This is a genomic window from Paenibacillus radicis (ex Gao et al. 2016), assembly GCF_014641555.1.
GTDB lineage: Bacteria > Bacillota > Bacilli > Paenibacillales > Paenibacillaceae > Pristimantibacillus > Pristimantibacillus radicis.
In genome coordinates this window covers 57,436-115,106 of sequence record NZ_BMHY01000009.1, presented here as the reverse complement: position 1 = coordinate 115,106, position 57,671 = coordinate 57,436, and the positions used below count along the sequence as shown (strand labels likewise).

General features: G+C 52.0%; 50 protein-coding genes (2 of these 50 only partly in view). 45 read left to right on the top strand and 5 right to left on the bottom strand.

Annotated elements, in window-relative coordinates; translation table 11 throughout:
- The 10 genes from rny to IEX98_RS20775 all read left to right on the top strand — a co-directional run.
- Positions 1-477, top strand: the 3' portion of a protein-coding gene (rny, locus tag IEX98_RS20820) for a ribonuclease Y (protein ID WP_188891135.1). Its footprint begins 1,065 nt before the window's first position; the window shows 477 of its 1,542 coding nt (coding positions 1,066-1,542); its start codon lies beyond the left edge, outside the window; it ends in the stop codon at positions 475-477.
- A gap of 92 nt (positions 478-569) precedes the next feature.
- Complete coding sequence (locus tag IEX98_RS20815) at positions 570-1,364, top strand: TIGR00282 family metallophosphoesterase (protein ID WP_188891134.1); 795 nt, start codon at positions 570-572, stop codon at positions 1,362-1,364.
- 147 nt (positions 1,365-1,511) lie between these two features.
- Positions 1,512-1,772, top strand: a complete 261-nt coding sequence (locus IEX98_RS20810) for a stage V sporulation protein S (protein WP_028558349.1) — start codon at positions 1,512-1,514, stop codon at positions 1,770-1,772.
- A gap of 110 nt (positions 1,773-1,882) precedes the next feature.
- On the top strand, positions 1,883-2,827 hold the full coding sequence (locus IEX98_RS20805; protein WP_188891133.1) for a dipeptidase: 945 nt from the start codon (positions 1,883-1,885) through the stop codon (positions 2,825-2,827).
- 232 nt (positions 2,828-3,059) lie between these two features.
- Positions 3,060-4,793 carry a 2-oxoacid:acceptor oxidoreductase subunit alpha gene (locus tag IEX98_RS20800; RefSeq protein ID WP_188891132.1) on the top strand — a complete coding sequence of 578 codons (1,734 nt, stop codon included), beginning with the start codon at positions 3,060-3,062 and terminating at the stop codon, positions 4,791-4,793.
- Between the two features lies 1 nt (position 4,794).
- A complete protein-coding gene (locus IEX98_RS20795) occupies positions 4,795-5,661 on the top strand; it encodes a 2-oxoacid:ferredoxin oxidoreductase subunit beta (protein WP_188891131.1) in 867 nt (288 codons plus the stop codon).
- Positions 5,662-5,743: 82 nt separating this feature from the next.
- Positions 5,744-6,319, top strand: coding sequence for a phosphate propanoyltransferase (pduL, locus tag IEX98_RS20790; protein ID WP_188891130.1), 576 nt, complete (start codon positions 5,744-5,746; stop codon positions 6,317-6,319).
- A 183-nt stretch (positions 6,320-6,502) separates the two neighbouring features.
- Complete coding sequence (gene miaB / locus IEX98_RS20785; protein ID WP_374705369.1) at positions 6,503-8,104, top strand: tRNA (N6-isopentenyl adenosine(37)-C2)-methylthiotransferase MiaB; 1,602 nt, start codon at positions 6,503-6,505, stop codon at positions 8,102-8,104.
- 24 nt (positions 8,105-8,128) lie between these two features.
- A complete protein-coding gene (locus tag IEX98_RS20780; RefSeq protein ID WP_188891128.1) occupies positions 8,129-8,617 on the top strand; it encodes a RicAFT regulatory complex protein RicA family protein in 489 nt (162 codons plus the stop codon).
- Between the two features lie 78 nt (positions 8,618-8,695).
- On the top strand, positions 8,696-9,859 hold the full coding sequence (locus IEX98_RS20775) for an iron-containing alcohol dehydrogenase (protein WP_188891254.1): 1,164 nt from the start codon (positions 8,696-8,698) through the stop codon (positions 9,857-9,859).
- A gap of 87 nt (positions 9,860-9,946) precedes the next feature.
- Here the strand turns inward: IEX98_RS20775 and IEX98_RS20770 are convergent, their stop codons facing one another.
- Positions 9,947-10,573, bottom strand: coding sequence for a biotin transporter BioY (locus IEX98_RS20770; protein ID WP_188891127.1), 627 nt, complete (start codon positions 10,571-10,573; stop codon positions 9,947-9,949).
- Positions 10,574-10,698: 125 nt separating this feature from the next.
- On the opposite strand from IEX98_RS20770, the gene IEX98_RS20765 reads away from it, so the two are divergent.
- Both IEX98_RS20765 and IEX98_RS20760 read left to right on the top strand, forming a co-directional pair.
- A complete protein-coding gene (locus IEX98_RS20765) occupies positions 10,699-11,541 on the top strand; it encodes an ATP-binding cassette domain-containing protein (RefSeq protein WP_188891126.1) in 843 nt (280 codons plus the stop codon).
- Positions 11,538-13,304, top strand: a complete 1,767-nt coding sequence (locus IEX98_RS20760; RefSeq protein WP_188891125.1) for an ATP-binding cassette domain-containing protein — start codon at positions 11,538-11,540, stop codon at positions 13,302-13,304. The genes IEX98_RS20765 and IEX98_RS20760 overlap by 4 nt, the downstream gene beginning before the upstream one ends.
- Here IEX98_RS20760 and IEX98_RS20755 read toward each other — a convergent pair.
- Positions 13,301-14,503, bottom strand: coding sequence for an MFS transporter (locus IEX98_RS20755; protein ID WP_188891124.1), 1,203 nt, complete (start codon positions 14,501-14,503; stop codon positions 13,301-13,303). The two genes, IEX98_RS20760 and IEX98_RS20755, sit on opposite strands and share 4 nt — an antisense overlap.
- A gap of 157 nt (positions 14,504-14,660) precedes the next feature.
- On the opposite strand from IEX98_RS20755, the gene lepB reads away from it, so the two are divergent.
- From lepB to IEX98_RS20675, 16 genes are all read left to right on the top strand, one after another.
- Positions 14,661-15,203 carry a signal peptidase I gene (gene lepB, locus IEX98_RS20750; RefSeq protein ID WP_229692297.1) on the top strand — a complete coding sequence of 181 codons (543 nt, stop codon included), beginning with the start codon at positions 14,661-14,663 and terminating at the stop codon, positions 15,201-15,203.
- 27 nt (positions 15,204-15,230) lie between these two features.
- Positions 15,231-16,187, top strand: coding sequence for a DUF4184 family protein (locus IEX98_RS20745; RefSeq protein WP_188891122.1), 957 nt, complete (start codon positions 15,231-15,233; stop codon positions 16,185-16,187).
- A 128-nt stretch (positions 16,188-16,315) separates the two neighbouring features.
- Positions 16,316-17,809: a sensor histidine kinase gene (locus IEX98_RS20740; RefSeq protein WP_188891121.1), complete on the top strand. Its 1,494-nt coding sequence runs from the start codon at positions 16,316-16,318 to the stop codon at positions 17,807-17,809.
- Positions 17,787-18,476 (top strand): response regulator transcription factor, encoded by a 690-nt coding sequence (locus IEX98_RS20735; protein WP_188891120.1) that lies wholly within the window; start codon positions 17,787-17,789, stop codon positions 18,474-18,476. Before IEX98_RS20740 ends, IEX98_RS20735 begins: the two co-directional genes overlap by 23 nt.
- Before the next feature lie 31 nt (positions 18,477-18,507).
- Positions 18,508-21,633, top strand: a complete 3,126-nt coding sequence (locus IEX98_RS20730; protein ID WP_188891119.1) for an efflux RND transporter permease subunit — start codon at positions 18,508-18,510, stop codon at positions 21,631-21,633.
- A 420-nt stretch (positions 21,634-22,053) separates the two neighbouring features.
- Positions 22,054-22,374 carry a DUF3889 domain-containing protein gene (locus tag IEX98_RS20725; RefSeq protein ID WP_188891118.1) on the top strand — a complete coding sequence of 107 codons (321 nt, stop codon included), beginning with the start codon at positions 22,054-22,056 and terminating at the stop codon, positions 22,372-22,374.
- Positions 22,375-22,474: 100 nt separating this feature from the next.
- Positions 22,475-22,786 (top strand): YbjQ family protein, encoded by a 312-nt coding sequence (locus IEX98_RS20720; protein ID WP_188891117.1) that lies wholly within the window; start codon positions 22,475-22,477, stop codon positions 22,784-22,786.
- A gap of 141 nt (positions 22,787-22,927) precedes the next feature.
- The gene (locus IEX98_RS20715) at positions 22,928-25,273 is read left to right on the top strand and encodes a DUF7408 domain-containing protein (RefSeq protein ID WP_188891116.1); all 2,346 of its coding nucleotides are present in this window, start codon (positions 22,928-22,930) and stop codon (positions 25,271-25,273) included.
- Between the two features lie 59 nt (positions 25,274-25,332).
- The gene (locus tag IEX98_RS20710) at positions 25,333-26,265 is read left to right on the top strand and encodes an ABC transporter ATP-binding protein (RefSeq protein WP_188891253.1); all 933 of its coding nucleotides are present in this window, start codon (positions 25,333-25,335) and stop codon (positions 26,263-26,265) included.
- Positions 26,262-27,182 (top strand): ABC transporter permease, encoded by a 921-nt coding sequence (locus tag IEX98_RS20705; RefSeq protein WP_188891115.1) that lies wholly within the window; start codon positions 26,262-26,264, stop codon positions 27,180-27,182. Before IEX98_RS20710 ends, IEX98_RS20705 begins: the two co-directional genes overlap by 4 nt.
- Positions 27,183-27,277: 95 nt before the next feature.
- On the top strand, positions 27,278-28,981 hold the full coding sequence (locus IEX98_RS20700; RefSeq protein ID WP_188891114.1) for a hypothetical protein: 1,704 nt from the start codon (positions 27,278-27,280) through the stop codon (positions 28,979-28,981).
- 9 nt (positions 28,982-28,990) lie between these two features.
- Complete coding sequence (locus IEX98_RS20695; protein ID WP_188891113.1) at positions 28,991-29,980, top strand: AAA family ATPase; 990 nt, start codon at positions 28,991-28,993, stop codon at positions 29,978-29,980.
- A complete protein-coding gene (locus tag IEX98_RS20690; RefSeq protein WP_188891112.1) occupies positions 29,977-30,978 on the top strand; it encodes a DUF58 domain-containing protein in 1,002 nt (333 codons plus the stop codon). The genes IEX98_RS20695 and IEX98_RS20690 overlap by 4 nt, the downstream gene beginning before the upstream one ends.
- Positions 30,979-31,006: 28 nt before the next feature.
- Positions 31,007-32,983 carry a vWA domain-containing protein gene (locus tag IEX98_RS20685; protein WP_188891111.1) on the top strand — a complete coding sequence of 659 codons (1,977 nt, stop codon included), beginning with the start codon at positions 31,007-31,009 and terminating at the stop codon, positions 32,981-32,983.
- Positions 32,973-35,912 carry a VWA domain-containing protein gene (locus tag IEX98_RS20680; RefSeq protein WP_229692302.1) on the top strand — a complete coding sequence of 980 codons (2,940 nt, stop codon included), beginning with the start codon at positions 32,973-32,975 and terminating at the stop codon, positions 35,910-35,912. Before IEX98_RS20685 ends, IEX98_RS20680 begins: the two co-directional genes overlap by 11 nt.
- A 299-nt stretch (positions 35,913-36,211) precedes the next feature.
- Positions 36,212-36,532, top strand: coding sequence for a rhodanese-like domain-containing protein (locus IEX98_RS20675; protein ID WP_188891252.1), 321 nt, complete (start codon positions 36,212-36,214; stop codon positions 36,530-36,532).
- Positions 36,533-37,048: 516 nt separating this feature from the next.
- Here the strand turns inward: IEX98_RS20675 and IEX98_RS20670 are convergent.
- Positions 37,049-37,333 (bottom strand): hypothetical protein, encoded by a 285-nt coding sequence (locus IEX98_RS20670; protein ID WP_188891109.1) that lies wholly within the window; start codon positions 37,331-37,333, stop codon positions 37,049-37,051.
- A gap of 189 nt (positions 37,334-37,522) precedes the next feature.
- Here IEX98_RS20670 and IEX98_RS20665 point away from each other — a divergent pair, with 189 nt between their 5' ends.
- The 11 genes from IEX98_RS20665 (at position 37,523) to IEX98_RS20615 (ending at position 49,342) form a co-directional block, all read left to right on the top strand.
- Complete coding sequence (locus IEX98_RS20665) at positions 37,523-37,681, top strand: hypothetical protein (RefSeq protein WP_188891108.1); 159 nt, start codon at positions 37,523-37,525, stop codon at positions 37,679-37,681.
- A 1,011-nt stretch (positions 37,682-38,692) separates the two neighbouring features.
- Positions 38,693-40,930 (top strand): heavy metal translocating P-type ATPase, encoded by a 2,238-nt coding sequence (locus IEX98_RS20660; RefSeq protein WP_188891107.1) that lies wholly within the window; start codon positions 38,693-38,695, stop codon positions 40,928-40,930.
- Positions 40,931-41,200: 270 nt separating this feature from the next.
- Positions 41,201-42,184, top strand: a complete 984-nt coding sequence (locus IEX98_RS20655) for an ABC transporter substrate-binding protein (protein WP_188891106.1) — start codon at positions 41,201-41,203, stop codon at positions 42,182-42,184.
- A gap of 3 nt (positions 42,185-42,187) precedes the next feature.
- On the top strand, positions 42,188-43,225 hold the full coding sequence (locus IEX98_RS20650) for a FecCD family ABC transporter permease (protein ID WP_188891105.1): 1,038 nt from the start codon (positions 42,188-42,190) through the stop codon (positions 43,223-43,225).
- On the top strand, positions 43,222-44,013 hold the full coding sequence (locus IEX98_RS20645) for a heme ABC transporter ATP-binding protein (RefSeq protein ID WP_188891104.1): 792 nt from the start codon (positions 43,222-43,224) through the stop codon (positions 44,011-44,013). Before IEX98_RS20650 ends, IEX98_RS20645 begins: the two co-directional genes overlap by 4 nt.
- 16 nt (positions 44,014-44,029) lie before the next feature.
- Entirely contained in the window at positions 44,030-45,094 is a 1,065-nt protein-coding gene (gene cobT, locus IEX98_RS20640; protein ID WP_188891103.1) for a nicotinate-nucleotide--dimethylbenzimidazole phosphoribosyltransferase, read from the top strand.
- Positions 45,095-45,103: 9 nt separating this feature from the next.
- On the top strand, positions 45,104-45,718 hold the full coding sequence (cobU, locus tag IEX98_RS20635) for a bifunctional adenosylcobinamide kinase/adenosylcobinamide-phosphate guanylyltransferase (RefSeq protein ID WP_188891102.1): 615 nt from the start codon (positions 45,104-45,106) through the stop codon (positions 45,716-45,718).
- Positions 45,718-46,704, top strand: coding sequence for an adenosylcobinamide-phosphate synthase CbiB (gene cbiB / locus IEX98_RS20630; protein WP_445376016.1), 987 nt, complete (start codon positions 45,718-45,720; stop codon positions 46,702-46,704). Before cobU ends, cbiB begins: the two co-directional genes overlap by 1 nt.
- Positions 46,686-47,504: an adenosylcobinamide-GDP ribazoletransferase gene (gene cobS, locus IEX98_RS20625; protein ID WP_188891100.1), complete on the top strand. Its 819-nt coding sequence runs from the start codon at positions 46,686-46,688 to the stop codon at positions 47,502-47,504. Before cbiB ends, cobS begins: the two co-directional genes overlap by 19 nt.
- An 18-nt stretch (positions 47,505-47,522) precedes the next feature.
- Entirely contained in the window at positions 47,523-48,632 is a 1,110-nt protein-coding gene (cobD, locus tag IEX98_RS20620) for a threonine-phosphate decarboxylase CobD (RefSeq protein WP_188891099.1), read from the top strand.
- The gene (locus IEX98_RS20615; RefSeq protein ID WP_188891098.1) at positions 48,629-49,342 is read left to right on the top strand and encodes an adenosylcobinamide amidohydrolase; all 714 of its coding nucleotides are present in this window, start codon (positions 48,629-48,631) and stop codon (positions 49,340-49,342) included. The genes cobD and IEX98_RS20615 overlap by 4 nt, the downstream gene beginning before the upstream one ends.
- Before the next feature lie 85 nt (positions 49,343-49,427).
- Here the strand turns inward: IEX98_RS20615 and gluQRS are convergent, their stop codons facing one another.
- Positions 49,428-50,396: a tRNA glutamyl-Q(34) synthetase GluQRS gene (gluQRS, locus tag IEX98_RS20610; RefSeq protein ID WP_188891097.1), complete on the bottom strand. Its 969-nt coding sequence runs from the start codon at positions 50,394-50,396 to the stop codon at positions 49,428-49,430.
- Positions 50,397-50,551: 155 nt separating this feature from the next.
- Here gluQRS and IEX98_RS20605 point away from each other — a divergent pair, with 155 nt between their 5' ends.
- The 5 genes from IEX98_RS20605 to IEX98_RS20585 all read left to right on the top strand — a co-directional run bounded on the left by IEX98_RS20605 (position 50,552) and on the right by IEX98_RS20585 (position 56,410).
- Positions 50,552-51,505 carry a hypothetical protein gene (locus IEX98_RS20605; protein ID WP_188891096.1) on the top strand — a complete coding sequence of 318 codons (954 nt, stop codon included), beginning with the start codon at positions 50,552-50,554 and terminating at the stop codon, positions 51,503-51,505.
- Positions 51,506-51,544: 39 nt separating this feature from the next.
- A complete protein-coding gene (gene corA / locus IEX98_RS20600) occupies positions 51,545-52,495 on the top strand; it encodes a magnesium/cobalt transporter CorA (protein WP_188891095.1) in 951 nt (316 codons plus the stop codon).
- Between the two features lie 139 nt (positions 52,496-52,634).
- Positions 52,635-53,495 carry a hypothetical protein gene (locus tag IEX98_RS20595; RefSeq protein ID WP_188891094.1) on the top strand — a complete coding sequence of 287 codons (861 nt, stop codon included), beginning with the start codon at positions 52,635-52,637 and terminating at the stop codon, positions 53,493-53,495.
- 69 nt (positions 53,496-53,564) lie between these two features.
- Positions 53,565-56,090 (top strand): ATP-dependent helicase HrpB, encoded by a 2,526-nt coding sequence (gene hrpB / locus IEX98_RS20590; RefSeq protein WP_188891093.1) that lies wholly within the window; start codon positions 53,565-53,567, stop codon positions 56,088-56,090.
- Between the two features lie 14 nt (positions 56,091-56,104).
- Positions 56,105-56,410, top strand: a complete 306-nt coding sequence (locus IEX98_RS20585; protein WP_188891092.1) for a DUF1294 domain-containing protein — start codon at positions 56,105-56,107, stop codon at positions 56,408-56,410.
- A gap of 206 nt (positions 56,411-56,616) precedes the next feature.
- Here the strand turns inward: IEX98_RS20585 and IEX98_RS20580 are convergent, their stop codons facing one another.
- The gene (locus IEX98_RS20580; protein ID WP_188891091.1) at positions 56,617-56,853 is read right to left on the bottom strand and encodes a hypothetical protein; all 237 of its coding nucleotides are present in this window, start codon (positions 56,851-56,853) and stop codon (positions 56,617-56,619) included.
- Positions 56,854-56,930: 77 nt separating this feature from the next.
- Between IEX98_RS20580 and IEX98_RS20575 the strand changes: the two genes are divergently transcribed.
- Positions 56,931-57,671, top strand: partial view of a HelD family protein gene (locus IEX98_RS20575; protein ID WP_188891090.1) — the start only. 1,356 nt of this gene lie beyond the right edge of the window; only the first 741 of its 2,097 coding nucleotides appear in the window; the start codon lies at positions 56,931-56,933; the stop codon falls past the right edge of the window.

The window sequence follows — 57,671 nt, the reverse complement described above, 5'->3', positions numbered from 1 at the left end:
CGTGCAGGTTTGCTGCATGATATCGGCAAAGCGCTTGATCACGAGGTTGAAGGCTCCCATGTGGAGATCGGCGTAGAATTGGCGAAGAAATACAAAGAGCATCCCGTTGTTATCAACAGTATTGCGTCCCACCACGGCGACGTGGAGGCGACATCGGTTATCGCGATGCTGGTTGGCGCCGCCGATGCATTGTCGGCAGCTCGTCCAGGAGCTCGTCGCGAGACGCTCGAGACGTATATCAAGCGGCTTGAAAAGCTGGAAGACATTTCGGAGTCGTTTGAAGGCGTTGAAAAGTCGTATGCCATCCAAGCTGGACGTGAAGTCCGCGTAATGGTACAACCTGAGAAAATTGATGATACGGAAGCGTTCCGTCTGGCACGCGACATTACGAAGAAGATCGAAAGCGAGCTTGATTATCCGGGACATATTAAAGTTACGGTAATTCGGGAAACACGCGCGGTCGAATATGCGAAATAAAGCAACAATTAAATATGGCTTTGCGGAGAAGTGGCTGCCTGTCAGCCACTTTTCCCGTCTATACGGGTAAAAGAAAGTGAGTGACTTATGTAATGAACGTACTATTTATCGGCGATATTGTAGGAAGTGTCGGACGCGCTGCCCTTAAGCGTGTGCTGCCGGCATTAAAGAGCAAATACAATCCGCATATTATTATCGTAAACGGCGAAAACGCTGCAGCCGGCAGAGGTATAACGGCCACCATTGCAAAAGAGTTTTTCGAATGGGGCGTGCACGGTATTACGATGGGCAACCATACCTGGGACAATAAAGATATTTTTGAATGGATAGATGATGAACCAAGAATCGTTCGGCCGGCCAACTTTCCGGAAGGAACGCCAGGGCAAGGAGCGGCTTGGATTAAAGCTAATGGCAAAAAGCTGGCGATCATCAATTTACAAGGCCGGACGTTTTTGCCGCCAATTGATTGTCCGTTCCGCAAAGCAGATGAATTGATTGAGCAAGCGAAGGAAGAGACAAATAACATTCTCGTCGATTTTCACGCGGAAGCAACTTCCGAGAAAATCGCGATGGGCTGGCATTTGGACGGCAAAGCTTCCATCGTGGTCGGTACACATACCCATGTACAGACGAATGATGACCGCATTTTACCGCAAGGAACAGCATACTTAACGGACGTTGGCATGACGGGTCCACGCGATGGCGTGCTCGGTATGGAACGGAACGCAGTACTGCATAAATTTATTACACAGCTGCCGACACGTTTCGTCGTAGATGAAGGACACTGGCATTTGCATGGTGTATCGGTGCAGCTCGATGATGCGACAGGCAAAGCGGTAAAGCTTCAAAAAATTCGGCTTACCGAAGATGAATGGCTGCTTATGTAGCGTATAGCCGAGTCTTTGAAACTATGAATCGTCACACAATTCAGAACAGTCCGTAAAGTCGCGCAATAAAAGCAGGAATTATTTAACCTCTCTCGAATACTATTTAATAGTGGAATCCATCCATCATTCCCGAGGAGGTCCTTTTTCATGGATGTATTAAAAGTTTCAGCAAAGTCCAATCCAAATTCCGTAGCAGGTGCGCTGGCCGGAGTTTTGCGTGAGCGCGGCGCCGCTGAATTACAAGCTATCGGGGCGGGTGCATTGAACCAGGCGATAAAGGCGGTTGCGATCGCTCGCGGTTTTGTTGCTCCCAGCGGGGTGGATTTGATTTGTGTGCCGGCATTTACAGATATTGTGATCGATGGGGAAGACCGAACGGCGATAAAGCTCATCGTTGAACCGAGGTAGCAGCCTTTGGATCGGCTGCTTCGGACATTCCGCATGAATAGTTGAACCTGTTTACGTTGTAGACAGGTTTTTTGCTTTGTCGAGTTATACTAATAGGTGAGGTGAAACCAATGAGTAAACCTATTGTCGATTTTCACTGTGATGTACTCTGCAAGCTGTTAGTGCAGCCTGAGCTAACTTTTCTCCATAACGAAGGGGGAAAGCTGGATGTATCCTATGAACGTCTGAAGCAAGCGGGAACGGCGCTGCAAACGTTCGCGATCTACATACCGGAGCATTTGAACGGCTCCATCGTACCGATTCTGGAAAGCATCGATTTGTTTAACGAAAAGGTAATGACTTGTCCGGACATGCACTTTATTAAAACGAAATCGGATTTGCAGCAGTGTCTGTCTGCAGGAGCGATCGGCGCAATGTTATCGCTGGAGGGCGTTGACGGCTTGCAAGGCAACCTGTCGCTGCTCAGAGTGCTGTTTGAGCTTGGAGTAAGGGCGGCAGGTTTAACCTGGAATCACGCGAACTGGGCAGCGGACGGCGTGATGGAGCCGCGTGGAGGCGGCCTCACCGCAAAGGGGAGAGAGCTGGTGAAGGAATGCGACCGGCTGGGCATCATCGTTGATGTATCCCATTTGTCGGAGCGTGCGTTCTGGGATACGGCTGACCTGGCAACCAGGACGATTATCGCCTCACATTCCAACAGCAAATCCATTATGAATCATCCTCGCAATTTGACAGACGATCAGATTAAAGCGATCATTGCGCTGCAAGGCAGAGTAGGCATAACGTTTGTTCCATACTTCGTTGCAGGCGGAGAAAAAGTAGCAATAGACGATGTACTGCGTCACGTTGAGCATGTATGCGAGCTTGGGGGCGAGCATCATCTGATGTTTGGCTCTGATTTTGACGGTATCGATCATTATGTAGATGGCTTGACGCATCCCGGTCAGGTGGAAGACCTTCGTGAAGCATTGCTGAAAAGGTATACCGAACAGCAAACGGAGGCTTTTTTCGCGGGCAACGCATTGAGCTTTTTGGCGGAGCATTTGCCGGATTAATCCGGCAAATGCTCTCATCTGCTTCTGTTATCATACTCATCGAAAATCATTATCGTTTATTAAGCGTTTACATCTTGCAATTTGTCAAGCTCCCCTTTACACTTGTTGTGAATGTTTATTAAGATGCTGTAAGCAGGTATAAGTTTTACCTCCTAATAATGCTTATATTTCAACCCCATAATCATTCATTCATGTATACGGCGTACGCCATCAAAAAGAGGAGATGGGCATTTTGATCAGTCAATTGTCTTGGAAGATCGGGGGCCAACAGGGCGAGGGTGTCGAAAGCACCGACCGGATCTTTTCCACGGCTCTGAACCGTCTGGGATACTATTTATACGGATACCGTCATTTTTCATCCCGTATTAAAGGCGGACATACGAACAATAAAATTCGCATCAGTACAAAACCGATTCGGGCGATTTCCGATGATTTGGACATATTGGTCGCTTTTGACCAAGAGAGCATCGATTTGAATGCAAAGGAACTGCGCGCCGGAGGCGTCGTGGTAGCAGATGCAAAATTTAACCCGGTTATACCCGAAGGGATCGATGCCAGGTTATTCGCAGTGCCCATTACGAAGATGGCGGAAGAGCTCGGAACCTCGTTAATGAAAAATATGGTTGCTTCAGGCGCTTCCTGGGCTTTGCTCGGACTGCCGCTGGAAGTATTTAATAAAGCGGTTGAAGAAGAGTTTGGCCGTAAAGGTCCGGCAGTTGTAGAGAAAAATATCGAGGCCGTTAAGCGCGGCGCTGAATTCGTACTAGAGCAAGCAGGCGGCCCGCTGGACGCCTTCAAGCTTGATGAAGCCGATGGGGAGCAGAAGCTGTTCATGATCGGCAATGAAGCCATCGGGCTTGGCTGCGTTGCTGCAGGCTGCCGCTTGATGTCCGCGTATCCGATTACGCCGGCATCCGAGATTATGGAATATTTAATAAAAAAGCTGCCTAAATTCGGCGGAACCGTCGTTCAAACCGAAGATGAGATTGCGGCCGTTACGATGGCTATCGGCGCGAATTACGCAGGCGTACGCACGATGACCGCTTCTGCAGGCCCAGGCTTGTCGCTCATGATGGAGGCTATTGGTCTTGCCGGAATGACAGAAACGCCGCTCGTTATCGTCAATACACAGCGTGGAGGTCCTTCGACCGGCCTGCCGACAAAGCAGGAGCAATCCGACTTGAACGCAATGGTATACGGCACGCACGGTGAAATTCCTAAGATCGTTATCGCTCCAGCCTCTATCGAGGACTGCTTCTACGATATGATCGAAGCCTTCAACCTGGCGGAGCAGTATCAAGTGCCGGTTATCGTCATGACCGATCTTCAACTATCGCTAGGCAAGCAGTCTTGCGATGTGCTGGATCTGAACAAAATTCAGATTAACCGCGGTAAACTCGTTACGGAAGCGCCAGAGCTGGCGCAGCACGAGCTGTTCAAGCGTTATGAGTTTACAGAGGATGGCGTATCGCAGCGAGTGCTCCCAGGCGTTAAGAACGGCATACACCATGTTACCGGCGTAGAGCATGACGAGACGGGCAGACCTTCGGAGAGTGCAACTAACCGGCTGCGCATGATGGATAAACGTCTAAACAAGCTGAACAACCTGCAAGTGCGCGAAGCGATTCGCGTCGATGCGCCTCACGCTGAGCCGGAGCTGCTTATTATCGGCATGGGTTCTACGGGCGGCACGATCGATCAAGCGAGAGCATGGCTGGGGCAAGATGGCGTTACGACGAACCATATTACGGTTCGCCAGATTCATCCGTTCCCGACAGAGCAGCTCTTCCCTTATTTGCAAGCGGCGAAAAAAGTGGTCGTCTTGGAAAACAACGCGACGGCTCAGCTTGCTGGTCAAATTAAAATGAATGTTGGCTTTGCGGATAAAATCAATAGCCAGCTTAAATATGACGGCAACCCGTTTTTGCCTTCTGAAGTATATCAAGCTTGCAAGGAGCTGGTCTAAGATGGCAACTTTTAAAGAGTTCCGTAACAATGTCAAACCAAACTGGTGCCCGGGCTGCGGCGATTTCTCGATTCAAGCGGCCATTCAACGCGCTGCTGCCAACGTAGGGCTCGAGCCGGAACAGCTTGCTGTCATTTCCGGTATCGGATGCTCAGGCCGTATTTCCGGTTACATTAACGCTTACGGGCTGCATGGCATTCACGGCCGCGCACTGCCGATCGCGCAAGGCGTCAAGCTGGCTAACCGCGAGTTGACCGTTATCGCCTCCGGCGGCGACGGCGACGGTTTCGCTATCGGGATGGGTCATACCGTTCATGCGATCCGCCGCAACCTGAACATTACGTATATCGTCATGGACAACCAAATTTACGGACTGACGAAGGGTCAAACCTCGCCGCGCAGCGCCGAGGGCTTCAAGACGAAGTCGACGCCGGAGGGCTCGATCGAATCGACGCTTTCACCGCTTGAGATTGCGATGTCGGCAGGAGCGACTTTCGTCGCGCAGTCCTTCTCCAGCGATTTGAAGCAGCTGACCAACCTGATTGAAGAGGGTATTAAGCATGAAGGCTTCTCTCTGATCAACGTATTCAGTCCTTGTGTCACATTCAATAAGATCAATACCTATGATTGGTTTAAGGAGAACATCGTTAATCTGGAGCAATTCCCGGAATACGATCCTTCCAACCGTATGGCGGCGATGAATAAAATTATGGAAACAGAAGGCATGCTTACCGGACTTATTTATCAAAACAAACAACGTAAATCATATGAGGATCTGATTACCGGCTTCCAGCCTGAATCGCTGTCCAAACAGGATTTGACGCTTTCTGAAGCGGATTTCAATAAACTTGTAGCCGAATTCAAGTAAATGTTATGATAAGCATGCGGCAAAACCTGCCGCATGCTTATTTCTTCCAATTACATAACTAACCAGAGAGGATGTTGACAACATGGAACAGAAATTGGTGCCGATCGGCGTATCGGCTAGACATATTCATTTATCGCAGGAGCATGTTGAAATTTTATTCGGAGAAGGCTATACCTTAACGGAGATGAAGCCATTGTCTCAGCCAGGCCAATACGCGGCGAACGAGACGGTAGAGGTTATTGGGTCGAAGGGTACTTTTCCTAAAGTTCGCATCTTGGGTCCAGCCCGGAGTCATACACAGCTGGAAGTATCCCGGACGGATGCGTTCTCGATCGGCGTTAATCCGCCGCTTCGTGAGTCCGGCAATATTGCCGGTTCTGCTGGCGTGACATTAAAAGGACCAAAAGGCGAAGTGACGATTGAGGAAGGCGTAATCGTCGCAGCTCGTCATATTCATTTCCATACAAGCGATGCAGAGCGTTGGGGCATTCAAGACAAGCAGCTGCTTCGTGTACGCTTTGGCGGCGACCGCGGCGTCGTATTTGAACAGGTAATCGCGAGAGTATCGCCTGACTTTGCACTCGATATGCATATCGATACGGATGAAGCGAATGCGGCGGGAGTCTCAAATGGCTCAACCGGTGAGATCATAGAGTAGTTAGCTAATAGTAACCGTCCTTGCTGCGGCAAGGGCGGTTTTTTTTATCCCGAAGAAACGGTACTTGCCCGGAATCCCAGATGGAATAGAATGGGGCATTGTGCTATAATCATTTATTGATGTATTTATATAAGATCTTTCCACAGGTGTAAGCGGAAATTTGATATAATTGTAGGGGATGTGTTGGCTTTGACGAAGGAGACCGGAAACTCACCGGACTTAAAATCCGGCAAGGGCGAAAAGGATTACTCCAAATATTTCGATTTCTCCGATGCGAAAGTGTTAAGCGAAGAGGATGGCAAGGTTACTTATCGAATTAAGGGGCGCAACATTCAGATTAATGCCGCTCCCGATTATAAAGCAGAGAAGAAGCGCGGCAAGGCGGACATCGAGGTCCACTATGACTTTGAGATTCCTGAGGAGCTGCGCAATCTGGGCAAGGGCAAGTTTTATTTGATCCAAACCTATGGCTGTCAGATGAACGAGCATGATACCGAAGTGATGAAGGGCATGTTCGAGCAAATGGGCTATGAGGCGACCGAGGACCGCAGACAGGCGGACGTCGTCTTATTGAATACTTGCGCGATTCGTGAAAATGCCGAGGACAAGGTGTTTGGTGAGCTTGGTCATTTGAAGGTGCTGAAGCAGGAAAAGCCGGGCCTCATCCTCGGTGTCTGCGGCTGTATGTCGCAAGAGGAATCGGTCGTAGGCCGAATTCTGCAAAAGCATGCGTTTGTTGATATGATCTTTGGCACGCATAACATTCACCGTCTGCCGCATCTGCTGCAAAATGCTTATTTCAGCAAGGAGCTGGTTGTCGAAGTATGGTCCAAAGAGGGCGATATTATCGAGAACATGCCGAAGAAACGGGAAGGCATGCGGGCATGGGTTAATATTATGTACGGCTGCGACAAGTTCTGTACGTACTGTATCGTTCCGTATACACGGGGCAAGGAACGGAGCCGCAGACCTGAGGATGTTATTGCAGAAGTACGAGAGCTGGCGCGCCAAGGGTTCAAAGAAATTACGCTGCTCGGGCAAAACGTCAACGCTTACGGCAAAGATTTTGAAGATATCGAATACCGGTTTGGCGATCTGATGATGGATATGTCGAAGATCGACATTCCTCGCGTTCGCTTTACGACGAGCCATCCGCGTGATTTCGACGATCATCTGATCGAGGTGCTGGCAACCGGCGGCAATCTGGTGGAGCATATTCATCTGCCGGTACAATCAGGCAGCACGGAGATTTTGAAACGGATGAGCCGCAAATATACGAGAGAGTCCTATCTGGAGCTCGTTCGCAAAATTAAGGCAGCCATTCCGAATGCAATGCTGACCTCCGACATTATCGTCGGCTTCCCTGGAGAGACCGATGAGCAATTCGAGGATACGCTCTCCCTGGTCCGCGAGGTCGGATATGATTCAGCCTATACCTTCATCTATTCGCCGCGAGAAGGGACGCCAGCCGCTGAAATGGTTGACAACGTACCGCTCGAAGTGAAGAAGCAGCGTCTTCAGCGCTTGAACAGCCTGATGGCGGAGATGAGCCGCGAAAGCCATGAACGGCTGCGGGGCGAAGTCGTCGAAGTGCTGATTGAGGGCGAAAGCAAGAACAATCCGGACATTTTGGCAGGCCGCACACGTACGAATAAGCTTGTCCACTTGGAAGGTCCTAAAGAATGGATCGGCCAATTCGTACAAGCTAGGGTAACGGAAGCCAAAACATGGTATATTAAAGCAGAAGCATTAAATCGCGATGTCAGCCATACGGCTGTATCTTAACGATAAAACAGGGGAGAGATCACAATGTCAGAGCAACAGAACGCCGTTCACTCACATGACCATCAGCATGATCACGAGCATGGGGACGGCTGCGGCATTCCGAAGTTCAATACCCGCGATCTGATCGTGCGCAAAGATATTATGGAGAAAGCGCAGGAGCTGGCGGGCCTCATCTTCACTTCGGAGGAAGTACAGCATTATCGCCGTGCGGAAAATCAAATTCAAGGCAATACGCGCGTTCAGGGTTTGATTGCCCAAATTAAGAAAAAACAAAAAGAGCTCGTCGCTTTCGAGACGACGTTCAAGAACGAAAATATGGTGAAAAAAATCGAGGGCGAAATGGAAACGCTGCAGGACGAGCTTGACGGTATTCCAATCGTTTCCGAGTTTCAGCAAAGCCAGACCGATATTAACTACTTGCTGCAGCTAGTCGTTTCGATCATTCGTGACACCGTTTCGGAAAAAATCAATGTCGAGTCCGCTTCTGTGGAAGCGCCAGAGGAATGCGACTAATATAACAGGGAAGCGCTTGTCCTATTTATCGGGACAGGCGCTTCTTCCCCTATAACCATCTAAAAGGAGTGTAGAATGATGAACCCATTTACTTTTGTTAACCCTACCAAGCTCTATTTCGGACAAGGACAGTTGAAACATCTGCCAGCAGAGGCAGCCAAGCATGGCCGTAATGTGCTGCTTGTCTATGGAGGCGGCAGCATTAAGCGCAACGGGCTTTACGAGCAAGTGCTGGAGAAGCTGAGCGAAGCAGGCTGCGTCGTGACAGAGCTTGCCGGTGTAGAGCCTAACCCTCGCATTACGACGGTACGCCGCGGAGCAGAGTTATGCCGCAAAGAAAACATCGATTGGGTACTGGCTGTTGGCGGGGGAAGCACGATCGACTGTGCGAAGGCGATTGTCGCTGCTGCCAAGTTCGATGGTGATTTCTGGGATGTTATCACGAAGAAAGCATCTGTTCAGGCTGCTCTGCCTTTAGGTACGGTATTGACGCTTGCTGCCACTGGATCGGAGATGAATGCCGGTTCTGTTATCTCTAATGAGGATACATTGGAGAAACATGGATGGGGCAGCCCGTTCGTATCGCCTGCGTTTTCTATACTGGATCCTGCCTTTACGGCGAGTGCGCCGAAGGATCATACGGTGTACGGGATGGTCGATATGATGGCGCATGTATTCGAGCAATATTTTCACCATGATCCGGTTACTCCCGTTCAAGACGGCTTTTGCGAATCGATTATGCGTGCCGTTATTGCAACGGCCCCGCTGCTGGTAGATGATTTGACCAATCTGCAATATCGGGAGACGATCTTGTACAGCGGAACGATGGCGCTGAATGGTTTTCTGTCGATGGGCGTCGTAGGGGATTGGGCCAATCATGACATGGAGCACGCGGTTTCTGCCGTATACGACATTCCCCATGGCGGCGGATTGGCGATCTTGTTCCCGAATTGGATGACCTATGTGTTGGATGATAACGTAGCGCGTTTCCGGCAGTTTGCGGTTAATGTGTTCGGCGTTAGCACGGAGGGGAAAACAGATCGGGAAATCGCGGAGGAAGGCATTCGGACATTGCGCGAGTTTTGGAGCGGGATCGGAGCGCCGTCCAGACTTGCCGATTATGATATCGATGACAGCCGCTTAGAGGAAATGGCGGAGAAGGTAACGGGCAGCGGAACGCGCGGCAATTTCCGTAAGCTGACGAAACAAGACGTCATCGCGATTTACCGGATGTCGCTGTAACATAATGATACCGAAATGGACAAAAGAAATGGCGGTGCAAAGGGATAACCCCTCAGCACCGCCATTTTTTTATTTTGCTGCTTTTCATCAAGAGATCGGTCTGCCCGAAGCGGGAGCGCTTTGCAGCGACTTGCTCTTCATTGACGATTGAATGCGCAGGATGTATGGTTTTAATGAGAGCACTATAATGGCTGCTGCGAATGATTTAATGACATCGCCAAGCAGGAACGGGTAGCAGCCGGCTGCCATCGCTTTTTGAAAGCCAAGACCTGTCACATGCATCAGCCAAGGAACGCCGGCTAAGTAGGAAATCAATGATCCAAACAGCTCAAAAGCGATAAATAGGGCGATAAAGGTAACCGTGCGATTGGCCCGGAGCTTTTCATTGTTAAATATGTAGCGGGTTGCGAAACCGATCAGCATGGCACAGAACGGAAAGATAAACAGAAAGCCGCCGGTCGCCCCGACAATGTAGGAAATGCCTCCCTTGCCATGAAGAAGGGGCAGTCCTGTTGCTGTCAGCGCAAGGACGATAAGAATGGCAAAGAAACCGTTGCGTGGTCCTAGAAAGGCTCCTGCCAGCGTCAATGCCAGCGTCTGAAGCGTAATCGGGACGGGCAAGCCCAGTCTAAGCTCAATGGAGCTCATTGCGATGAATAAAGCGGCGAATAATGCGATGAATACAAGGTTGCGTACGTTGCTCGTGGAACGCATAGTAAATCGACTCCTTTATTTTTTCATTGCCAAGTCATATGTTAACCATTTATCATTGTTATTAGGTTAACAAATCGGATTGTAGCACAGCTAGCCGTTTTGTGGAAGAGGTCAGGTGAATTTTTTTGGAAAGAAATTTATTGTTGCAATTAACCGACGTGGCGGTCCGGGCTTTTACGGCTAATGAGCAAGAAGAGCCAGTCGCTATACTAAAAAACATACATATGCGCGTCGAACAAGGGGAATGGATTGCCTTAATCGGACGGAACGGAAGCGGGAAGAGTACGCTGTTAAAGCTGATTGCCGGTTTTCAAGCGGGGGAGGCAAGCGGGTTTTTGGACTGGGGGGACGCATTGGCATCCCGAAGCGGAATTAAAGCGCCTATCGTCATGCAGCAGCCGGAAGCGTCCATGGTTGGCGCGACGCCTATTGAAGATCTTATTATTATGTTAGAACAGAACGGAGTTAAGGGTGAGCTTATCGCAGAGCAGGCCGCAAATGCCCTTGCGCGGACCGGTATGCTTGATCGTGGGCATCAACCGGTGGGCACACTGTCCGGCGGGCAAAAGCAGCGGGTTGCCATAGCAGGCTGCCTGGCGGTAGATGCGCCCATTTTATTAATGGACGAGCCGACGGCCATGCTGGATCCCGAAGCATCTATTTATGTGCATGATATCGTCCGCAAGCTGAACCGCTCGGGGATTGCAGTGATATGGATTACCCAGAAGCTGGATGAGCTGAGGGAAGGCGATCGGGTCATCGCGCTTGAGCAAGGAGAGATCGTGTTTGACGGAGCAGCGGAAGGGTTCTATGCTCGGAGCCGGGCGATGGACAGCGTCTGCGAGAGGCTGGGCTTCGAAGCGCCCTATGTCGTTCAAACAGCATGGGAGCTGGAGAAGCATGGTGTAGAACTGGCTTCCTTGCCGCTTACTCCGGCTGCGCTTGCAAAGGCGGTGCAGAGGCGATGAGCGGGAATTGGACTTTTGATGATGCTGCGGTTTATGCCGCTGCCGAATACGGAACCAAACGAATCATCGGTCCGATTGACGGCAGTTTTGAACAAGGCCGAATTACACTGCTCGTTGGGGCTAATGGAGCGGGGAAGTCAACGCTGCTAGAAATGATGGCCGGGCTTAGACCCTTGCATTCAGGAAGTGTTGCGCTTGGGAGCAGCTCGCTATGGCAAAAGGGCAAACGGAGGAAAATGCGGCTGGACCGCAATGTATTGCTCCATACTGGCATTTCTTTGCAGCATTCGGAATCGCAATGGTTCGCCCCGAAGGTAAGCGATGAATTCCGCTTCTCTTTAAAGCCGTACAAGCTGCCGGAAGCAGAGCAGGAAGATCGCATGAGAAAAGCGATGGAGGCAACGGGACTGCCGCCGCAGCTTACAGAGAACGATCCGTGGACACTGAGCGGCGGACAGCAGCGCAGATTATCGCTTGCTTGTCTCATTGCTTGCCAGCCCCAGTGGCTGCTGCTCGATGAACCGACATCCGGGTTGGATACGGCGGGTATAAGCCAACTGCTCGACGTCCTTCAAGCTCATCGGGAAGCGGGAGGCGGAGCTGTCATTTCGACGCATGATTTGGATGTGCTGCTGCCAATCGCCGATGAGGTTGCTGTCATGGAGGACGGGTTGTTGCTTCAAGCAGTACCGGCGGCAGAGTGGGCTGCGGTACATGCGTCTGACTATGCAGCCCCGCAGGCGCTGCGCGTATTGAAGGAGCTTCGGCATGCGCGATTCGAGCTCTCACAACCGGATACGGCTCTTTGGCCAAGCCTCAGCGAGCTTGCAGGGGCAATAGCTTCACAGTTAGCAGCTACAGGGCATGGAGAGTTGAGAGAGCCTAAGCTTATGCAGAAGCAACAAACTGCGCAGGGTGCAGATGCAGGCCGAGAGCGCCAAGCTCGCTCTGTCGACTATGATGTTGAATCCCCTCATCAGTCGCAGGAAGCGGACAAGGTAAATATCAGTCCGCAAATTGGCGCAGGAGGATTAGCCTCGCGTTTTGATCCGCGGGCCCTCATTCTGTCGTATGTGCTGCTTGCGGCAGCGGTGCTGATGCAGGGCACATGGCCCGGTATTGGCGTGGCAGTTGTCTTGACCGGAATTGCTCTATTTCCGTTACGCGCGCAAATAAGGCCCTGGATCAAAGTGATCCGGGCCTATAGCATCATGATTGCAGCAATCGCCTTTATTGCCGGTATTCAATTGAAGCCGCTGGGCTTTGAATGGACGAATGCGCAGTTTACGCTTCTGCGGTTCAGCGGGCTATTGGTCGTCATGCTGCTTGGCCTGCCTATGCTGGCGATGGTTACGCCGCTGCGCGTCCAACGTGCCATAGAACAAACCTTTGGCTGGCTAGGCCGATTCAAAGTACCAGTCAGCTCTGTAGCCTTAACGGTGACGCTTATTTTCCGCTTCATTCCACTGCTTGGCTCGGAATGGCAGCGTTTTGCGGCCATCGCGCATGCAAGAGGGAAAGCGACGACGCAAGCGGGCTCGCTGCCTGTCTCGATGCTGTTCCCGGTTGTCATTCCCTATATCCGGTCGCTGCTGCGGCTGGCCGAGCAGCTGGCCGACGCGCTAGAGGCAAGAGGCATCGGCAATCCTAACGGAAAACCGACGCGCGGCTTCAAGCTGCGGTTTGCGGCGAGGGATGCGCTGCTTATGCTCGCCGCTCTATTGTCGGCATCACTGCTCTTTTATTTAAATGCTGTGCTTTAGATACTGTCTGGCTCATGCTGCTTCAGTAGGCGGCGTTGCTCGCTGCGCTGCCATCCGAGACATAAAAGAACGGCAGCGGCTGCAATCGCGCCTCCAAAGATAAAGCCGCTGTTTAGCCCCCAGCTTTCGTTCAGCCAGCCGGCCAGAAATGGTCCGGCGAACATACCGGCCGCATAAATCGCTTGATAGAGTCCCATTGCAGTCGCTCTGCCGGACAGATTGACGTCGCGAATAGCGAGTCCAAGCAGCAGCGGAATATGTAGTCCTTGGGCAAAACCGTTAACGGCTTGCGTTAGTCCAAGCACGAGGAGCGACGGCGAATAGCCCATGGCGACCGTACAAATTCCGCTAAGCAGGAAGCCTGCGCCAATCGTCGTCCAATTGCCGAAGCGGGGAGCGATTGATTTGGCCGTAAACATCGACGCTGCAGCATGTGGAAGCATAAAGGCGAGAACGATGCCGGTGAGCTCCAAACCGCCGGCTCCAAGCATTTTGGCTTTTAACGGCGTAAAACCGAACATTGTAATAAACAGGACGCTGTGTGCAAGCACCGACAGCAGCGATACTTGGAGCAGCGTTCTCGTCCGGATGACGCGGCCTATCATGGCGAACGACATGCCATTCCCGTTCGAGCTCATAGGATTTTCCGGCTCTTTAAGCAGCAGAGCGAGCAGCAGTCCGGTCAGAGCGAGAAACGCCCCGATTAGAAAAGGCCAGGCATCACCCAAAGCTTCGGCCGACCAACCGCTGATCATCATGCCGATTAATTGGCCGCCAACGGTCATCACACTAATGTTGCCCATCGCTTTGGATGCATCGCCTGGTGCGAAATAGCTGGCGTACATAACGGTAAAAGCGACCCAAGCGGATGCACTAATGCCCGCAACGGCTCTGCCGCCAAGCGGAAGCAGCCACGAGCCCGGTACGATAAACAACAGGCAGCTGATCGTGGCTGCAAGCATGCCTAGTACGATAAACGGCTTGCGTTTGCCAAGGCGGTCAGAGGCGATGCCGATTGGGAATCGGATCAGCAGCTGAACGAAGCCATAGCTGCCAAGCACAATGCCGATTAGCTGAAGAGACAGCCCGCGTGTACTTAAGTAAGGCGATAAAGTCGGGACATAGGCATACATAGAGATCCAGTACAATAAAGTAATCGATGTAAATAATAGCCTTTGGTTTCGAGACGCTGCACTCATGAATGTTCCCCTCCAATTACTACTTTAATGGAGCGGACTCATGCTGTCACGTCTAATTGAGAGAAGGAATTGGAAACTTTTGCAACGAATTAATCGTATATAGGTATGGTTTGAATGAATGGGCTGTCTATTCTAATGGAAACTGGGGTGCTTGCGGATGGAAGATCAGGTTCAAACAACGAAACGGGGATGGAAAAAAGAACTGCGGGAATGGACGATTTCTCTCGTTCTAGCACTGTCTTTCGCTTTTTTGTTCCAAAATTATGTGTATGCGCAGTCCGAAGTACATAACATTTCCATGCAGAATACGCTCGTCGCCGGACAACGTTTAATTGAAGACAAGTGGTCCTATCATTTCAAGCACCCGCAGCGGGGCGATATTGTCATCATTAAAGGACCAGAAAGCGAACAGCGGCTCGTAAAAAGAGTCATCGGCATTCCCGGTGATGAAATTGACGTACGGGACGGCGCCGTTTACTTGAATGGCGAGCTTACACATGAGCCGTATGTAAAAGGATTGACGACAATCGGCTCCACTCAATTCCCTTACAAGGTTGAACCCGGGAAGCTGTTTGTGATGGGCGACAACCGTGAGCATAGTGAAGACAGCCGCTCGCTTGGACCGATTTCTTTTTCCAGCATCGAAGGAAAGGTGGTATATCGTATCTGGCCGATTGCTAAATTCGGCAACGTGTATTAGCGCAAGTTTTACCGAAAGGGGATTGTAATGCCGTTTACATTATCGCATCCATTGTTTGCAGCTCCATTGAAAAAAGTGATTCCGGCGCTTAGTGTGACCGGGCTTGTTCTGGGCAGCATGGCGCCGGATATGGAATATTTTGTAGCTATGCAGTCTTTCCGCTCGATCGGACATTCCTTGCCTGGTTTTTTGCTGCTTGGCTTACCGTTATGCATTGCAATTGCGATAGCGTATACTCGTGTACTAAAGCCGGCGCTGCCGGCTTTTATGCCGTCGGCAGGGGGAATCGATCGCTTCGTCCAGGAGTATGCGCAGCGCAGCTCCCCAGCCTGTTTGAGTATTACTTTTCTTGGCTGGACCATGTTCGTGTTATCCGCTTTTATCGGTTACTTTACTCATATTTTTGTCGACAATTGGACGCATCGCTACGGCTTTTTTGTACTTCGCGTTCCTTCTCTGCTCGAGAGAGTAGGTCCGTACGGCGTGTATTATTTGCTGCAGCTGGGTCTGTCGTTGTTAGGCGTTGCCGTTCCCGCTCTATGGCTAATGGTCAAATGGATAAGGTGGCTCATGCGGGATACGAAACCAGAAGAAACTAAGCACACTCATCACAAATACCGGGATAAGCTGTATGCTCCGCTTGTTTTGTACGGGGCAGGTGCCGGAGCCCTATTGCTTCTCTTTAAATTGGCTTTAGCTCCCAATCCATGGTTTCTCAATCTGTGGGTCGTAGCTCCGTTTACTTCAATGTTTTTTGCATTTTTCTGTATCGCGTTATTGCATCTCGCCCGGAAAAACGGCCGTACAGCACTGACGGCTGCAAGCATAGCCTTACTGCTAGCTATTATTGGAGGAAGCACATGGTTTCGGCTCCAAAACGGGGCAGGCGCTGGCGAATGGATTATGTTCCACTGGCTGTTATCCGTATCGATTATACTCTGCAGCGCGGCTGCCAATCCGTTGAAAGTAAAGAAATTGCAATAAAAGAGCAGTTTGGCTAGCAGTTTAACTACAGTTTATAGTTTTGTAAGAAATGATTTAGGTGCTGTTTATAATTGCCCATTAAGATAAATGATAGATACATCGAATTATAAGGTTAGGCGTGATTGCCGTTGTCCATCCGAAGAAAGCTGTACTTGTCTTACATGCTGATGACGATCGTACCCTTTATTGTGGTTTCGGGAATTATCATCGTAACTTTGTCTCTAAGCGGCGTGGAGGACCTAAGAGACATTAAAAAAAACACCGAGATTTTGTATGTCCAGTCCTTTACGGCAGGAGAATTGCACAATGCACTGCAGAACAATCCCGACCGGGTTGATCAGCCAAGTGAATTGGCGAAATGGGATGCAAAGCTGGCGGAGCTGAATTCAGGGTTCGTATTCTTCCGTGAAGGCAAGGTCGATCAGATTTCCACTTATCTGAAGAAGTTTGTGCCTAATGAAGATTGGCAGAAATACGCAAACTCAACACCCGAAGAAGTAGCTTATAAGCAATACCGGTTTCGTTTCGTCTCCTTAAGCTTTACGTATTCAAACGGTGATGCTGGCAAAGCGTTGCTGTTGCTGCGTGCGGATCAAGTGCCGATGTACTGGCATCCGATTTTTGGGCTTTCCGCTTTGTGCATTATTGGCCTTACCGGGGTGCTGCTCACCTACTTCGTGTCACGAAGCATTATTCGTCCGATTCAGAAGCTGAAGACGGCGGCACTGCTGATGAAGGAGGGCGATCTCTCCCAGAGGGTTAACACAACTTCGAAAGGGGAAGTCGGCGATCTGGGAAATGCCTTCGAGGAGATGAGGGTCCGGCTGAAGCATTCCATCGATCAAAGTCTGCAATATGAGGATAATCGTAAAATGCTGCTGTCGCATATCTCACATGATTTGAAGACACCGATATCGGCTATTAAAGGCTATGTGGAAGGCATTATGGACGGCATCGCCAACACCGATGAGAAGAGAGAGCGCTACATGCGGACGATTTATCGCAAAGCGACCGACATGGACCGTTTGATCGATGAATTGTTTTTGTTCTCGAAGCTTGATATGCAGAAGGTCGCCTTTGACTTTAAAGTGATCGATTTGCGAAGCTACTTGCTTTATTTCATGGAAGAACAGCAATTCGATATGGAGAAGTCGGAGATTGATTTCCGTATTTCCGATTTGATATCCGGCGGATCTTCGCTTTATGTGGCGGCCGATTCTGAGAAGCTGAGCCGCGCCCTCGGCAATATTTTGAGCAACAGTGTGAAATATATGGGGGAGCTGCACGGGGATGGAGAAGACGGAGGCAAGTCGATAACTGTTCGAATTGCGACAAGAAGCGACCGGGAGGCGATCATCGTTATCGAAGATAGTGGTCCTGGCATAGAGCCCGAAGATTTGCCGTACATTTTTGACGGCTTTTACCGCGCAGAGCAATCCCGGAACTCGGAGACGGGCGGCAGCGGGCTTGGACTTGCGATCGTGAAGCAAATTATAGAAGGGCATGGCGGCCGAGTTTGGGCGGAAAATGCGCAAGAGGGCGGGTCGCGGTTTTACGTGGCACTGCCGATTGCGACTCAAGCCAAGACGGTGACACAAGATGAAGAAAATATTGATTATTGAGGACGAAAAAGCAATAGCAGAGTTGGAACGCGATTATTTGGAAAGCCACAGCTTTGCCGTGGAGATCGAAGGGAGAGGCGATGTCGGGCTGCAAAAAGCGGTGGAAGGCGGCTATGATTTAATTATTTTGGATTTAATGCTGCCAAAGGTGGACGGTTTCGAGATTTGCCGTCAAATCCGGCAGACTTCCGATATTCCAGTGCTTATGGTAACCGCGAAAAAAGACGACATCGATAAAATAAGAGGACTTGGATTAGGGGCCGACGACTACTTGACGAAGCCGTTTAGTCCAAGTGAGCTCGTCGCCCGGGTAAAGGCTCACCTGTCACGGTATGAAAGGCTGACCGGAGAAAGAGGCGGGGTGGGCAATCAGATCCATATTCGAGGACTTACTATAGACAAGCCTTCGAGACGTGTGACGATCCATGAGCAGGAAGCCCAATTGACGGCGAAGGAATATGATTTGCTGCTGCTGCTTGCGACCCATCCGAATCGCGTATTCGATAAAGAGGAGCTGTTCGAGCGAGTGTGGGGTCTGGAATCGGTTGGCGACATCGCGACTGTAACGGTCCATATTCGCAGACTTCGGGAGAAAATCGAGCATGACCCTTCCAATCCGCAATATATCGAGACGATTTGGGGCGTAGGCTACCGCTTTAAAGTGTAGGAATGAACGAGAGAGAAGGAGTGGAGTTCGTTTGAAGAGTATTATTAAATTTTCGTTGAACAACAAGTTTGCCCTGTGGATTTTAACAGCGATCATCATGTTTGCCGGTTTGTATTCGGGCCTCAACATGAAGATGGAGACGATGCCTGACATTACTGTACCGATTGTAAGTGTAACAACGGTCTATCCGGGAGCCGCTCCTGAGGAAATCATGGAAAAGGTAACGAAGCCGATCGAGCAGCGTACCCGCAATATGCAGGGTGTAAAAACGGTTAATTCTACCTCTATGGAAAATGCATCTTCGATCATTGTCGAGTATGAATATGGGGTAGATATGGATGCTGCCGCAACTGAAATTAAAGAAGCAGTAGCAGGCTTGGACCTGCCGGAAGGCGCTCAGAGCCCAAGCGTATCACGCATAAGCCTTAATGCATTCCCGGTTCTGGCGCTTAGCCTTTCGAACGATAAGATGGACCTGGAGCAGTTGACCAAGGATGTGGAGCAGAACATCGTACCTGAAATCGAAGGCATCGAAGGTGTTGCCAGCGTTCAAATTTCAGGTCAAAACGTGAAGCAGGCTGAATTGACGTTCAAGCCGGAGCAATTAGCGAAGTACGGCTTAACAGAAGAGACAGTTAAAGGCATCATCCAAGGTAACGCTTTATCTGTACCGCTTGGCATCTTTGAATTCGGCTCTTCCGAGAAAACGGTGCTTGTGGACGGTAACATCGTAACTGAGGAAGATTTGAACAACCTGCAAATTCCGTATACGCCGCAAGGCGCAGGCGGTGGTGCAGGAGCGGGTGCTGGCGCACCGGCAGGAGGCGCGCAAGGCGGCGCATTGCCAGAAGGCGTGGCACTTGATATTAAGCTTCCGACCGTATCGCTTAGTGAAGTAGCGGATCTTAAAGTTATCGATAAGGCTGAATCGATCTCGCGAACAAACGGCGAGTTATCTATCGGTATTTCCATCGTCAAATCGGCAGACGCGAACACCGTCGATGTCGTTAATGGCGTAAAGAACAAGATGACCGATTTGGAGAAAAACACGGATGGATTGAAAGTGATCACTTCGCTGGACCAAGGCAAGCCGATTGAAGATTCGGTTCACACGATGATCAGCAAAGCGATTATCGGTGCGATTATTGCCGTATTCATTATTCTGATCTTCCTTCGCAATATTCGTTCGACGATTATCGCTGTTGTATCGATTCCGTTGTCGATCCTGATCGCGCTTCTCGTATTGAGCCGCTTTGACGTTACGCTCAATATTATGACGCTGGGCGCGATGACCGTCGCCATCGGGCGGGTTATCGACGATTCGATCGTCGTCATCGAGAATATTTACAGACGGATGGCGCTGACTGGAGAGAAGCTGAAGGGTAAAGAACTGATTCTGGATGCTACGAAGGAAATGTTCGTACCGATCATGTCCTCCACAATCGTTACAATCGCTGTATTCCTGCCGCTTGCACTCGTATCTGGTATGATCGGCGAAATCTTCATGCCGTTTGCGCTTACGATCGTCTTCGCCCTTCTGGCATCACTGCTGGTTGCGATCACAGTCGTTCCGATGCTGGCGCATATGATGTTCCGCAACGGAATTAAAGCCGGTAAAGTACATGAAGAGAAGCCGGGACGCTTGACGGAATGGTACAAAGGTTCTCTCAAATGGTCCCTCAATCATAAGTTTATCGCATTTGGCATCGCACTGGTGCTGCTCATCGGCAGCTGCTTCCTTCTTCCGGTCATCGGCATGAGCTTCCTGCCGGGCGATGAAGAGAAGACGATGGTTGTCACATACAATCCCGCCCCTGGCGAAACCCGGGAGCAAGTTGAGGAAATGTCTCTGAAAGCGGAAGGCCAGCTGCTTAACCGTGAGGGTCTTGAAATTGTGCAATATTCGGTTGGCGGAGGAAATCCATTCAACCCGGCTGCCTCCAAGCAAGCCCTGTTCAATTTGAAATATGAGGAGTCATTCAAGGAGTTTGCAGGCGAGAAAGATCAAGTTATCGACATGCTGCAGAAGCTTGGCGGCAAAGGCGAATGGAAGCAGCAGGACTTTATGGGCGGCGGTATCGGCGGCTCTAAAGTATCGATGGTTGTATACGGTCCTGATATGAAGTCGCTGCAGCCAGTCGTGGAAGAGCTTCAGAACAAACTGAAGGAAAACAAAGATTTGACGAATGTCGATACGAGCTTGTCCGAAACATATGAGCAGTATCGCATCGTAGCGGATCAAGAAAAGCTTAGCCAGAACGGTCTGGCTGCCGGACAGATCGCAATGGCGCTCAGTCCGTCAAGAAGCAACCCGGTATTGACGAAGATTGAGAAGGATGGCAAAGAATTAAATGTCTACGTGAAGGTAGAGCAGAAGGTTTACAAGGATAAAGCCGATTTGGAAAACGTTAAGCTTACCTCGCCGCTGGGCAAGGAAATCGCTTTGAAAGACGTGGCTGTCATTGAAGAAGGGGCATCGCCGAATACGATTACTCGTAAAAACGACCGTATTTATGCGGAAGTGTCCGCTGACATTACAGCATCCAATGTAGGTGGAGTATCCACTCAACTGAAAACGATGACCGATGAAATGAAGCTTCCATCCGGCATGGATATTGAAATGGGCGGCGTAACCGAGCAAATGACGGAATCGTTCATGCAGCTGGGTCTTGCAATGCTGGCTGCCATTGCGATCGTATACTTGGTGCTTGTCATTACATTTGGCGGCGCATTGACGCCATTTGCAATTTTGTTCTCCCTGCCGTTCACCGTTATCGGCGCATTTGTTGGTCTGTGGATCGCAGGTGAATCGCTGAGCATTACAGCGATGATTGGAGCGCTGATGCTTATCGGCATCGTTGTCACCAATGCGATCGTACTCGTCGACCGTGTTATTCACAAGGAGCGTGACGGATTAAGCGTTCGTGAAGCGCTTCTGGAAGCTGGCGGCACACGTCTCCGTCCGATTTTGATGACGGCGATTGCAACAGTTGGCGCATTGCTGCCGCTTGCTCTCGGTTTCGAATCCGGCGGCTTGATCTCGAAGGGAATGGCGATTACGGTTATCGGCGGTTTGACTAGCTCGACGCTGCTTACGCTGTTTATCGTACCAATCGTTTACGAGTTCCTGAACCGGAAAAGAAAAACAGCTCAATAATTGAATAGCTGACAACAGCCGTTCCGCGAACTAGCGGAGCGGCTGTTTTTTATATCGAATTCATCTGGTCTGAAACACTTCCTGCGCCTTGCCTTGTGATTACGCATACAACGCCAATCTTTCGGCAATTACGTAATTCGATATGAAGCGGAAAGGCTATGCCTATCTGCAAATTCGAAATGAAACCACAGACAACCGGATTCACCGGCGCGTGAGTCATGCCGACAGCGGGAATGGCTGCGCGATGAGTTCATTGCCGCGAACGAAGCGCTGATGATGTATGCGCCTCTTCTGGAGCACAATGAGCCAGCAAGCTTTGAGAGGCAGCGGATGGGACAGGAATAGACGGCCTGCATAACCTATCCTTGCAAAGGCTACCCTATGGCGAGAATCAATAATCGCTGGAAGGGTGGCAGGCAGTTGAAGAGAATTATAATATTGCTCATGCTGGCATTAAGTATAATTGCTGGATCGTTGACCATGTCAAATCAAGCAACCGCGTTGGAGCCGGACTATGCCAAATGGGGGAAGCTGGCGGTGCAGGAGACCGCATCCAAATACGGTGCGGAGATTGTAGATTACAAGTACGAGGGGCGGTATCCAGATACTTCGGAAGCGGTCGAAGAGCGATTTAAGCTCTGGGTGAGGCAAGGCGCCAAGGAAATTAGCGTCAGGGTTAGCGTACATGTTCAGCTTCGAACGAATACGGCCGGGAAAATTGATTTCGAGAAACTCGACTAAAGTCGGGATTCGGAGAAGCAGCGAAACATTATCCGTTCCTTCAACGTACAATCATTCAGAATCATATATCATGCTTCTTTGGAAGCAAGGGGGAAAAAACATGCTGATCACTACTACACCTACTATTGAAGGACGTCCCATTTTGGAATATACGGGAGTTGTTACCGGCGAAGCGATTATGGGTGCTAACGTTGTCCGCGATTTCTTAGCTTCTATTACAGACATCATTGGAGGCCGCTCCGGGGCCTACGAAGGCAAGCTTAAGGAAGCGAGAGACGTCGCAATCGAAGAGATGAAGATGCAAGCATCCAGACTTGGGGCCAATGCAGTCGTTGCTATCGACATCGATTATGAAGTGATTCGCGATGGTATGCTGATGGTAGCGGTAAGCGGCACGGCAGTACGCATTTAGAATACGAAAACGGCGAGCGGATTAATTCTGCATCGCCGTTTTTTAATCCTTATATTTTTCAATTTGTCAAAATATGCAACAATTATAGGAGCTTTTCCGTTATTATGTAGATGGATATACATAGAGGAGAGGGGCTTGATTGTGAAGCATAAGTTACAACGTATACTTGCACTGATTGTGTTGGTTGGAATGGTATCCGCCGTTTTTCAGTTAGGCGGAAGGATTAGCGCTGCTGATTTTAACGGCATTTCCGTCAAAGCTAGCGTCGGTTACCAGGGGAATGTAAGGGAAGGAAAGTGGGCGCCTGCCCGACTAACGTTAACCAATATGACGAAAGCCGACCTGAAAGGCGAAGTCGTTATTACGATAGCTGGCAATTATGGCGGGACAACGGATTATGTCGTGCCGGCGGAGCTGCCCCGGGGTAGTGATGTTGAATTGACAATTGCCATTCCGGGAATGAATCTTAATGAAAAAAACAATTTAATCCGGTTTTATAAAGGTTCCTATAAGTCAGGGGAAAAGGTCAACATCGTGATCGGCAGCCCCTATCTAATAAGCTCGTCTATTGTTAATTATTCGATAGGTGTTCTTGCTAGCGATCCCGACACGCTGAACTTCATGCCTTCATTGAATGTGCAAGGCTATAATTTATCCGTTATTCCATTAAAGGAAGAGCAATTGCCGAATTCATCCATCTTGCTCGATTATTTCGATTTGCTTGTTATTAACGACGTTGCGACTTCTGGCTGGGATGAGCAGCGGGTTAAGGCGATCGAGGATTGGGTGAAGGCTGGAGGGACGCTAATGCTATCAGGCGGTGCAGGCTACAGCAAAACCGCGCAGGCGTTCGAATCGATAGTGCCATTGAAGCAAGAGGGAACCTCTTCGCTGACTAGCCCAGCCTCACTAAGCAAGGAAAGCGGGAAGGAATGGAAATCGGCTGCACCGATAACGGTATCAACCGGTTCTATTATTGAAGGCAATACGGTTTTATCTGAAAATGGGATACCGCTTGCTATTACTCGGCCTGTAGGAAGCGGCAGCGTTATATACGTCGCCTTCGATCCATCGCTTGAGCCGATTGCATCATGGAATGGCAGTGAACTGGTTTATGCAAAGCTGCTGAAGGACAGCTTGTCTCCGATTATGCAGGGCAATATGGTTCTGTATTCCAATTCGTATTGGAATGTTCAAAACATAGTCGATAAGTTTCCTTCTATTAATCCGCCTAAATTTGGCTTGTTATTATGGATGTTCGTTTTATATATGTTAATTGCAGCGCCAGTACTCTATTTCCTGCTGAAAAAACTGGACCGGAGAGAATGGACCTGGTGGCTGGTGCCAACGCTCGCTGTCTTAATGGGCGTGGCGATATTCATATTTGGAGCTGAGGATAAACGAAGCTTCCTTGCCCATTCTGTATCGGTTGTGGAGCTGGCTCCTGAAGGGGGCGGCGTTCGATCAGGTGCATTTGGTGTGTTTTCCCCTAATGGAGGTACCATTAAAGCTCATTTCGACCATGCTGTTCCCCTGCGGCCTTTATCTAACGAAGGCGGCGGACAATTGAATCTCACTGGCAATACGCAAGTGTTGATGAATGATCAGGAGACGACGATGCAATGGAATTCCGTTGCCTATTGGTCAACCCGGAAAGCCTGGTTTGATGGTATCTCACTGGATAAAGATACTGGGAATTTCGGGCTTGCTTATCGCAGCAATAATGGAGTGCAGCAGCTTGAAGTTACGAATGGCACGAAAGCAGCCATGAGTCATGTCGCGTTAATTATTAGCGGTAATTTGATTAATGTTGGGGATTTAGCGCCGAATGAAGCCAAATCGGTCTCGATTCCGTCTGCCCCTAATACCAATAGTACGATGTATTCCCCATTCTCTTCCTCTTTATTTCCTTATGGGAACGGGAGAGACGACAAATACAACAGGCACCGCGAGCTGATGGATATGTACTGGAATTCCGCTAATCCTGCATCGCAGATGCTGCCCCGTGTCGTTGGCTTTAGTGAGGACCATACGCCAATGTTCCAAGTAAACAATGACGCCGTTCGAACAGATAATTTGACGATGTGGGTACAGCAAATCGGAACGCTTATTTCGGAAAATGATGGCCGCGTTACCGTGCCGGCAGGCGCTATGCAACCTGTCGTCACTTCGCATACGATGCAGCGGTTTGACGAATACGGCGACGGGAATATGAACTTCAGCCCGGGCGAATTGGAATTCGAATTCCATGTGCCGAATGAAAAGGCGAAATACGATAAATTATCATTCTCGAACCTCGTAAATACATCGAGTCTCCAGTGGTTGATTTTTAATGCAGCTAGCGGCGATTGGATACCTGCGGCTGCGGAGATGGATGCAAAAATGTATATTGATTCGTCCAATACGATTCGAATGAAGATGGTAGCTGCAACAGATGCGGATGCCCGGCTGCCGATGATTGGGCTGGAAGGAGTGTCGGTACGATAATGAAAGATACGATGAATGAGGTAGATACGGAAGTTGCTATGGAGACGGCGGAAACGCCGATGATCGAAATAAGAGGATTAACCAAAAGCTTCGGCACGTTTCAAGCGCTGAAATCGATAGATTTGACTATTGCTAAAGGCACGGTATTTGGCTTTGTTGGCCCCAACGGTGCGGGCAAATCGACCACAATGTCGATCTTGGCGACGTTGATGGCACCTTCCTCGGGTTACGCGAAGGTAGACGGCTTCGACGTTACCGAATATCCGGCGGAAGTCCGTAAACGGATTGGCTATATGCCGGACTTCTTCGGCGTATACGATCAATTCAAAACGATGGAGTACATGCATTTCTATGGCGCGAGCTATGGAATACCTAAGCAGGAGAGGGAACAATTAATTCCTCAATTGCTGGAGCTCGTTAATTTAAGCGACAAGAAAGATGCCTACGTCGATACGTTGTCCCGGGGCATGAAGCAGCGCTTATGTCTAGCACGCTGTCTCGTTCATGACCCGGATCTGCTCATCCTCGATGAGCCGGCTTCCGGCCTAGATCCGCGGGCTCGGATCGAGATGAGGGAAATATTGCGGGAATTGAAGGCCATGGGTAAAACGATCATCATCTCCTCGCACATTTTGCCGGAGCTGGCGGAGATGGTAGATGAGATTGGCGTTATCGAGCACGGTCAAATGATCGCAAAGGGTAATGTTGCGGATATTCAAAACCGGATGCGCGTAAAGCGGATTTTGTCGATCCGGTTAATCGGCAGGACGGAAGAAGCCGAACACTGGCTGCGAGAGCAGCCTTTCGTTAATCGGGTGCTCCGCGACGAACGGGGTGTTCACGTTCATTACGGCGGTCATGATGAGGAACAGGCAGAGCTGCTTCAACAGATGATAGGAGCTGGCTACAAGCTGATATCATTCAGCGAAGGACAAACAAATTTGGAAGACATCTTTCTGGAAATTACGAAAGGAGGCGAAGCGATCTCATGAGAAACGAAGGCATTGCTGGAAAAGAGCTCGGCAATTGGCGTTCCAGGCTAATTAATCCCGTGCTGAACAAGGAATTTAGACTGCGCATGCGGACGGCCCGTTCCATGTGGACGATATTCGCCTATTTATTCGCTATTGGCTTAATGGCACTTTGTTCCATTTATTTAACCCAGGAGCTGGGCGGCAGCTCAACTTCGTTCAATCCGGAGCGAAGCCGGATTCTGTTTTATTTTCTAAGCTTCGCCCAGCTCGGACTGATTACATTTATGGCTCCCGGACTTACCGCTGGCGTCATTAGCGGGGAGCGGGAGAAGCAGACGCTTAATTTGCTTCTGACAACGCAGCAAAGCTCGACGACAATCATTCTGAGCAAGCTGGTGTCGTCGCTTGGCTTTATGGTTCTGATCGTGGTGAGCACGATACCGGTATACAGCATGGTCTTTCTTTATGGCGGCATTTCACCGTCGCAGCTTTTTCTGGTGTTTATCTATTACTTTTTTATGATGATTATGCTAGGCTCGCTAGGTATACTGTTCTCAACATTGTTCAAACGAACGATGATTTCCGTTATTGTGACATACGGAGTTACGCTGTTTATTTATGTCGGCACGCTGCTTATTTTTTATGTGGCGCTAAGCGTGACGAACAATACTGCGAATAATGCGGTTAATCCGGCAGCCTACAATTGGATTGGTCACATACTGGCATGGAATCCGGGCGTAGCGCTGTACAGCATTCTCGATCCTAACGTTTCGGAGCAAATCTATGAGATCCACAACAGGGGGCAGCAAGCTTCACAGAAGCCGGCTTTTCAATTGTGGCATGAATTTATGATTATTTATGGTCTGATCTCGGCAGGGGTTCTGTGGCTGAGCATCGCGAAGCTGCGTCCAAGATTGAAGCGGAGAAATAAATAGAACGATAGATGGTGCTGAATAACGGGGTGTGCCGAAAGGGTGCTCCGTTATTTATGCTTTAGCGACCTTAGTATTGGAAAGGAGAATCGCAATTCATGGAAGAAAAGCGAAAGTTAATCGAGCTGCTGGCGCCCGTACGCAATCGCTTGACGTTGTTTAGCATAAGCCGTTACACATTGCTTGGCATACTTGGCGGCAGTTTTGCAGGTTTGCTAGTACTGGGATTGAGCCGCTTGCTTCCAATGCTGCATGCGAAGCTTTGGCTGGTACTGCTGGTATCCGTTGGAGTGCTCGCTGGAGTGGGGCTTGGCTTCTGGAAGCGGGCTTCGCTAAGGGATGCAGCTCGCGTGATGGACAAGGAGCATACCGATGATGCCGTAGCAACTGCGCTTGACGGTCTGGAGCGTTCCGGAGAGAGTGAGCCGGTTATCGTCCGTTTGCAGCGGCAGGAGGCGCTGGAAGGGGCTGGCCGCTATACTGCGGAATTAAGAAGCCGCCTTCCTTGGCCTGCTTGGCGGAGCTGGAGGCGTTCTGTCCTTGGCATTGGAGCTGTCTGGTTATTGACGGTGATTCTGCTCTTATGGCCTAACCCGCTCGACGAGAAGGCTAAGGCGATGGCTGCTGCCGAGCTGGGGCTGGAGCAGCTGGAAAGTCAAGTGGAGGAGCTTGCACAACAGCTGGACGAGGCCAAGCTGCCGGAAGAAGCGAAGAGGCAGATTGCAGAGACGTTAGAGGAGCTGCGGAGCAAGCTGGAGAAGGCGGGTTCTACAGAGGCTTTGAAAGAGCTGGAGGAAGCGATCAAGGAGCTGGAGCAAGCGGCTGAAGCCGCACGGCAAACGGCGGAAAGGCTTGATGCTGCCGCTGATGCGATGAACAGCGAGCCAGGACTGCGTAAGCTGGGGCAAGCGCTGAAGGATCGCGATGCTGCGGGCATGAAACAGGCAATCGGCGATATGCGCTCGGAGCTGCAACGGCTGACGCAGGAGCAGAAGGAAGCGATTGCCAAGGCGCTGGAACGGCTGGCGCAAGAGCAGCCGAAGGACAGCGCGCTGGCAAATGCGCTGGAGCAGTCAGCGGAGCAGGCCCGCGGAGAGGGAGACGGCAAATCGGCGGGAGACGATGCTTTGTCCGCGCTGGAAGAAGCGCTTGGCAGCGAGCTTTCGCAGGCGGAGCTTGAGGCGCTGGCGCGGATGATGGCCGAGCGGTTAGCAGAGAGCGGCCAAGCGGCGCAGCAAGCGCAGGGCGGTTCTGGCTCGTCCGGTATGCCAGGCGGGGCTTCCGCAGGAGGCGGCTCAGCCGGTTCAGGAGCAGGCGGAGGTTCCAGCAGCGGTTCTGGCTCGGCGGGGCAATCTGGTGAGCAAGGGCAAGGCGGAGCCGGCGGTTCGGGCAGCGAAGCGGGCTCGGGAGAAGGGAGCGGAGCGGGCGCAGGTGCTGGCGAGGGCAATGGCGGCGGCAATGGTCCCGGATCCGGCCAACAAGGCAGCGGTTCTGGATCTGGAGGGGGCGGTCGCGGCGGCTTGCAGGGCGGTACCGGTCAAGGCGGCCGTGGCTTAGTCACGACACCGCGCGGCATGGAGGGCTCCGGCAATGTTCAGCAGGACGTCGGGCCTTCGACTGGCGGACAGACGCAAACGACTGACGATCCTTCCCCGATGCTGGACGGTATGACCCGTTCATACGAGGATGTATACAGCGAATATGCGGCCGAGGCCAAGAAGGCATTGTCCCGTTCGCAGCTGCCGCAAAGCATGCAAAATAAAGTGAAAGATTATTTTGACCAAATACAGCCTAATCGTTGAGGTGAGCTCATGATCGAATCAAAGACGCAAATCGAAGAAGCTGCGGCGCGTATCGCCGCATTGAAAGCTGAAATTGGACGTATTATCGTCGGCCAGCAAGATGTAGTGGAGCAGTTGCTCTGGTGTTTGCTGGCAGGCGGTCATGCGCTGCTGGAGGGCATTCCCGGACTCGGAAAAACAATGCTGATCCGAACGGTCGCCGATACGGTTGACCTGCAATTTTCCCGGATTCAATTTACGCCGGATTTAATGCCTTCCGATATTACCGGAACGACGCTGATTGATTTCGGAGCGCAAGGGGCAGCCGCCCAGCGTTTCCAGCCGGGGCCGATTTTCGGCAATTTGGTGCTGGCCGATGAGATCAACCGTGCAACACCAAAGACGCAAAGCGCGCTGCTTGAAGCCATGCAGGAAGGAACGGTAACAGCAGGCGGTCAGACGCATGTGCTGCCTAAGCCTTTTTTCGTACTGGCTACGCAAAATCCGATTGAGCAAGAGGGAACTTATCCGTTGCCTGAAGCGCAGTTGGATCGTTTCTTATTAAAGATTGGAGTCGATTATCCGACTCGCGAAGAGTTGAAGCAAATCGTATTGCGTACCACCTCGGCGGAACAGCCGCAGGCGAGCGTTGTAATGAGCGGGGAGCAGTTAAGGGAACTGCAGCTTTATGCCAAGCATTTGCTCGTTGCCGAAGATGTGCTTGATCTTGCAGTCCGGCTTGTGATGATGACGCATCCTGGAGAAGGCGATTCACCGGAGGATGTGAAGCGGTTTGTCCGATTCGGTGCCGGACCGCGGGCCGTGCAAGCGATTATCGCCGTTAGCAAAGTGCGGGCGCTATGCTCAGGCAAGCTGCATGTATCCTGGAACGATATCCGGGCGGTTGCGCTTCCTGCGCTACGCCATCGTATCGTGCTAGGCTATGAGGCACAAGCGATGGGCATATCAACAGACCGGATAACCGAAACGATCTTGGCCGCGCTGGAGGCGCAGCGATGAGCGACAACACAGGGCGGTCTTCGATCGATGCGCAAGCGGCGATAAAGCTGCTGTTTCCTGATCTTTCACTGCTTGCCAGGCTGGATCAGATGAGTGTTGCTGCAGGCAACCGGGTGAAAGGAACATTGGCGGGCAAAAGAAGATCAAGCTCGCTCGGCGGCTCCCAAGAGTTTGCCGATTACCGGCCTTACGCACCCGGCGACGATATTCGCCGTCTTGATTGGAACGTCTATGGACGTACGGGCCGCGCTTATATGCGCCAGTTTTGGGACGAGCAAGAGCTGACGGTAAACTTGCTTGTTGATGTATCCCGTTCGATGTCGTTTGGGGATGAGCAGGAGAATGGCAAGCTTCGATTTGCTCTGCGATTGGCCGCTTGTATCGGCTATGCTTCGCTGACCGGTGAGGATCGGGTAACCGCCCGATTATTTGGCGACAACGGGCTGAATAAGGAGTTGGAGCCGCTTCGGGGGAGAAGCTCTTTGCCGCAGTTGTTTCAATTTTTAGGACAAGCGATGCCGGGGCCACAGGCTGCGGGGACAACAGGTGCCAGCGGCGACATTGCTGATCATCGTCCAGCTGTTCTATCACTGGCTGAAGCGTTGGATGGTGTGAAGGGCAGGCCGATGCGCTCTGGCGTGACACTGCTCATCACCGATGCGATGTATGAGACCGGCATTGAGGAAGCTTTATTGCGGTTAATCGCAGCGGGGCAAAAGGTTGTTTTTATCCATGTGCTTAGCCCGGAGGAACTAAATCCTTCTCTGAGCGGTGAACTGAGACTGATTGATAGCGAACTGGGTTCCGGCAAAGATGTTGCCATTGCCTATCCGCTGCTCGCCCAATACAAACAGGCGGTTGATCAGTATCGCGAAGATTTGAGCAGGCTGTGCGGGGAACGGGGCGCCCAGTACATATTCATCTCATCGGCTGATTCATTAACGGAAGTGATCAATCGGGACCTGTTGCAGCGCGGGGTGCTGCGAAGCAAAACTTAACGGAGGATCGGGAGGAGGGGAGACTGTCATGCAATTTTTATCGCCTATATCTGCTATTTTTGCGCTGTCTCTGCCGGCAATCGTTCTGATGTACGTACTGAAACGGGTGTATATCGATACTGAAATTGCCAGCCATTTGCTGTGGAATCGAGTGCTGCGAGAGCAGGAAGCCAATCGGCCGTGGCAAAAATTGCGCAGCCGCCCATTGCTGCTGCTGCAACTGCTTGCTGCTGCGCTGCTTGTATTTGCGCTCATGCAGCCCTATTGGACCCGGGAAGCGGCAGCAACCGGCCATACGGTGCTTGTTATGGACAGTTCGGCCAGCATGACTGTACGATCGGATGACGGACGTTCTTTGCTGCAGCAAAACGTGCAGTTGGCCGAGGATTGGATTGCCGGGCAAAAGGAAGGCCGGCGCATTACAATCATCGCAACTGGCGAGCAGCCGGAAATAATCGCATCTGGTGAACTGTCTCATCGCGATGCTTTGACGGCGCTGCGTGCCCTGGAGCCTAACTTTGGAGCCAGCGACAATTTGGCCGCTTTGTCTTTGGCCGATTCGTTATTGGGCGACGAGGCGGACGGTTCCATTATGCTGTATAGCGATGGAAGATGGAGTGACGCAAGCGCCGTCAATGAACTGCAGCTTCACGCTAAACTGGTGTCTGCGGGAGCAAACGGTGCGGAAGCTGCGCCAAGCTCAAATCGCGCAATCGTTCATTTTGGCGTAAAAACGGATCCGGGTGCAGCAGGCTACAATAAAGCGGTTATTACGATTCGCAACGATGCGGACACGATGCAGCAATTGAAAGTAAATGTATATGCAGAAGGATCAGCAAAACCCTTCGCGACCGAAACGGTCAGAGCCGAAGCCGGGGGCTGGACGAGCTTGACGGTGGATAAGCTGCCGGCTGAAGCCGCTTATTATAAAGCGCAATTTGCCGGAGGGAGCGACGGTTATGCAGCGGATGACGTTGCTTATCAATTTCCGTCCGAGTCGAGGGCCAAGCGGGCGCTTCTCGTAAGCAAGGGCAATCTTTTTTTGGAAAAAGCGCTTCAACTGGCTGGTGTCTCCACGGTCAAAGCTGATCCGGAACAATACATTCCTGACGCGGAGGATCAGAAGGAACTGGACTGGATCGTTGTCGACGGGAGCGGCGATAAGCTGCTTGCCGATAAAAGCTGGGAAAAACTGCTGAAATCCAAGCCGGTCTGGTACATCGATCATCCGAAGGAATCGGGGGCCGAGACGGTTATACCCGATAATAATCGGGCAGAGCTGGCCGACCATCCGGTCGTGGCCTACTTATCGTTTGCGGATACGCATATCGGCAGGCTGTTGAAGCCGAAAGATGCGCCGCTCTGGGGAAAAGCGATCCTTACATACGGAGGAATTCCAGCTATTTATGCGGGCACGGTCGAAGGCAGGCCGCAGCTGCGGTTCACCTTTGATTTTCAGGATACGGATTTGCCGCTGCGGCCGGAGTTTCCGGTGCTAGTTGTGCAAGCCGCAGATTGGATGAGCGGCGGTTCCCGGAGCGAGCTCGGTACTGCCGTTGCCGGCTCTGCGTTGTCATTGTCTTTCAGCGGCGAAGCCGCTAGCGCGGGGTGGAAGACGGTTGAGCAACTGAGCGATTACGGGGAAGGCAGTGCTGAACAATCAGTAACCATGAAAGGCACTTCAGGTGAAACAGTGAAGGCGCCGTCAATTCCAGGCTTGTACAGGCTGGTTGAATACGACAAAGCCAATAAAGTCATAGCTGACCGTTTACTGACCGTCACCGCAGATGCGGCGGAGAGCGCAGCATTTGGCAAAGTAGAGCCTATAGCGCCTTCATACGTGTCTGGAACGAATGGCGAGGGAAGCGGGAGCGGTCAGCCCAATAGCGGTCAATTAGCGCCGCAGACAGCAGCAACGGCTTCTGTCGCTGCTTGGATTGCTCTGCTGCTCCTCATTATCTTGGCTGGCGAATGGGAGGTGTACCGCCGTGGGCATGCAAGTTAATTCGCCGATGTTTCTGCTTCTGCTCCTGCCCTGGGCACTGTTCGTCTGGTGGATGCTTCGCGGCACAGCCAGACTGAAGGGCGGGCGCAAGGCCGCCGTCGTGGCGTTACGTTCTATCATTATGCTTCTATTAATTGCCATTGCAGCACAAGTGCAGCCCTATTGGACGACGGATCAGCGCAATGTAGTGTTCGTTGCCGATCGTTCAGCCAGCGTCAACGCGGATAAAGAGCTTGGCGAATGGATTGCCAAAGCGATGACGGGCAAAGAGGCGGATGATCGCGGAGGAATCGTTGCAATCGGGCTCGACGCAGCGGTTGAACGTGCACTTTCGCCGGAGCAAATGCTTAGTGCGGAACGGTATTCATTCCGGGCTAAGGTCAATGGACAATTTACAGATGTATCGCAAGGCTTGCAGCTGGCATCCGGTTTACTGCAGCAGGCTGGCGGGGGAAGAATTGTCGTGCTGTCCGACGGTGCGGAGAATGCCGGAAGCATGCTGCGCCAAGCGGCTTTACTGAATAGTGCAGGCATTGCCGTGGATGTCGTTCCTATTACGCCGCCGCCATTGACGGATGCGGCGATCGAATCGTTCACCGTGCCGCAAACTTTACGGCAAGGCGAGAAGTTCAACTTCGAGTTTACGATAAACAGCACTACAGCAGGCAGCGGCGAGCTTCGCCTTTATGCCGACAATAGAGAATTGTCTCGCAGCACAGTCCAGCTGGAAGCGGGAGAGAATCAATTTGCACTGCAAAGCGCGGCGTTAGAACCTGGCTTTCATCAGTTCCGGGCGGAGCTGTATGCGGAGGGGGACGAGCGCGAGCAAAACAACGTCGCCTATGGCTTCAGTAAAGTGAACGGCCCGCCGTCCGTGCTTATCGTGGAAGGTGAGCCGGGATCATCGGGCAATGTTGAAGCGGCACTGAAGGCTTCTTTTATCGGCTATGACACGATTGCACCAGAACGCTTGTCGGTAGAGCTGGCATCTTATGCCGCCTATGACAGTATTATTCTTAACAATGTGCCGGCTACCCGAATTGCGGAGAAGCCGATGGAATGGATCGCAAAAGCAGTGAGCGACTATGGAATTGGTTTAGTGATGCTGGGCGGCAATGACAGCTTTGGACTTGGCGGTTATTTTAAAACACCGATCGAACGGGCTTTGCCAGTCTATATGGATTTGAAAGGAAAACGCCAAATTCCGACTCTGGGTCTTGTGCTGGTGATCGACCGTTCAGGCAGTATGGACGGCGGCAAGCTTGAATTAGCCAAAGAGGCAGCGATACGGACTGTTGAATTGATGCGGGACGAAGATACTGTCGGGGTCGTCGCATTCGATTCGGCGCCTTGGTGGATCGTCGAACCAACGAAGCTGACAGACCGTAAAAAAATGATTTCGCAAATTCAAGGTATCCAGCCTGAGGGCGGTACGGAAATTTTCACGGCGCTGGATGCAGCTTATAAGAAGCTGTTGGAGGTACAGGCACAGCGGAAGCATATCATTTTGCTGACCGACGGCCAATCGTCGACGAACCCGGGGTACAGCGCTTTAACCTCTTCGATGGTGGAGAAACAAATGACGATGTCGACGGTTGCCGTAGGCGATGGCGCCGACCAAATGCTGCTTAAAAGCTTGGCCGAGGCAGCCAAGGGACGTTATTATTTTACAAAAGATGAAAGTACGCTTCCGGCTATTTTCAGCCGTGAGACGGTGATGATGTCGCGAACCTATATTGTGGAACAGACGTTTACACCAGCTCTAGGGCAATCAGGCAATTGGTCGGCGTTATGGAAAAACGGTCTTCCCCAGTTGAATGCCTACATCGCGACAACGGCCAAAGAAACGGCAGAAATCGCGTTGCTGTCTCCAGATGGAGATCCCATTCTGGCTCGCTGGCCTTACGGTTCGGGCAGAGCTGTTGCTTGGACAAGCGATATGACCGGACGCTGGTCGCGGGATTGGGTCAATTGGCCGTCTCTTCCGAACGTGCTTACCGAATGGATCAAGTGGACGTTTCCGCAATTCGAAAGCGTGCCTTATCAGGTTAACGCCGAACTGGACGGCCGGAAAGCGAACATTCGCATCCGTTCGGAAAGCGGCGATTCCGATCTAGCGGCGAAGCTGAACGCTGTAGTCAACAATGATGCGGGCGAGACGCAGAAGCTGGAACCCATTCCGATTGCGCCGGGCGAATATGAAGCAAATATGTCTGTGACTCAGCCGGGCGTCTATTTAATGAGAATTGGCGGCGAAGAAGGCGGAGGTACGACATCGGGCTTCGTCATTCCATATTCGCCGGAATACAAGTTATCTGTTAATAATGGTTCGGAAGCGCTGGAGCAGCTTGCCGAGTCGACTGGCGGCAGAGTGTTGTCGCTGGACAAACCGGCAGAGGCTTTCCGGTTTGATCCTGAGAAGCACCGTCAACCGGTAGATTGGTCGCGATCGCTGCTTATAGCTGCTTTGCTTTTGCTGTTAGCGGACATTGCGCTGAGGCGGATTTCTGTACCGTGGGCGCGTATAGCAAGCTGGCTGCGATATCGGATGCGGGGATGGAGCAGAGGGGGATTGAAGTCCTCAACTGCTGGAGATTTGTCTGCGCAATCGGTGACCAGGCTGCAGCAGCGAAAGAGCCGTACGGCAGAGTTTTATGATAAAAGCAAGGCTGAAGATCCTGCCATAAATGTCTCAAGGCCAGCGGGACGGGACGGTGGTTCTTCTACGGGGCAGGGACAACGGCAGGGTCAAGATAAAGTGCAAGAACAAGGACAAGGTAAAGCGGCACAAGGACAAAATAAAGCGTCACAAGGACAAAATAAAGGTCAGGGTCAAGGATCAGGACAAGGGCAAACGCAGGTACAGCAAGGGGATGGCAACGATAAAATGAGCCGTCTGCTCGCAGCAAAAAATCGTACAAAAAGATAGTGGCAGGAAGCTTTCTGAACTTGCCTGCTCCAAAGCTGGATGTTTTTGATGGGGAAAAGAGACGGCTGGACAGTGACTGCGCCTAGCGATACAATGCAAGAGAAGAAGTGATGGCGATGGATTGGATGTCCACTCTTGTCGAGCAGCGTATTCAAGAAGCGATGGCCCGGAGCGGGAAGCGTTAAATCGCCGGATCAATGAGCGTCTGTGATACCGGATGGTGATGGAGTCCCGGGGCTTGGGCCAATCCTCCGCATTTTCACAATATGAGACGCAAATTGCGAGAAAAATTGAAGGGAATGACGAATAGCATGTATCCAGAAATTACACCTGAAGAGGTTGAAGCATTATTAAACGAAGGTAAGCAGCTTAATTTGATCGACGTGCGTGAGATCGACGAATGGGAGTCCGGACATATTAAAGAGGCAAGCAGCCTTCCGCTGTCTGAGCTTCAAGAGCGTGTTAATGAGCTGGAGAAAGATGCTGATCTTATCATCGTGTGCCGCAGCGGCAACCGCAGCGGCAGAGCTTGCGAGTTTTTGCAGGCGCAAGGCTATAAGGTGACGAATATGACTGGCGGCATGCTTCAATGGCAGGGCGAAGTCGAATTCGGCGCGTAAATCGTTTATTTAGAGCTTCGTAGAACCCCCTGCGTCTTGCATTTATGCAAGATGCCGGGGGTTTTCAGCTATCTATTGGTGCAGCGAAGCCGGTTCGTAAAATAGGGAAAGTAAATTCGTTAATTGCGATGAATTGTGGTTGGGTGTTCCTAATAGCGAAGCTAGATTCGCAATTGGAGAACCTAAGTTCACGAGTAGCGAAGCTACATTCGCTGGAGGGTAGGCGGGTGCTGGCAGGGACTCCTACAGCGAAAGTTGCTTCACTAAATAACGAATGTGCTTCGTTGAAGGACAGAGGAGAAGTTGTTCGTCCGAACAAGCTTGATACGCATTGCCTCCAGCCGCAGGCTCGTCGTGCAGAAAGCAAATTTGATTGATATACTCACGTCCCATGACGCTCAACTCAATCTTGTATTTTTTTTGGCATTGGAAAACCCTCCCATATTCTTCTGTGCGAATAGGGGAGATCTAAAATGATTGAGGTCAAGGTACTAGTACATGAAACAGAGGTTTTTATTAAACTAAATTTTGCTCTTCTTTAATTTTCTTCATCTCTGCTATAGCAAGTTCAATTAAATTGCTATTTATTTTTTCACCTGTGTATACATTGTAATCATCAATCACTTGAGTCAAATAGTCCTTCAATTCAACATCGGACTTATCCAGTAGTTCAATTCCGCGCCATTCATCATCCCAAATCGCAGCAATACATTTCCTATTATTTTCATCAGGGCATGTGTTTTCTTTATTTGATTTGTCAAAATTAAAAAGCCAATATTTATACTTCTTGTTGATTTTCAATAATTTCATCCTCCTCAAATGAAACCAAGATTTCTTTTACTCTATTTGTTTTGATATAAATAAAGCAGCTACTTCTGCTACTGTTCCATCAAATTCTCACATAGTGGCTGGAAACAGAAATCAGTGAAGTAGTTGAAATTGACACACAGTCTTGGCTATTGCCAGCGGTTCTCATAGGAGAAGTTTACCATGTTTCGCTGGCAGGTACTCGTACAGCAAAGTTACTTCACTAAATGGCGAATTTGCTTCGTTGTTACGGCGAGAAACAGTCTCTTCGTTCGACTAAGCTCGATACGTGCTGCGGCAAGCCGCATGCTGGTCGTGCAGCGAAGCAGGTTCGCAAAATAACGAAGATAAATTCGTTAATCGCGACGAGAAATAGCTGGCTGTACCTCATAGCGAATCTATTTTCGCAATTGGCGAACCAAGGTTCACGAGTAGCGAAGCTAGATTCGCTGGATGGTAGGCGGATGCTGGCAGGTACTCGTACAGCGAAAGTTACTTCACTAAATAGCGAATGTGCTTCGTTGTAAAGGAGAGGAATCGTTTCTTCGTTCGAATAAGCTCGATCGTGTTGCGGCCAGCTGCATGCTGGTCGTGCAGCGAAGCAGGTTCGCAAAATAACGAAGGCAAATTCGTTAATCGCGACGAGAAATAGCTGGCTGTACATGATAGCGAATCTAGTTTCGCAATTGGAGAACCAAGGTTCATGAGTAGCGAAGCTAGATTCGCTGGATGGTAGGCGGGTGCTGGCAGGTACTCGTACAGCGAAAGTTGCTTCACTAAATAGCGAATGTGCTTCGTTGTAAGGGAGAGGAATCGTTTCTTCGTTCGAATAAGCTCGATACGTGCTGCGGCCAGCTGCATGCTGGTCGTGCAGCGAAGCAGGTTCGCAAAATAACGAAGGTAAATTCGTTAATCTCGGCAAGAACTAGTTGGCTGTACCTCATAGCGAATCTATTTTCGCAATTGGCGAACCAAGGTTCACGAGTAGCGAAGCTAGATTCGCTGCATGGTAGGCGGGTGCTGCCAGGGACTCGTACAGCGAAAGTTACTTCACTAAATAGCGAATGTGCTTCGGTGGAGCTGCTTGGAGCGGGTTTATTCGAGGTATTTACTGAGTCGGGGTTCGCTCTCGTGAATGAATTGCCACGATACTGGATTTTCTTACTGGCCGCAGGAGAGGGTTTCGCACCGGCATCTCCAACATAAATTGCTTCAATGCCGCATGTTTTTCCGCCGAGCATTCATGACTCCGGCCTGTCCGACATATAGATGAGGCAGGACATGTTTGCCGTTCTCCCGCCTCAGCCTTGCTTGCTGTCGTTGGGAGGCGGACGGAAAGCGGGTGTATGAGAGTTGGACAATGCAGAGCTGCAAAGCGTGACGATAGATTATGCCATACAGGGGATGAGCTGTACAGCATGTGCCGCAAGAATAGAGAAAACGGTAGGTAGGCTAGCCGGCGTAGAGGAGGTTGCAGTCAGCTACCCGGCACGCACGGCCTGGATTCAATATGCGCCTCACTTAATCGAGCCTGCTCAAATCGCCGATAAAATCAAGCAAATCGGCTTTCAGCCTTCTGTACCCGAAAAAGCAAAGGAAGGGCTGGACAAGGAACGCCGTTCCTTGTTTATCCGTTTAATTTTTTCCGCTTTGCTGACAATTCCGCTGCTTGCAGCGATGGTGCAGCATCTTTCTTTTACGGGAGCTGTGCAGCTGCCAGCAATTCTAACTAATCCTTGGCTGCAGCTCGGTTTAGCTACGGTGATCCAATTTGTCATCGGCATGCCGTTCTACTATGGCGCTTATCAAGCGCTGCGGGCGCGTTCCGCCAATATGGACGTTCTTGTTGCGGTCGGTACGTCGGCCGCTTATTTTTACAGTCATTACATTGTGCTGTCAGCCGGATTCCCGCTTGCCGCAGCACATGAACTGCCGCTATATTTCGAAACCTCGGCTGTAGTCATGACGGCGGTGCTGCTAGGCAAATTTATAGAGGTCAATGCTACGTCCAGAGCCCAAGACAGCGCCGCCGGCTATGGCAAACTGAAAAATGAGACGGTCCTCGTCGAGCGGGCAGGCACGCCGATGGAAATTAAGACGGAGTTCGTTCGCATCGGCGACTACGTTCTCGTCAATCCCGGGGAGACAATCCCCGTCGATGGCGTCATCACGAAGGGCGAATCCGACGTAAACGAGTCGCTGCTGACAGGCGAAAGTCTGCCTGCCGCGAAGTATGCGGGCGACCGCGTATGGGCAGGTACGGTCAACGGCAGACACCCGCTTCGAATCCGTACGGAAGCGGCGGGTCATTCCACCATGTTGAACCGGATCAGTGAGCTTGTCCGGCAAGCACAACGCAATAAATCGGCTATTCAAAGGCAAGTAGATAAAGTGTCAGGGTGGTTCGTACCGGCCATGCTGCTGCTTGCTGCGCTTACGTTTCTAGCCTGGTTTTTCATTTTTGTACCGGGCAACTGGGAGCAAGCGTTCCGCTGCTCTGTTGCCGTCGTTCTCGTCGCATGCCCTTGCGCATTAGGGCTTGCCACGCCAATCTCATTAGTTGTAGCTACTGGCCGTCTAGCGAAGAAAGGTGTCGTGGTGAAAGAGGCCGGTGCGTTGGAGCGTTTAGCACAAGTAAATACGATCATTTTGGACAAAACCGGCACGTTGACGGAAGGAAAGCCACGCATCCGCCAGGTTTATGCTCATAACGGCAGCAAATCCGCGGTTATACGACTTGCCGCTGCGGTAGAGTTCCATTCCGCTCATCCGCTGGCTAAAGCGATCGTTACGGAGTCGGACAAGATGGGACTTGTTCTTCCTTCGGCAGAGCAATTCGTTTACACGAGTGCCAAAGGAGTGGAGGCAACGGTCGAGAACAGGCAGGTTGGTGTTGGCAATGCTGCATGGCTAATAGAAAAGCTGCACCTGCAACTATCCGGCGGAGTTGCCTTGTTTGCCAATGAGCGGGAGCGGGCGGGCGAGACGGTGCTATATGTTATCGACGATGGTAAAATAGCCGGAGCCATGTCTTTTACCGATACGGTAAAGCCGAACGCAAGAGAGGCGATCTCCCGCTTAAAGAGGGCGGGCGTCGCGGTTATCCTGGCGACAGGCGATCACTTGGCGCCGGCACTTGGAGCGGCGAAGGAAGCGGGCATAGATAAAGTGTATGCCTCGCTTCTCCCCGAAGATAAGCTGGAGCTGGTGCGCAAGCTGCAGGCGGGAGGAAGATGCGTCGGCATGGCCGGAGACGGCTGGAACGATGCGCCAGCTCTAGCTGCATCCGACGTCGGTATGGCGATGGGAGATGGAACGGAGGCAGCGTTAACAGCAGGACATTTAACGCTGCTCCAGCCTCGGATGACCGCGATACCGGAGGCAGTACTCATTAGCCGTCTGACCGTGCGCAACGTACGGCAAAATCTGACCTTCGCCTTCATTTACAATGCGCTTATTATTCCGTTTGCCGCCTATGGCATGCTCCAGCCATGGATGGCCGGGACGGCAATGGCTTTCAGCTCAGTATCGGTGGTGGGCAACGCGCTTCGTTTAAACGGCAGACTGAGACGGGCGCTAGGCCACAGTTAAGCCAAAGCTCAGTCAAAGCTCAGCCAAAGCTCAGTCAAAGCCAAGCTGCTTCAAAACATAGACAAGGCTTAAATGGAATGTTATAGTAGCTACGTTATAATTTCATAGCATTTATGATGACGCTATTGCCTTCTGGACTAGGTTGGTGTTGGAATGAAGGCCTGTCTTTTGCCTATGCAACGGGCGAACAGCATTTCCGGCACAGAAGCCGAAAATGCTTTTTTTGTGTGAATTAATAACGACTAACAGGAATTAAGGAGTGTAATTGAAATGAAGATGAATGCCAAGTTTAAACTGATGATGGCCGTACTGCTTACGGCGATGCTGCTGGTAATCGCAGCTTGCGGAGGAGCCGCTAAAGACAACAACAACGGAAATGCTCCTGGTGCAGGCAACGGAGGAGCAGCTGTAGAGCAAGGCGAAGCCGCTCCAGCCTCGGAGTATCCGCTGAAAATAAAGGATGACACCGGAACGGAGCTTACCTTTGAGCAAGCCCCCTCTAAAGTCGTTACGCTAGTGCCAAGCGAGACGGAAATTATGTATGCGCTTGGCGGCGCGGATTTGGTAGCGGGCGTTGATGCATACAGCAATTACCCGGAAGAAGCTGCGGCGAAACCGAAGGTTGGCGATATGACGACGAATATCGAGGCGGTTGTGGCTCTGACCCCGGATCTCGTACTCGCTTCCTCCAGCATGAATACGGCTGCGGTTGAGAAGCTCCGCGAATTGGGTATTCCTGTTTTTGCATCCGATCCGTTGACCTATGACGCCACTATCGAGAAAATTGAAAAGGTCGGCCATATCGTCAATAAAAACGAGGAAGCTGCCGAGGTTGCCAGTCATATGCGTGAAACGAAGCAGCAAGTAGTCAATGCCGTGAAGGATGCACAGAAAAAAACGGTCTATTTGGAGTTTTCAGTTGGGTGGACAGTAGGCTCTGGCACTTTCCTGGACGAGCTGGTTAGCTTGGCAGGCGGTACGAACATTGCGGCTGCTACGCCTAGCTGGCATGAAGTCAACGCGGAGGAAGTTGTGAAGCAGAATCCGCAGATCATTATTTTCCCGGCACTGAAGGAAGAACCTAACCCGATTAAAGCGGCAATTGAAAGCCGTCCGGGCTGGGATACCATCGATGCGCTGAAAAATAAACAGCTGTTCACCGTGACGGAAGATCCGCTCGTTCGCGTCGGTCCAAGACTTGCGGATGGCCTGCTTGAGCTGGCGAAAGCGATCCATCCGGATCTCGTCAAGTAACCGATGAAGCGTAAAATGTTTAGCTATGGAGGAGCAGCTTTGCTCCTTCTTGCTGTTTCTATGCTCGTCAGCTTGTCTATCGGCTCTGCCGGCATATCGTTAAAGGACGTATGGGGCATTCTATGGCATCAGTTAATTGGAGGAGCCGATTCCGGTCAAGCCTGGAGCGCGGGAGATGTCGCCGTGATCACACAAGTCCGGCTTTCCCGCGTATTGCTGGCCGTTCTCGTTGGCGCTTGTCTGGCGCTGGCTGGGGCAGGGTTCCAAGGTGTGCTGCGCAACCCGTTGGCGGAGCCCTATACGCTGGGCGTAGCATCGGGCAGCTCGGTTGGCGCGGCTTATATGATTTTGTTCGGCTATCAAACGCTGATCGGGATGTGGACGATTCCCGCAGTCGCGTTTGCGACGGGTGTCGTTACCTTGTTTGGTGTCATTTGGTTGTCGCGAGGCCGGTCGGGGATGCAGCTGGAGACGCTGATTTTGTCCGGCGTTATTGTACAGTCATTTCTGGGAGCATTCGTATCTCTTATGGTGTCGATGTCGAACGGCGTCGTCAATCAAATCTTGTTCTGGCTTATGGGCTCGCTGGCTTTGAAATCATGGGGCCATGTTTACATTCTTCTTCCATTTCTGCTTATTGGACTGCCTCTGCTGTTTGTGTATGCCAATCCGCTTAATCTGCTGGTACTTGGCGAAAGGCATGCCTCGCATCTTGGCATCCGGGTGGAGCGGACGAAGCTGATCGTACTTATCGGCTCTACGCTGCTGACCGCTGCAGCCGTATCTGTATCGGGTGTTATCGGCTTCGTAGGACTCGTTATTCCGCATCTAATACGTCTCATAGTTGGGCCGGACTACCGTCTCTTAATTCCGCTATCGGCTATCGGAGGCGGCATATTCGTCCTTTGGGCCGATACGCTTGCCCGGATGGCGCTTAGCCCGAGAGAAATTCCTCTTGGCGTTGTAACCGCTTTGATCGGGGCGCCGTTTTTTGCCTATCTGCTTTATAGAAGCAAGCGCAGTCAGGAGGATACGGCATGATTGAGGCGAAACATTTGACGAAAAGAATACATAACCGTCTCATCCTTAGCAACGTGACGCACACGTTTCAGACGGGCCGCTTCTACGGTATTATCGGTCCGAACGGTGTTGGCAAATCGACGCTGTTGCAGTTGCTGTCTGGGGCAGCAAAGCCAACTTCGGGGGAAGTGATGCTGGCGGGGAAACCGCTGGATAGCTATGCGGCCAAGCAGCTTGCCCGCAAGCTGGCTGTGCTGCAGCAAGGGGGACTGCCTCCGGCCGCTTTTACAGTGCGTGAAGTGGTTGGCATGGGCAGATATCCTTATCAGAACTGGTTCGGCGACGAGAAGAATGATCCGGCGGTTCTGGTTGACCGGGCGCTGGAGGCGATGGGACTCACCGCTTTGCAGAATAGGCCGCTGGAGAGATTGAGCGGCGGTGAACGGCAGCGGGCAGCGCTCGCAAAAGTTATGGTGCAGGAAGCAGAATTGATTTTGCTTGACGAGCCGACAACTTATCTCGATATCGGATACCAGATCCATTTGCTGGATACGGTTCAAGCTTGGCAGCGGGAACGGGAATTGACCGTTATCGCCGTTCTGCATGATTTGAATTTGGCGGCTTTGTACTGTGATCAATTGCTCGTTTTGCATGAAGGGGGCCTCGCGGCTTCCGGGCCGCCTAAGGAAGTATTGAATGAATCGCTCATACGGAGTGTTTATGGTGCAAGCGCAACAATTGTAGTCCATCCGGCAACGGGGGTTCCGCAAATATTGCTCCAGCCTGGAGGGGCAGCGCCATTACGATAAGGGAGAGGTGAATGTGATGGAAACGGGCAATTGCAAGGAAATCGCATATATGCTGGGAAGAATTAATGCAGTAGACGAGGGAGCGGCTGCAAGCGCGCAGCGGCACTCGGATCAATTGACGAAGCCGCCGGGAAGCCTGGGCAAGCTGGAAGCTATCGCCTATCAATTGGCGGGCATTCACGGCGGGCTTTGGCCGGATCTGCAGAGGAAGGCCGTCGTCGTTATGGCAGCCGATCATGGAGTATGCGAGGAAGGCATCAGCGCTTTTCCGCAGGAAGTGACCTCGCAAATGGTGCTTAATTTCCTTAGCGGAGGCGCCGCTGTGAACGTGCTGGCTAAGCAAGCAGGAGCGGACGTTTTTTGCGTTGATATCGGTGTGAAATCAGCCATCGACCATCCTGATCTGCTGCAGCATAACATCGTGCGCGGAACGGCCAATATGACGAAAGAGGCTGCAATGAGTCTGGAGCAGGTGCTGCGAGCGATTTTGGCCGGCGTGAAAGTTGTGGACGAGCTGGCGGAGCAGGGCTATCAGCTGTTCGCGACGGGCGAGATGGGCATCGGCAATACGACGGCTAGCGCGGCGCTTGCATCGGTCTTTACCGGCTTGCACCCGGGGCTGACAGTTGGAAGAGGAACAGGTATCGATGACAAGGGCTGGCTGAAGAAGGTCGAGGTCGTGGAAAAAGCACTGGCGCTGCACTCCCCTGATCCGAAGGAGCCGTTTCTAGCCCTTGCCCAGGTCGGAGGCGCTGAAATCGCCGGCTTGGTTGGCGTCATTATCGGAGCAGCCGCGAATGGCTGTCCTGTCGTTATCGATGGTTATATTTCCTCGGTTGCAGCGCTGGCTGCTGTACGAATATCGGAGCATGTCCAGCCTTATTTAATTGCATCGCATTTATCACAGGAGCAGGGCCATGCCAAAGTGCTGGAAGCGATGGGATTATCGCCGATGATTGATCTGGATATGCGGCTTGGCGAGGGAACCGGAGCAGTGCTCGGCTTTCATTTCATCGATGCATCGCTTAAATTAATGCAAGAAATGGCGACCTTCGAGAGCGCTGGTATTTCGAAAGAGTAGGTGAACGGGTTGGCAATTCTAGTAACAGGAGGCGCGCGCAGCGGAAAAAGCTCGTTCGCCGAGCAGCTTGCTGCCCGTTTGGGCAGACGCGGCATTTATATAGCGACTAGCCGGGTATGGGATGAGGAAATGGCGGAGCGGATCGAGAGGCATAAACGCGACCGTAACTCGACGGGATTCGAATGGCAGACGATTGAAGAGCCGCTGGAATTGGCACAGACGCTTCAGCAGCTGACTAGAGCTGCGGAATCCGCCAGCCTGTCTTTAGATGAAGCGGAGAGGCCAGTCGTATTGGTCGATTGCCTGACGCTATGGATTTCGAATTGGCTTCTGCTGGCAGAGGAGAAACAGACGGAGCTTCCTGATTTGAAAATGGGAGAGTGGCTGGAACCGCAAACTCAGTTACTGCTGGATGCTATTGCTGCTTTCCCCTATCCGCTAGTTCTCGTGACGAATGAAGTAGGCGACGGTGTGGTGCCGCCCTATCCGCTTGGACGGATATTTCGTGATGAAGCAGGCCGCTTGAACCAGCGCATAGCAGCCATTAGCGAACGTGTCTTTTTGGTAACGGCGGGCATTCCTGTAGATGTGAAGTCGCTCGCATTCCGCTGGGAGCAATTATGATAGGATTTTATTCTTTGTCCGAAATACTGTTGCTGACAGCAGCGGCCATTGCGATCGATTGGATTGTCGGCGACCCGAAATGGCCGACTCATCCCGTTATTTGGATCGGGCGGCTGATCCGGCTGCTGGAGGGCAAGTTGAGGGCGAAGGAGCAATTGCAGGGACGAAGCCCGGCCGCGATAAAAGCTTCGGGAGTTTGTTTGACCGTCCTGACGCTTCTGGCTTCATTCGGGATCATGTGGCTGATTATTGCCGCAGCCGATTGGATTCACCCATGGCTTGGCAATGCGGCCAGCGCTTGGTTCATTTCGACGACCATCGCTGTTAAAGGATTGGGACAAGCAGCAATGCTTGTCTATCGCCCTCTAGTTTCCGGTAATTTAGCCGATGCACGCAAATATGTCGGCTATATTGTCGGAAGAGACACAGACCGCCTCAGTGAAGAGGAGGCGTCGCGGGCGACGGTAGAGACCGTAGCTGAAAATACGGTAGATGCGTTCGTCTCGCCGATTCTGTTCGCATTAATTGGAGGAGCGCCGCTTGCAATGCTTTACCGCGCAGCTAATACGCTGGATTCCATGGTCGGCTACCGCAACGAAAAATATGCCGACTTCGGCTGGTGTTCGGCCCGGACCGATGATGTTCTGAATTATATTCCGGCCCGGATAACCGGCCTGTTGCTGTCACTGTCCGCGCTGCTGCAGCGGGGAATGTCCGGGACAAGAGCCTGGCGCTCTATCAGACAATTTGCCCGTCTTCACCCAAGCCCTAACAGCGGCATTCCGGAATCTGCGGTAGCCGGAGCACTTGGCATTGAGCTCGGGGGGTTGAACTATTATTTTGGTCAGCCAAGCGAACGGGCAAGAATGGGCTGGCCGCTGCGCAAGCTGGAAGCGGCCGATATCCTTCACGCTACCCGATTGCTTTATTTGACAAGCATCCTGATCATGGCAGGAGTGTTGATCGTATGGTATTTCGTTCATTAATCGTTCATGGTCAAGCATTAATTGCAGCCATACAGTTTCTTACCCGGGTGCCCGTTCCCGTGCAGGTGCCCTTTGAACCCAAGCAATTGTCCCGAAGTATCATCTACTTTCCAGCCGCAGGAGCGATTGTCGGAGCCGTATCCGCTATCTGCTTTGGATTGCTGAGCTTGTTTATGCCCGCGCTTCCAGCAGCTGTTATCGTATTAGCTGTGTGGACGGCGATGAGCGGAGGGCTGCATCTGGACGGCTGGATGGATACGGCCGACGGCGTGCTCAGCCACCGTTCCCGGGAGCGGATGCTGGAAATTATGAAGGATAGCCGTGTCGGCGCTATGGGAGTCATTGCTGCGGTGCTGCTGCTATTGTTCAAGTTTGCCGTCTTGAGCGAGCTGATCGAACTGGGGCTGGAAAACGGATCGTGGTGGAAATCGATGGCGCTGATTGCGAGCGCGCCGATATGGAGCCGCTGGTGGATGTCGGCAGCCATCGTAGGCTGGCCCAGCGCCAGGAAAGGCGAAGGAATCGGAGCGATGTTCCGTGCTGCGGGGCCGCGTCAGATGGCAGCCGGATTTCTGCTTGCTGTTGCATTGACATTAGTTATTGCTTTTGCAGGCGGGATACCGTTAGAGGACGCAATTCTTTGGTGCGCTGGTGCTGCGTTCATTACAGCAGCAGTAGGTTTAATCACCGCTACTTGGTTAAGCCGGAAGCTTGGCGGCTTGACCGGTGATACCTACGGTGCAATGAATGAGGCCGTCGAAGCTGTTCTCATCCTTGCGGTGCTCCTTGTATTGAAATGATGATAGAGGTGAAGCATTATGCTTGAAAAATACGGGCACGGAGGCGACTTGCGCACAGCCGAGGAAGCGTACGGGCTGCCTGCCGAGCATTTTTTGGATTACAGCTCCAATATGAATCCATTTGGTCCCCCGCCAGCCGTGCGGCAAGTATTGGCAGCTTATGCCGACAAAATCGACCGTTATCCTGACCCGGCGGTTCGAGGGTTAAGAACGAAGCTGGCACAGCTGCATGCAGTAGATGAACAATCCATTCTGATCGGCAACGGGGCTGCTGAGCTAATTGATCTTGTCGTCAGACAGCATAATCCGGTTATTACGGGGCTGGCTTATCCCTCTTTTGCCGAATACGGCGATGCTGTTCACAAAATCGGCGGGGGTACATTGCCGATTCCGTTGACCGAAGCCGAACAATTTGAGCTTTCCGAAGCATCGCTGCTGCAATCGCGAGCTGCCGATTTCTACATGATTGGCTCGCCGAACAACCCTACCGGTAAACTCGTTCGACCTGAACTGATCTTGAAGTTAGTTAAGCAGGGAGCAACTGTTGTTGTCGACGAAGCATTTATGGATTTTGTCCCTGACGAGGAAGCCTATTCGCTACTGCAAGAAGCGGCTGTGAACGACCGGCTGTTCGTCATTAGGTCAATGACAAAGTTTTATGCCATTCCGGGCATTCGTTTGGGCTATATCGTAGGAGAACCGGGCAACATTGCCGAACTGAGCCGGCTTCAAGTGCCTTGGAGCGTCAACTCGCTTGCGCAGTTGATCGGCGAAGCGGTGTTGGACGATGAGGAATTTGCCGCTAAGACGAAAAATTGGCTGCAGGAAGAGGGGCCTTGGTTTGCGGATCGGCTTTGGGAATCAGGTCTGAATGTGTATGCTGGGGCAGCGAACTATGTGCTTGTTAGATTGCCGGAACAGCCAGGTTTAACGGCTGCGGCGTTACAGAACGAATTGGGGCGGCGCGGCGTGTTAATCCGGGATGCGTCTCATTTTACCGGATTAGATGCGCATTATTGCCGATTCGCGATTAAGCTGCGTCCTCAGAACGAACGATTTTTGGCGGAGTTGAAGGGGGCGATGGCTGCGATTCATGCTTGCAGTGGAATGGAGGGAATGATCGAATGACACAGCCTTTCCGTACTGCCAGCTTTTACGAATCCGCGGTATGGCCGGGTGTAACAGCGGAGCTGCAGGAGGGGGATCGTATTGTTGTCTCCAGTCCTATGCAGCTCCGCACACTTAGCAGCGCTGTGCATCTTGGCGGTTTGGCCGCTTCGGATACGGTCGTCAATTGGAAGGTTCCGATTCCTTATGAATGCGAAGATCCTGGAGCAGATGCAGGCAACCGCTTGCAGGGATGGGGATATGACCCGGGTAAGACGATATGTCTAATGACTGCTGCCAAGCTGACGCATCTTTCTGTTGCGGAAGAGGAGGGGGATTGCTTCAAGCTGGTTTGCTTTACCACTTCCGGTACAAGCAACGGCGCACGAGCCGGACTGCCGAGAGAAACGTTCTCCGCTTATGCGCCAGGTACGATCAACACAGTTCTTCTCATTGATGGGCAGATGACGGAAGCCGCGATGGTGAATGCTGTCATCCAGGCGGCGGAAGCTAAGGCTGCGGCGCTGCAGGATCTAAGCATCGTTGACCCGGATAACGGGAGGATCGCTACAGGGACGACGACAGACGCGATCGTCATTGGCGTCAGCGGGCAAGGCTATGGCAATTCTGTCCATGCCTATGCAGGCGCGGCAACGACAATCGGCAATGCAATTGGACGTCTGGTCTATGCGACCGTATATGAAGCGAGCCGTACGCAGCATGAGAAGTAATCTCCACTTGTAAAAAAGGTCTGCCTTTATCGATTCGAGCGGAAAGAATCGAAGAAGGCAGACCTTTTTAATGCAATACAGCAGATTAGTGCCGCATTAGCTGACGCATCGCATTCTCATCAATGACGATCGGCACGGTCGGAACGCGTTCCAGACGAAACCCGCTGACTAGCTCAGCCGCCGAAACAGACTCCAAGGTGTCTGTCTGACCGGCTAACTGCGCCAGCCAGCCGATAATACGCTCTGGCGATAAGCCTGCTGCTCTTAATCCGGCAATCGATGTATCGCCGTGACGTTTGGCGAGGCGCCGGCCATCCTCGCCCATCAGCAGCGGAACATGGGCGAAGCGGGGAGCAGGCAGCGCAAGCGCTTCGTACAGCAGCAGCTGACGGGGAGTCGAGTCGAGCAAGTCATAACCGCGCAGCACGTCCGTAATACCCATTGCAGCGTCATCTGCGACGACAGCTAACTGGTAGCTGATAATGCCGTCCGCCCGGCGAACGACGAAATCGCCTCCTGCATCGGCAGCGAATGCCTGCGTGCCGGCGGCTCCATCGTGGAACGAGACGGCGGAGCGGTTGTCATCGATCCGGAATCGTAGCGAAGGCTTCTTCGCCGCCATTCGCTGCTGCTGTTCCTCCGGGGTCAGACAACGACAGGTTCCAGCGTAGGAAGGTCCTTCCTCACTCAGTCCATGGGGAGCGCTGGCGACAGCCAGCAGCTCTGCGCGGCTGCAAAAGCAAGGATAGAGCATGCCGTTTTGCTCCAAGCGATCGAGCGCGTCAGTGTACCATTCGTCGCGTTCGCTTTGCGTATACGGAGCGAAAGGGCCGCCTATATCGGGGCCTTCATCCCAGTCGAGTCCCAGCCAGCGAAGGTCAGTCAGCGCTTGCTCAGCCAGCTCTGACCGGCAGCGGGGTTTGTCAATGTCCTCCATCCGCAGCACAAATTGTCCGTTTGCGCTTCTAACCTGCAGCCAGGCAAGCAGCGCCGCCCAAATATTGCCGATATGCATAAGCCCCGAAGGCGTTGGTGCGAATCTTCCGCGAATCATAGTGTAGGCTCCTTTTCGGTTTTCTCTATTTTACAAACGATAGCATGTCTAATTCCGCCAGCGCAACCATTTCCCCCGGTTTGAAGTCTAATAGAAGAGTATTTCGTATGAATAACAGAATGAACAGATAAAGGCAGAGGGGAGCAGCGGTGAAGATGAACGAAACCATTGCAGATTGGAATAAAAAGCTCGAGGAGATACGGGAGAAAATGTCGTCGCAATGGCAATTGGAGCGGCGCCACAGGCAGCTTCAATCGCAGATAAATGCAGAGATGAAGCTTATTACCGAGCTGGAGGTCAAGTTCGATCAGGAGCAGGAAGATGTAGATAAGCTTCTGAAGCTGAGCTGGACGAATCTGTTCCACACGCTGCTTAGAAATAAAGAAGAGCAGCTGGAGACGGAGCGTCAGGAAGCGCTGGCTGTATTGTTAAAGCTGCAGCAGGCGAAGCTGGAGGTAGAGACGCTTAAGGCAGAGCTAATAGAAAACGGAAATCAGCTTGGAGAGCTGCACGGTGCGGAAGAGGCATACGCGCGTCTGATGCAGCAGAAAGAGCAGTGGATACTTAGCGGAGACTCCGAAGCTGCTCATGGTCTGGAAGAGCTGGACGGCCAGCTGGCGGAAGCGCAGCAGCAGCGCAAGGAATGGTATGAAGCGGCAGCAGCTTGCCGCCAGCTTGTGCTTTCGCTCGAGGACGCCGTCAATAAGCTGGATTCGGCTGCCAACTGGGGCACCTATGATATGCTCGGCGGCGGGCTGATTAGCACGTCCATTAAGCATTCCAAAATCGATGACGCCAAAAACTCGATCAATACGGCCCGCCATTTGGTCAAACGGCTAAAGGAAGAGCTGAAGGACGTAAACCTTCAGTCGGATTTGGCTGTGGAAATCGGCGGAATGGCGACGTTTGCCGATTATTTTTTCGACGGATTGATTGCAGATTGGATTGTACAAGGTAAAATAAAAGAATCGCAGTCGCAGGCCGAGAATCAGCTTCACAAAGCTAGAATGCTTCTGAAGACGCTGGATAAGGAACTCGCGCAGGCCGAAGGAACGCATGCATCGTTGAAAGAGGAACGCGACCGGTTGATCCGTCAGTTTGCGGGTTGACCGGCGCTATGCCGCTATCGCTACAGGAGGTTGTTTGATTTGATACGGATTATGGGATTGACGAAAGACGGACAGTGGAGGGATGGTTTGACGATCGGGCAGCTGGCGACGGCTGAGCTGGAATGGTATTGGGCCGATTTTTGCGAGCCGAGCGAGGAGGAATCCGCCTTGCTCTCTTCCTATTTCCATTTCCATCCGCTGGCGATCGAGGATTGCTTCCATTTGCTGCAGCGGCCGAAGCTGGATCATTATGATCCGCTTCATTTTTTAGTGCTGCATTCGATTGTTCCCCGCACTTTGGCCGTGTACGAGGTCAATATGTTTATCGGGCAAAAATTCATGGTGACCTATCATTATCAGCCTTCTAATGAGATTGAGGAGGCGCGGGCGAAAATTGCGAAAAGCCCGGCTACCAGCCAGAATTGGTCGCTATTTGCTGCTTATATGGTAATCGATCAGCTGGTCGATCAATATTTTCCGGCCGTTCAGGAACTGGAGGAGCAGGTGCTGGACATGGAAATCGGCGGCGGCAACGATAAAAACCAGACGGCGATCGAAGATATTTTCAATATTCGTTCCAGACTGCTCCGTCTGCGCAAAACGATTCTTCCGATGCGGGAGCTGCTGTACCGTATTCTGAATACGGAGCGGATCGACGGGCTGAGCCAGTATGTCGCGTTTTATCATGACATCTACGATCATTTGCTGAAGCTGGCCGAAATGACCGACGCCTGCCGTGAGATGACGGCGGATTTACGGGACAGCTATATGTCATACAACTCCAACCGAATGAATTCTATTATGAAGACGCTCACGGTTATTACGACGATTTTTATGCCGCTTACCTTTTTAGCAGGCATCTACGGTATGAACTTTCACAATATGCCGGAGTTGAATTGGAATTGGGGATATTTTCTGCTGCTTGGCATTATGCTCGTCATCGGACTGGGAATGTACGTCTGGTTCCGGCGCAAAGGCTGGTTTGACTGACAAGATTGACTAGCTAGTAGCTACTATCTGACTAGTTTAGATAGCTGATTGCTGGCTGTGACGCCGAATTACCGCAGCAACTCGCGTCACGGAGAGACATGGCTTGCAAGGGATGATAGAGAGAAGGGGCAACGCAATTATGACAAGCAAGGACAATAACATAGGGCCAGAGCTGGATCCGGGAGGCGTCGAAGCGCCAAACGGTAAGCTTGGCCGGAAAAAAGCGGTCGCAGTAACGGCCGTAATGGCGGCGGTCATTATCGGAGCAGGTATTCTGTTCTTCATCATGATCCATGCACTGCAGGCGAAAAGCGACCGGATGGAGGTCTTCCCGAGCAGCTATACCTATGCAACAGCAACGTCCGCTGGAGGCATGGAGCTTCATGTTCTGGCGACTAAGCCGTCTAATGTGACCTTGACGGCGATTCATAACAATGTATCCATTTCGCCTTATTACGGCATTAACGGCGGTTTTTTCTATGATAAGGCTTTGCTCAGCATTGCTATCGTGAATAGTTTGCCTGTTAATGGTGCCATTAAAGATTATGGTTCCGGCAACGAGAATACAAAATATGCCCGGGGCACGCTCGTGTGGGACGGGGCGGCAAATAAGCTGTCTGTCCAAGTCGTTGGCAAAGCGTCAGAACTGAAAGTAATGGACCATACCCGTTTTTGGGCGCAAGGCGGCATCAGCATGAGCCTTGGCCGTGACGCTGAATGGAAAGCGGAGACGGAGCGGGAGCAGGCTCCTTTCCCAGACGATCTACGGCTGCGGTCTGGCGCTGTCTATGATGAAAGCGGAACGCTGTACCTTGTCGTGAGCAAGACGAAGGGAACGCTGAGCCAATTTCGTGAAGCGGTTACGGAGCTGGTCGGCGGCGGGAAGCTCGTTGACGGCATCTTTCTAGACGGCGACGGCTCATCACAGCTGCGGAGCAGGGAAGCACAGCTGGCTGGAGACAATCGGCCTGTCGTACAAATGCTGCGAATCGTAAAATAGCCGATAATTCATCATGAAATACATCATTAATTATTAATTGCATTAATTATCGGCTTGGAGGCTATCTACATGTTAAAACCATCATTGCCCATCGATGAAGTGCTGCCAGAGCTGATCACTGCGCTTCGGACGCGTACTGGCGTCGTGCTTACAGCAGAACCCGGCGCGGGCAAGACGACGAGGGTGCCGCTTGCGCTGCTTGACGAGCCGTGGCTGCAAGGCCGCAAAATTATTATGCTGGAGCCAAGACGGCTGGCGGCTCGTTCCGCAGCCAAGTATATGGCGGATATGCTAGGCGAGCCGGTGGGTGCGACGGTCGGCTATCGGGTGCGGCTCGATACAAAGGTAAGCCGGTCGACTCGCATTGAGGTCGTTACGGAAGGCATCCTCACGCGGATGCTGCAAGAGGACCAGGCGCTGGAACAAGTTGGGGCTGTGCTGTTCGACGAATTTCACGAGCGGCATTTGCACGGCGATCTGGGACTAGCGCTATGTCTGCAGACGCAAGCGCTGCTGCGAGACGATCTGCGCCTGCTCGTCATGTCTGCAACGCTGGATACGGCAGCAGTCGCAACGCTGCTGGGCGAAGCGCCGGTCATCGCCAGCAAAGGCCGAGCTAATCCGGTGCAGACGGTCTATCTCTCGTCGCGGCTGGAAGGCAGGCTTGAAGCGGGGATGGCCGCCCTCATTCAACAGGCATTAAGAGAATATGAGGGCGACGTCCTCGCTTTTCTTCCCGGCATAGGAGAGATCAGACGGACGGCCTCTGCTCTTGCACAGGCTGGCGTCAGTACGGGCGGAGCGGTAAGGGTCACTGAGCTTCACGGCAGTATGCCGCTTGAAGCTCAAGATGAAGCCATAGCGCCATGCAAGCCGGGAGAGCGGAAGGTTGTGCTTGCTACGTCGATCGCGGAATCCAGTCTGACAGTAGAAGGGGTTCGCATCGTTGTGGACAGCGGACTTATGCGGGTTCCGCGTTTCTCGCCGCGAACCGGCATGTCTAGATTGGAGACGGTCCAGGTATCGCAGGCGTCAGCCGATCAGCGGAGGGGCCGTGCAGGCCGTTTGGCGCCTGGCGTCTGCTACCGGCTATGGACGGAGCAGGAGCAGCGATATTTGCCGGAGCAGAGTGCACCTGAGCTGGCGGAGGCGGATTTGACGCAGCTGGTGCTGGAGCTGGCCGTATGGGGCATTCAGCAGCCGTCGGAGCTTCGTTGGCTGGACGAGCCGCCGCAAGCTGCGTACGACCATGCGACGGAGCTGCTGGAGCTGCTTCGCGCCATCGATGCTTCCGGCAAGCCGACCGGCTGGGGCAGACGAATGGCCAGATTGGGTCTGCATCCTCGCCTTGGCTATATGCTGCTGCAGGCGAAGCGGCTCGGATTGGCGGAGACGGCCAGCGAACTGGCTGCGCTGCTCAGCGAACGCGATTTGCTGCCGCAGGAGCGCAATGTCGATCTGCTGCTGAGGGTCGACGCGCTTAAGGGCAGAAGTGCTGGCGTCGTTGACCGAGGTGCAGTGCAGCGAATGAAGACGCAAGCTGCTCAATGGCTGCGAATGCTGGAAGCGGCTGATGAGGCGGAAGGTGCTGGCGGACAAGAACTGCGGCAGATTGAGCAGCTGCCGGAAGGGGAGCCGTTCGGCTTGCTGCTCGCCTTTGCTTTCCCCGACCGGATTGCGCAGCGGCGAAGCGATGGCCGCTACTTGCTTGCGAACGGCCGGGGGGCAGCGCTTCCTGAGCTTCAACCTTTGTCGCGTGCCGCGTATTTGGTTGCCGCAGAGCTGGACGATTCCGGCACGGAAAGCCGAATCCGACTGGCGGCCATGCTCCAAGCGGAACAGCTTCAGCTGGCAGCGGGTGAGCAAATCGAAGTGCAGGACTCGGTGGAGTGGGATTCCGCCGCTGGAGCTGTCCGGGCACGCCGCCGGCAGCGGCTGGGTGCTCTCGTCTTGAAGGAAGGGCCGCTGCCGCAGCCAGATTCCGAGCAAGTGGCGAGAGCGCTGCTAGAGGGAATACGGCAGTCGGGAGTGGGACTGCTCCAGATGAGTAAGCAGTCGTCGCAGCTGCTAGCTCGAATGCGTCTGATGTCAGGGCGGAATAAGGATTGGCCGGATGTATCAGAGGAGACGCTGCTTGCAACTTTAGAGGACTGGCTGCTGCCGCATTTGATCGGAATGAAAAATCGCAACGATTTGCAGCGGCTGAATATGATTCAAGTGCTGGAGTCGTTGTACAGCTGGCAGCAGCGCCAGCAGCTCGATGAGATGGTGCCGACCCATATGACCGTTCCGAGCGGCTCGCGCATCCCGGTCGACTACAGCGATCCGGAAGCGCCGTTCATTGCCGTGCGGCTGCAGGAGCTGTTCGGCTTGCGGGAAACGCCGATGCTTGCCGGCGGCAAGCTGCCGCTTACGATTCATCTGCTTTCTCCTTCCCAGCGGCCGGTTCAGGTTACTCGCGATTTGGGCAGCTTCTGGAGCGGTGCTTATTTCGAAGTGAAGAAAGATTTAAAAGGAAGATATCCGAAGCACTATTGGCCGGATGATCCTTATGCCGCACAGCCTACCAATCGGGTGAAGCCGCGGGGGCAGTAACAGGAAGGAAGTGCATGAGCATTCCAGTAGAGTGGTTGTGGAACTATTTAATTGTCGTCAATGTGGTTGCGTTTGCGCTCATGGGAGCGGATAAACATGCTGCCCGCAATAAGAAAAGACGCGTCCCGGAAAAACGTCTGTTTGGCTTCGCAGCGATAGGAGGGGCGGCTGGCGCCTGGATCGGGATGCAAGTGTTTCGTCATAAGACGAAGCACCGGTCGTTTGTGGTCGGTATTCCGCTGCTCATTCTATGGAACCTGGTAGCGGTTTATGTCGTTTTGCGGTTGTTAGGACAGGACTTTTCGGCCATTTCATTCTAGCGTGTGGGGCAGGAGTCCTTGCCCTCAACCGATTTGCGTATAGGCAAGGAGCAATTGCTCTCAACCGGCTAGCGTATGAGGCAAGGAGTCATTATTCTCATCTGAATCAAAATGTAAAAATACATTTTAATCCTCAGAAAACGGAACTATATCGCCTTCAAAATGCAAAAGTGCAGGCAGAATGATCCGAATTTATTAAAATGGTCTCAAAAAGCAAGATCAAACTGCACTTTTACATTTTGATGGGCTAAACGGGTCATTTTTGGTCTTACAACCTGCACTTTTGCATTTTGTTGCTGCGGACGGAGAAAGAAAGGCCAAAAGAAAGGCCAGAAGAAAGGCCAGAAGAAAGGCCAGAAGAAGCGGCCAGAGCACTGGCCGGAGAAGAAGATTGCCTTCGGGCTTCTAATAATGGTATAGTTGTAATCCATATTTTTATCCATCGCAAACATACTCGCCGTCGTTCAGACGGCGATCTTTGCGTTTGGGAGACGAAATAACCTTAGGAGGTAACTGACACATGACGGTTCAAAGTGCCTATCAAGAAGAAAAAGACCGGCTCGCAATGTCAATGAATGAAATTGTCACGCAATTGAACGAGATTGGTCCGCGTTACACGGGCAATGACTTCACGGAGCAAATGCTCGACCTGCAGCGTGAGGAGCGTAAAAAAAGACTTGAGATCGCGCAGCGTGAGCCCTATTTCGGGCGCATCGATTTTCAAGAGGTGCAGACGGATAAGAACAAGCCGCTCTATATCGGCAAAGCCGGAGTGGCTAAACAAAGCAACAAGGATGAGCTGATTGTCATTGATTGGCGGGCTCCCGTAGCCAGCCTTTTCTATTCTTTTACGGGCGGAGAAGACACTGCCGCTTACGAATCACCGGAAGGCGAAATTGAAGGCTATGTTCATTTGAAGCGCAACCTGATGGTCCGGCACGGGGAGCTCGTCCGGATGGTAGACAGCTATACGCGCGGCCAAGAGGATGAAGCCGTTACCGATGAGTTTCTGCTTTATCGGCTGGGCGAGAACAAGGATAATAAGCTTCGTGATATCGTCTCTACCATCCAGCATGAGCAGGATCAAATTATTCGTTCGGAACGGGCGAAGGCGCTGTTCATCCAAGGCGTGGCGGGCAGCGGCAAGACGACGGTGGCGCTGCACAGGCTCGCTTTCCTTCTTTATCAATATGCGGATCGGATGCGCGCCGAGCGAATGATTATTTTCGCGCCAAACCGGATGTTTCTCGATTATATTTCC

Coding starts and splice junctions, on each gene's coding strand:
- IEX98_RS20815 (WP_188891134.1), top strand. CDS start 570: ATGAACGTACTATTTATCGGCGATATTGTAGGAAGTGTCGGACGCGCT.
- IEX98_RS20810 (WP_028558349.1), top strand. CDS start 1,512: ATGGATGTATTAAAAGTTTCAGCAAAGTCCAATCCAAATTCCGTAGCA.
- IEX98_RS20805 (WP_188891133.1), top strand. CDS start 1,883: ATGAGTAAACCTATTGTCGATTTTCACTGTGATGTACTCTGCAAGCTG.
- IEX98_RS20795 (WP_188891131.1), top strand. CDS start 4,795: ATGGCAACTTTTAAAGAGTTCCGTAACAATGTCAAACCAAACTGGTGC.
- pduL (WP_188891130.1), top strand. CDS start 5,744: ATGGAACAGAAATTGGTGCCGATCGGCGTATCGGCTAGACATATTCAT.
- IEX98_RS20780 (WP_188891128.1), top strand. CDS start 8,129: ATGTCAGAGCAACAGAACGCCGTTCACTCACATGACCATCAGCATGAT.
- IEX98_RS20775 (WP_188891254.1), top strand. CDS start 8,696: ATGAACCCATTTACTTTTGTTAACCCTACCAAGCTCTATTTCGGACAA.
- IEX98_RS20770 (WP_188891127.1), bottom strand. CDS start 10,573: ATGCGTTCCACGAGCAACGTACGCAACCTTGTATTCATCGCATTATTC.
- IEX98_RS20760 (WP_188891125.1), top strand. CDS start 11,538: ATGAGCGGGAATTGGACTTTTGATGATGCTGCGGTTTATGCCGCTGCC.
- IEX98_RS20755 (WP_188891124.1), bottom strand. CDS start 14,503: ATGAGTGCAGCGTCTCGAAACCAAAGGCTATTATTTACATCGATTACT.
- lepB (WP_229692297.1), top strand. CDS start 14,661: ATGGAAGATCAGGTTCAAACAACGAAACGGGGATGGAAAAAAGAACTG.
- IEX98_RS20745 (WP_188891122.1), top strand. CDS start 15,231: ATGCCGTTTACATTATCGCATCCATTGTTTGCAGCTCCATTGAAAAAA.
- IEX98_RS20735 (WP_188891120.1), top strand. CDS start 17,787: ATGAAGAAAATATTGATTATTGAGGACGAAAAAGCAATAGCAGAGTTG.
- IEX98_RS20720 (WP_188891117.1), top strand. CDS start 22,475: ATGCTGATCACTACTACACCTACTATTGAAGGACGTCCCATTTTGGAA.
- IEX98_RS20710 (WP_188891253.1), top strand. CDS start 25,333: ATGATCGAAATAAGAGGATTAACCAAAAGCTTCGGCACGTTTCAAGCG.
- IEX98_RS20705 (WP_188891115.1), top strand. CDS start 26,262: ATGAGAAACGAAGGCATTGCTGGAAAAGAGCTCGGCAATTGGCGTTCC.
- IEX98_RS20700 (WP_188891114.1), top strand. CDS start 27,278: ATGGAAGAAAAGCGAAAGTTAATCGAGCTGCTGGCGCCCGTACGCAAT.
- IEX98_RS20695 (WP_188891113.1), top strand. CDS start 28,991: ATGATCGAATCAAAGACGCAAATCGAAGAAGCTGCGGCGCGTATCGCC.
- IEX98_RS20690 (WP_188891112.1), top strand. CDS start 29,977: ATGAGCGACAACACAGGGCGGTCTTCGATCGATGCGCAAGCGGCGATA.
- IEX98_RS20685 (WP_188891111.1), top strand. CDS start 31,007: ATGCAATTTTTATCGCCTATATCTGCTATTTTTGCGCTGTCTCTGCCG.
- IEX98_RS20680 (WP_229692302.1), top strand. CDS start 32,973: ATGCAAGTTAATTCGCCGATGTTTCTGCTTCTGCTCCTGCCCTGGGCA.
- IEX98_RS20675 (WP_188891252.1), top strand. CDS start 36,212: ATGACGAATAGCATGTATCCAGAAATTACACCTGAAGAGGTTGAAGCA.
- IEX98_RS20665 (WP_188891108.1), top strand. CDS start 37,523: ATGTTTCGCTGGCAGGTACTCGTACAGCAAAGTTACTTCACTAAATGG.
- IEX98_RS20655 (WP_188891106.1), top strand. CDS start 41,201: ATGAAGATGAATGCCAAGTTTAAACTGATGATGGCCGTACTGCTTACG.
- IEX98_RS20650 (WP_188891105.1), top strand. CDS start 42,188: ATGAAGCGTAAAATGTTTAGCTATGGAGGAGCAGCTTTGCTCCTTCTT.
- IEX98_RS20645 (WP_188891104.1), top strand. CDS start 43,222: ATGATTGAGGCGAAACATTTGACGAAAAGAATACATAACCGTCTCATC.
- cobT (WP_188891103.1), top strand. CDS start 44,030: ATGGAAACGGGCAATTGCAAGGAAATCGCATATATGCTGGGAAGAATT.
- cobS (WP_188891100.1), top strand. CDS start 46,686: ATGGTATTTCGTTCATTAATCGTTCATGGTCAAGCATTAATTGCAGCC.
- cobD (WP_188891099.1), top strand. CDS start 47,523: ATGCTTGAAAAATACGGGCACGGAGGCGACTTGCGCACAGCCGAGGAA.
- IEX98_RS20615 (WP_188891098.1), top strand. CDS start 48,629: ATGACACAGCCTTTCCGTACTGCCAGCTTTTACGAATCCGCGGTATGG.
- gluQRS (WP_188891097.1), bottom strand. CDS start 50,396: ATGATTCGCGGAAGATTCGCACCAACGCCTTCGGGGCTTATGCATATC.
- IEX98_RS20605 (WP_188891096.1), top strand. CDS start 50,552: ATGAACGAAACCATTGCAGATTGGAATAAAAAGCTCGAGGAGATACGG.
- IEX98_RS20595 (WP_188891094.1), top strand. CDS start 52,635: ATGACAAGCAAGGACAATAACATAGGGCCAGAGCTGGATCCGGGAGGC.
- hrpB (WP_188891093.1), top strand. CDS start 53,565: ATGTTAAAACCATCATTGCCCATCGATGAAGTGCTGCCAGAGCTGATC.
- IEX98_RS20585 (WP_188891092.1), top strand. CDS start 56,105: ATGAGCATTCCAGTAGAGTGGTTGTGGAACTATTTAATTGTCGTCAAT.
- IEX98_RS20580 (WP_188891091.1), bottom strand. CDS start 56,853: ATGGATAAAAATATGGATTACAACTATACCATTATTAGAAGCCCGAAG.